Genomic DNA, 57671 nt, shown 5'->3' with positions numbered 1-57671 from the left:
TAGAATTCAAACAACAAAAGGACTCATTAAACAATTGCAGGCACTCCATAAAAAACCACATACATTTATTAATGCAAGTGCTATTGGATACTACGGAACATCTGAAGTAGAGTCTTTTACTGAGCAACAAGAAACTCCTGGAAATGACTTTTTAGCAGAAACAGTATTTTTATGGGAACAAGAAGCAGCTAAAGCATGTTCTCTCGGAATAAGAACAATTTACACAAGATTTGGCGTTGTATTAGGTGCAGATGGCGGAGCCTTGCCAAAAATGTTACTTCCCTATCAATTCTATATCGGCGGCACCATTGGTTCTGGGAAACAATGGTTATCATGGATTCATATAGACGATGTCGTTCGTATGATGGATTTCATCATACACAAAAAAGAAATTGATGGTCCTCTTAATATGACAGCACCAACACCTATAAGAATGAAGGAATTTGGAAAGACCATCGCTGCTGCAACGAGAAAACCACATTGGCTGCCTGTCCCTTCATTTATGCTTCACGCCTTATTAGGTGAGATGAGCATACTTGTACTAGAAGGGCAACATGTATTACCTAGTAAAGCAATTAAACATGGATACCAATACACATTTCCGGCAATAGACCATGCATTACAAAATATACTTTCGCATACAATGTAGTACTTCTAAAACACAATTTTACATGGGCCCTTTTAAAACTTTCATTTTCTAGGATCCGAAGCATTACCATACAAATAACCTTTCAGTTACTTTCCCTTAACTTCCATTAGCATTATAAAGTAACAGAAATGAGGTACCTATGAAAATATTGCTCAAACAAGCCATTGTATACCCTATTACATCTCCAAAGTTTCAAGGCGATGTACTCGTTACAGGAGAGCGAATTACCGAGGTCAAACCTTTTATTCAACCTACTCAAGATATGACCGTTATAGATGCACGAGCACTCCATCTCTTACCTGGCTTTATTGATGTCCATACTCACCTTGGTCTCTATGATGAAGGTACTGGTTGGGCTGGAAATGATGCCAATGAAACATCTGAAGTTTCAACACCACATATTCGTTCTTTAGATGGAATCCACCCTCTCGATATCGCCTTTCAAGACGCTGTACAAAATGGAATTACAACCGTTCACGTTATGCCTGGCAGTCAAAATATTATCGGGGGTACTACTTGTGTAATAAAAACAGCTGGAACTTGTATTGATCATATGATTATTCAAGAACCTGCTGGTTTAAAGATTGCCTTTGGAGAAAACCCTAAAAAAGTCCATAGTAATGGAACAAAAGAATCCATAACACGTATGGGGATTATGGGGTTACTTCGGGAATCATTCTATGAAGCACAACACTACGGGCACGAAGCTGATTTTCGAATGCTTCCTATTTTAAAAGCATTACGTCGTGAAATACCCGTACGTATCCACGCCCATCGAGCAGATGATATTAGTTCTGCGCTACGCTTTGCAACGGAATTCAACCTCGATCTACGTATTGAACATTGTACAGAAGGACACTTTCTTGTTGAAGAGCTTTCGAAACACAATTTGAAGGTTTCAGTTGGTCCCACTCTGACACGCCGTTCTAAAATCGAACTAAAAAACAAGACATGGGATACTTACCATATATTATCCAAAAATGGTGTGGAAGTTTCTATAACAACAGACCATCCTTATACACCCATTCAGTATTTAAATATTTGTGCTGCTGTCGCAGTAAGAGAAGGGTTAGACGAGAAAACAGCACTAGAAGGAATCACCATATTCCCAGCGCGAAATTTGCGATTAGAGGATAGAATTGGAAGCATCGAGGTTGGAAAAGACGCCGATCTCGTGTTATGGACTCATCATCCTTTCCATTATTTAGCCAAGCCTGTACTAACTATGATTGATGGAAAAATAATTTACAAAAAAAATAAAAAAAACTAGTTTATTTTTTTGACTAGATAAAGTATTATACGATTATAAACTGAATGAAACCATAATCAATTTGTGTCGTGATTATCATTTTCAAATTGATGAATGGGGAAGGCAAATGGTGCGCCACCAGCGTTAGAAACTGGTTCTAGTGGGTTCGATTCCCACCCCGAAATTTTTTAAAGATTGATATAAAAATTTCGAGGGTGGGGTGTTTTTTCGTCATGCTACCCTCGTGTGAGGAGGAGTTAGTATGTTGAAAAAACGCGACTTACACGACAGCCACGTTCTATACGAGTTAATGGTGGATCCAGCTGTCTTCCCTTTTGTGCGTCAAAAGGCTTATTCTTATGAAGAATATTTATTCTTAACGAAACAAACGATTGAAGCTGAAGAGCGTGGTGAATTAATTTCACGCACAATTTTAGATGAATGGGGTAACCCTATCGGAACAATTACTTTATTTGATGTGCAAGAAAAAGCTGGATTTCTCGGGACATGGCTTGGCAAACCATATCATGGAAAAGGCTATAATAAATTGGCAAAAGATTCATTTTTTAGTGAACTTTTCTACGAATTAGATATTGAAACAATTTTCATGCGTATTCGTAAAATAAATATTCGTTCTATTAAAGCTGCAGAAAAACTGCAATATGTGAATCTAGCAAACGAAACAAGAAAAGCCGTATATGATGAAATTAACGCAAACGAAGAAGTATATAACTTATATGAAATTCCAAAAGATCAATACACACTTGCTACAATGCGAGATACAACCTTCCAAGATGCTCATCAATTAAAAGAAGCATAATCTAAATTTTCTGAAATGATAATCAATCATTAACATTTTCCATATGCGTATATCCCCTCATGTCTTTGGAAACGATAAATAGTAACTTTAAGACACGAGGTGATTTGTAATGGATAAAAAGAAACGTGATAAAGCAAAAAACACATTATCTAGTACACAAGAAGTTCTCTATCAACGCGAATTTCAAAAAGCAGATCGTGCAGCAGGATATCGCTCGAAAAGCATTTAAAGTGAAAATGAATAATTAGAAGTTTCCCCCCTAATTATTCATTTTCATTACATAATTTTCTCGACTGATAGAAGTAAGCAAAAAGACCCCTTATGCTTATGCATAAGGGGTCTTTTTGCTGTGGACAACTTTATCCACAAAACTGATGCAATTGTTAGTAATTTTCAAAAATACTTAATATTTTTCTATATTAAAGCATATATCAGCTGTTTTAATTGTGGATATTTTTCTAAAAATTGTGGACAATGTGGATATAGTTGTTAATATTCCGACTTTACTGTTTAATGAAAGCGCATTTTTTTGTGGATAACTGGCTAAATTTTCTTTGAAAATAATAAAGAACCCTCTTTACATATACAAAGAGGGTTTCATATTAAGTAAAAGATTGTGCAAGAGCAGGTGATTTAATAGGTATATGACGCGGTTCTGCATGATTTTCTGCCAAAATTGCATCTACAATATGACCAGCTGGCTCTGGAAGATAGATGCTTTTCATTGCTTCTTTCATTTGAAGAAGCTTCACATCATCTTGTAATAATGCCTCTGTTTTTGCGAAAACCTCACTATCATCGCGAATGACAACTGCTGCTCCTTTTTTTTCAAAGTACATCGCATTTTCATTTTCTTGTCCTGGAACAGGCTTATATAAAATGACAGGTACTTGCAACGCTGCTGCTTCACTTAATGTTATTCCGCCTGGCTTCGTAATCATACAAGAAGTAACTCGGAATAATTCATCAATATTTTCAACATACCCAAACACTTTTAATGCATCGGAATTTTGCTTCTGTAAACTTAATAAATCATGTTTTAAAGCTTCATTTTTTCCACAAACGACAACTACTTGTAAATTAGGCACTGACATAAATGATTGGCATAGTTCTTTTACATTTCCTAATACCCCATGAGCACCTGCTACAATTAGTAAAATCTTTTTATTCTTACATAACTGATATTTATTATATATGATGTCTGAATTTACCTTTAACTCAAAACTACTCCGAATTGGAATTCCTGTTTCAACAATTTGTTCCGCAGGTACACCGATATCAACCATCAATTCTTTCACGTGATCCGTTGCAACAAAATAACGATCTACTTCTCGATGAATCCATATTTTGTGCACGCAAAAATCCGTTAATACGTTATAGACAGGAATTGAAATCCCCGTTTGTTTTTTCAATTCTGGTACAGCAATAATTGGAAATGTATTAATTACAATATCAGGTTTCTCCACCTGTAACAGTGTTTTCAAACGTTTTCTTCCAAAGTTCGCATACCAAGATGCTATTTTCTTATCATAAATTTTTTCTACCCCGTAATAAAACAAACGATATAATTCTTTTCCTATTGTATAACTTTTTAAATATAGATATTTTGTAATGTCAGTTATAAATGGATGTGATTCTCCAAACAAGTCGCATACAATAACATCTTCAATTCCTTTTTGGCGAAATGTTTGTTCTAATGTTTTTGCTACTTGCACATGACCATTACCGTAATGTGCAGTTAATATTAAAACCTTGGGGTTTTTTATCAAACAAATCCACTCCTAGCTTTTTGTTTCTCCATATTGCATATACGACAATAGGAAAAACATTTTCCTTAAAAATTACATAAACAGATTCTAATAATTCCCTTTTCAGCTATGTACCTGTCGTGGATATGCAAAGCATATAAGATTGACCCCTTAATCCTATCTGTGCTCATATCTTTACATTATACTTTCCTATAAGAGCTTTCGCAATAACTTACAAATCTTCTCTATTCCATGATACTCACTCTTTTACTTCTTAATTCTTTTTACTATTTTGATTTCCCTTTACAATTATGTAAATTTATCCACTTAGTCCGTACAAAATTATGGATATTCTACTTTCAGTATACTCTTTTATCAATATATACTCTAGATTTTATTGTAAAGAAAGCAAAAAGCCTAATCCAATATTTGGATTAGACCGCTTGTAAAATATGTTTAGCATGTTCTACATTTTTCTCAGTAGGTGGTTCTACATTTGCGAGTGGGTACTTGTGTCCAAGCGCCTCCCATTTATATACACCAAGCTTATGATATGGTAACACTTCAACTTTTTGAACATTAGACAGACTTTGAATAAAGCTAGATAGTTTTTGTAGATCCTCTTCATTATCCGTAACACCAGGAACTAATACGTGTCGTACCCAAATCGCTTTATTCTTATCCGATAAATAACGAGCAAATTGTAAAATATGTTCATTTGGTTTCCCTGTTAATTTACGATGCTTTTTGGAATCGATATGTTTCAAATCCAATAAAACTAAATCTGTATAATCCATTAAAATATCTAGCTTATTTTGGAATTCTGGTTCCTCAGAATAACACCCACCAGAAGAGTCGATTGTTGTATGGATACCAGCCTCTTTACACTTTTTAAACAACTCAATTAAAAAGTCTAGCTGTAATAATGGCTCTCCACCGCTAACTGTTATACCGCCTCCGGAGGCTTCAATAAATGGAAGGTAACATGTCACATCCTGCATCACTTCTTCAACTGTTATTTCTTTACCTTTACCGATTTCCCACGTATCAGCATTATGACAATATTGACAACGTAATAAACACCCTTGTGTAAATATGACATAACGAATCCCTGGGCCATCAACAGTACCACAAGACTCTACAGAATGTATTCTTCCTTTTACCATGTTACTTCCTCCTTTATTGAAACAGCCTCCCTTCGCTATGTATTAAAAGCGAAGGGACACTTTTTTCATTTACATGCTTTCATGCATTGTACGGTTAATTACATCAATTTGTTGTTCACGAGTTAATTTAATAAAGTTTACAGCGTAACCAGATACGCGAATTGTTAATTGTGGATATTTCTCAGGATGTTCCATTGCATCCATTAATGTTTCACGATTAAATACGTTAATATTTAAGTGATGGCCTTCTTTTACTGCATAGCCATCAAGCATAGATACTAAGTTACGTACTTGTACATCATCTTCTTTACCAAGTGCTTTTGGAATAATAGAGAATGTATTAGAAATACCATCTTGTGCATCTTCATATGGTAATTTAGCTACAGATAATAATGAAGCTAATGCACCTTTTGTATCACGTCCATGCATTGGATTTGCACCTGGTGCAAATGGTTCTCCAGTACGGCGTCCATCTGGAGTGTTACCAGTTTTCTTACCGTATACAACGTTAGATGTAATAGTTAAAATTGACATTGTATGAACGGAATTACGATATGTTTTATGTTTACGCAGTTTATTCATAAATGTTTTCACGAGATTTACAGCGATCTCATCTACACGATCATCATTGTTACCGTATTTAGGGAAGTCCCCTTCAATTTCGAAGTCGACTGCAATACCATTTTCATCACGGATTGGTTTTACTTGTGCGTATTTAATTGCACTTAATGAGTCTGCTACTACAGATAGACCCGCGATACCTGTTGCCATTGTACGAAGAACATTTGTATCATGAAGTGCCATTTCAATACGTTCATAACTATATTTATCATGCATGTAATGGATAACATTTAATGTGTTTAAATATAGACCCGCTAACCATTCCATTGTCATATCAAACTTATGCATAACTTCTTCGTAATTTAGTACTTCAGAAGTAATTGGTGCGTACTCAGGACCAACTTGTGCTTTTGATTTTTCATCTTTACCACCGTTAATCGCATATAATAATGCTTTCGCTAAGTTTGCACGAGCTCCGAAGAACTGCATTTGCTTACCAATTCTCATTGCAGATACACAACAAGCAATTCCGTAATCATCGCCGTAATCAGCACGCATAATGTCATCATTTTCATATTGAATTGCTGATGTTTTGATGGACATTTTCGCACAGTAGTTTTTAAAGTTCTCTGGTAATTGTTTAGACCAAAGAACTGTTAAATTCGGTTCTGGAGCTGGTCCTAAATTATCTAATGTATGCAAGAAACGGAATGAGTTCTTTGTTACTAATGGACGACCATCTAATGCCATACCACCGATAGATTCAGTTACCCAAGTTGGGTCACCAGAGAATAATTCATTATAATCAGGTGTTCTTGCGAATTTCACAAGACGTAATTTCATAATGAAGTGATCTACAATTTCTTGTACTTCTTCTTCTGTTAAAGTACCATTTGCTAAATCTCTTTCAATGTAAATATCTAAGAATGTAGAAGTACGTCCAAGACTCATTGCAGCTCCGTTTTGCTCTTTAATCGCTGCAAGATATGCGAAGTATAACCACTGGAATGCTTCTTGTGCATTTGTTGCTGGTTTAGAAATATCGAAACCATGAGAAGCAGCCATTTGTTTTAGTTCTTGAAGTGCACGCATTTGCTCAGATAACTCTTCGCGTAAACGCATTGTATCTTCGCTCATTACACCACCAGTTAAATTCAAATCAGCTTTTTTCGCTTCAATTAAATGATCAATACCATATAATGCTACGCGTCGATAGTCACCGATAATGCGTCCACGACCGTATGCATCTGGAAGACCAGTAATAACACCTGATTTACGTGCATTTCTCATTTCTGGTGTATAAGCATCAAATACACCTTGGTTATGAGTCTTTCTCCAATCTCTAAAAATACGACTAAGTTCTTTGTCCATTTCGTATCCATAAGATTCACAAGCTTGTTCTGCCATACGAATACCACCATATGGTTGTAAAGAACGTTTAAATGGTTTATCAGTTTGGAAACCGACTACTTTTTCAATATCTTTATTTAAGTATCCTGGGTCATGTGATGTAATAGAAGAAACAATTTTTGTATCCATATCAAGAACGCCACCGTTTTCACGTTCTTTTGTTGTTAAATCCATTACTTGATCCCAAAGTTGTTTCGTTGCTTCAGTTGCTTCTGCTAAGAAAGATTCGTCTCCTTCGAAAACGTTTACATTATTTAAAATGAAATCGCGAACATCAATCTCTGCTTTCCATTTTTCACCTTTAAAGTTTTCCCATGCGTTTTTAACATTTTCTAATACTTGAGTCATCCTAATCTCCTCCATTTTTGATTAGTACAGGACTAAGATTTTTTATATAACAGCTTACACACTTAGAATACTACTTTTTTACGAAAGTGAACGAAATAGTTGTGACATGTTTGTGAAATGTTGAGCAAACTACTATATATATAGTGTTAACTTCATTTAAAAGTCTTTAAAATTAACCCTTTCCTTAATTGTATTTTTTTGGTATCCTTATATACGAGTCCTATTTTGTAATATAAGAACAATACCCATTGTAGAGCTGTAATACTCTTATCTCCTAATCTGTTATAGTTTTTATAACAGAACAAAAAAGTGTACACATGTTGTACACTTTTTTTGTTACTTCTATAAAACATCTCTTTTTCTATTGCCATCATAGAATCCGCCACGATTGTCTGTTGATGCAATTATTTGCTCTAGTCCTTCTATATGATCACCTATAATTCGAAGTACAGCTGGAGGATGACCTATTTTTGCAAAATGTTCACTGGGACGAATACGGTTCATCTTATCAACCTCAACACGACATACACATGCAATTTCAAATCCAGAAAGAAGAGCCTTCACCTGTGCTACACAAGGTGACAATAAAGATTTATATCCAATTGCTTTCAAACACTTGTGGCTAAATGCATTAGGTACCGCAATAAGTGAGCCTACCCCTAAATCCTTTCTATCACACGCTAAATTTAGTGCATACTTAAATGCAGTTACAAGATGAAGTGGTACTCTTAAATCTAAATAATGATTTAAATCATTTAATGCGACGTCCTTTCCATCTGCAATAGCTTTTGCAAAAGGATATAGTTCACTAGCTGGAATAACAAAATCACCATCTATAAATAACACAATTTCTCCTTTTGCAAAATAAGTTCCAAGTGAACGCCCTACATCGTTTCCAAGGGCTTCTTTATATACAATGGTTGTTGCGCCTTTGTCTTTTGCAATCGTTGCTGTTTTATCTGACGAACCATTTACGACAACGATGATTTCAAAAGGTTCAATTTTACGAAGCTCTTCTATAACCTTTCCAATTGTTTTCTCTTCATTTTGTACAGGAATAACAACCGATAGTTGCTTTTCTCTATACAAATTGGATGTAACGCCCCATCCTTGATAAAAATCTTCGAAATTTAAAGTATGATAGACGCTATCCCTTTTCCTATTTCCATCATAATATCCCCCGCGTATATCACTGCTTACTATTCGTTCTGCAACTGCTTCTATATGATCACCTATCATTCGTCTTTCAGATTGAGAAAGGTTCGTTCCATATGCAGCATGTTCAATCGGTCGAAATTTATTCGGCGTAATAACATCAATAGCACAATGACGGTTAATTCTCCATTTACTTTGTGCTATACGTAAATGAGCTACAATAGGATTAACTAAACATTCATATCCAATACTTTGGACGACTTCTTTCGTCAACGCATGAGGTACAGATAATAAAGAATCTATCTTTAATTCTTCACGCTCTAACATTGCATTTAATATTTGACGCCACACTGTAACGGAATGGGGTTTTTGTTTCTTTAAAAACAATGCGTCCAAATTATTTAAAACGATGTCAGTCTGATCATGTAAAATTGGATTAAGAAACAATTGTAATTTGGAAGTTGGAATAGCAAAGTCCCCATCTATAAATAGTAATACATCACCTATCGCATGTTTTGCACCAACTGCACGCCCAACATCGTTTCCTAATAGTTCTGTATACCTGATTACTTTACAACCTAGCTGATCAGCAACCTCTTCTGTACCATCATTACAACCATTTGCTATGACAATAATCTCTACTGGATTTAACGGTTTGACCGATTGAATAACGTCTGAAATCGTATCTACTTCATTACTTGCAGGAATAATAACTGATAGCGACTTAGCCATTGTTTTCTTCACGAAACCATTTAATAGTTTCTTTCAATCCTTGTTCCCACGTTACTGTCGCTTGAAATTGAACAAGTTCTCTTAACTTCTTTACGTTCGGCCTTCTATTCGGAATTTCTTCAAAGCCATGTGGATATACTTCCTCAAAAGGAACTTGTACAATTTTCGAAGAAGATTTCGTTAGTTTTTTAATTGTTTCTGCTACTTCTTTTATACTCTGTTCGTTCTCAGAACCTATATTAATAATCTCACCATTTACCTTCTCATCCATTGCCCGAATTGTTGCTTCTACCGCATCACTCACATACGTAAAGCAACGTGTCTGCTTTCCATCTCCATATACAAGAATGTCTTCTCCTTGCAAAGCTGCACGGATAAATCGCGGGATTACCCCTGCATATGGACCATCTTTCGCTCTTGGACCATAAATATTAAAATAACGAACAATCGTTACAGGTAAGCCTTCTAATGCGTATCCTAAACATAATGTTTCTTCTAACGTTTTACAAACTGCATAACTCCAACGAATTTTAGAAGTTGCCCCATACAATCGATCTCCTTCTTCAGAGAAAGGCGGTTTGCCTTTACCATACACTTCTGAAGTAGATGCAAAAACTACTTTCTTCTTTCCTTTTAATGCTGCTTGTAAAATATTTCTCGTTCCGTCAAAATTCGTTTCAATGAGCTCTATACTTTTTTCCATTGTCGTTTTAACACCTAAAATTGCTGCTAAATGAAACACTACATCATGTTGATTTACTAATTCATAAATAGAATTTTTATCTAAAACACTTATTGGAATAACTCGAATCTCTCTCATTAGCTCATTATGATACTTATTTTTCCCTTTATAGAAGTTATCCACAATTGTGACTTTATAACCCCTTCTCACCAACTCTTCAGCTAAATGAGATCCAATAAATCCGGCCCCACCTGTAATTAAACATTTCTTACTCATACACTCACCTTCTTTATAATTCCCCTTGTATCTATTACTCGGTTCATTCCTTTAAAAAGCTTCCAATCGATATTAGAGTGGTCAGTTAAAATTAAAATACAACCTGCCTCTTTAACTGTTTGTTCATCCAAAGCAACAGATTGATACACCTTATCTCCAATTTCCGCGGAAGAAATATATGAATCATGGTATTTTATCTCGTATCCTTCTTTTATTAGTAATTGAATAATTGGCAAAGCCGGTGATTCTCTCAAATCATTTACATCTTTCTTATATGCGATTCCTACAATTAAAACTAGTCCGGGTGATTGCACCATACCCTTTACTTTCCGGACTATTTTCTCTGGCATTTCTTCATTAATTACATGTGCCGCCTCAATTAATTGACTAATTGCCCCATTCTTTTTTATTCTCCATTGAAAATATAAGGGGTCTACGGGAATACAGTGCCCCCCTATCCCTGGTCCTGGCCAATACGGAGTAAATCCAAAAGGTTTTGTAGATGCCGCTTCAATGGCCTCATAAAAATCAATCCCTAAACTTTCACATAATGTGTTTAACTCATTTACTAAAGAGATGTTAACTAAGCGCTGAATATTTTCAAATAGCTTACACATCTCTGCTACTTTCGGCGAACTAACAGGTACAACTACGTCAAAAATGGTACTATATAAATCCTGTACTTTTTGTTTACACTTTTCTGTTTGTCCACTAATAACTTTTGGAATAGATTGAACTGAATATTGACTATTTGCTGGATCAATTCTCTCAGGGGAATATCCGATATAGAAATCTTCTCCTACCTTTTGGCCAGCTTGAGAAATAATAGGAATAATAACTTCCTCAAGTGTGCCTGGATATGTGGAACTTTCAAAAATGAAGGTTTGTCCTTTTTGGAGATTTTGTTGTATATAATGCGAAGCTGAAATGAGGGCACTTAAATCTGGTTCTCTTCGTTCATTAATTGGAGTTGGAACAGTAACAATAACATAATCACTACTTTGGAAATCAGTAATACCTTTATCTGGTGTATTTACTATTAATTTATTTTTAGTCAATAAACTTTGCAACACTTTAGAAGAAACATCTGGAATATAACTTTCTCCTTTTATAATCGATTCTATTTTTCTAGTATCTTTATCTAATCCAAGTACGGTATGTCCTCTTTCTGCAAAATGGACTGCCAAAGGAAGACCAACATACCCTAATCCAATAATAGCTACTTTACTACTAGCATTCATCTGTATTCTTTTCTTCCTTTCTCAATTGTTGAATAGTGTCTCTATCGCGATCTCCATCTGTAAAACTCCCACGTTCGTCTGTATATTGTAATAGATAAGCAATCGCCTCAAGTTGATCACCGAAAATACGGTCAAATGCCGGAATACGTCCATTTACAAATCCATGTTGCTCCGGGCGTACCCGATTGGTTTTTATAACATCTACAAATTCTACTGCTGTAATAGAAAAAACCTCCAAAATAGCTTTCATTTGAGCTAATGGCGGAATAACAAGCGAGTCATATCCTATTTTCTCTATTACCCTTTTATGCATAGCATGTGGTACTGCCGTTAATGAGTTATTCCATAAATCCGGTCTTTTCGCTACTAAATTCACAAAATATTTCCCCATACTAATTGGATCTGCAGGATGAAACATATCTAATAAGCATTGTAAATCATTTAAAACCACGTCACTTCCATCTTCAACAGCTTGCAAAAATGGAGTGAGCTTTTTTGCTGGAATAACAAAATCACCATCAACGAATAAACAAATATCTGCCGTAGCATGCATGGCACCTATCGCTCGTGCTACATTATGTCCAAGCGCCTCCCCGAATTCAACAACAATAACATTCTCTAGCTTTGCCTGTTTAACAGTCTCAAAATCTGCTCCATTCGCGACAACAATAATTTCATCTACCCCTGCTTTTTTTACTTCTTGTATAACAAATCTTATCGTCATTTTTTCTTCTGACACTGGTATAATCGCACTATATTTCGCTTTTTCCTTCTTTAATACAACTGGTTTATAGTTCCCTATAAACTCCCTATCCCTGTTTCCCTCCGAAAAACCGCCGCGTTTACCATATGTTTCGATTACATATTGCAAAGCACGTAAATGATCACCCATAATACGGCTAGTCGCTTTCGGATAAGGAGAACCAGGTGATGTTCCTGTATGCACAGGACGAACCTTATTTGTGTGAATTACATCGACCGAAGCCGTATCAACAATATCTACTCCTCTAGACATCGCTATCGCTTGAAATAGTGCTGGATCTGCTAAATTCCACCACCCAAGTTTCTCGATAACTTCCCTGCTCATCGCATGTGGAATTGCAATTAAAGATCCAACAACAAGCTCCTTTTTATTCAAATAACGATTCAACATGAACTTTCCAACTGTCGTATAATGTGGTCTCATCTTTAAATAAACCGACCATGTTAAATTATTCACAACAATTTGATGCCCTTGTCGAATTCCTTTCACGAAACGTTGTAACTCTTTACTATCAATAACAATATCACCATCTAAAAACAAAACAATTTCACCTTTTGCTTCTCTAGCTCCAATAGCCCGTCCAACATCATTGCCAAGAGAATGTTTATAATAAATCACGTGACAATGATGTTGTAACGCTATGTCTTTCGTTCCATCTGTCGAGCCATTATCTACTACAATAATTTCGTAAGGCTTGAGCTTCTCCACTTCTACTAAAACTTGTGATAAAGTACTCGCTTCATTGTGCGCTGGAATAACAACTGATACTCTCATACTTGTATCACGCTTACCCTTCCAAGCGAACATAAGCAATAATAGGAGTACGCACAATTACATCTTCCGGTGGTCCATAAGAAGGAGAAGTACGAACACTTACCGCCCCATCTGTCACAGATAAAAGAATGCCTGTAACAATTTCTACAGCTGTCACAACTTGCACTAATTCACCAACATGGTTACGTAATTCATCAGTAAATAACATATATAGCTCTCCTTTCTTACACTTCTTTAATTGATATAATACTTGTAAATGGTAATAAAACTTCAGTTCCTATACCTTCTTGCAATGTTAAGAAATCATCACCGACTGCTACAATAACGCCTGTTAATTGTCCAACTGTCACCGTAATTTCAACATTTTTACCTAAATACTGCTTTGCAATTTCTTTAAAAGGTGATGTATTGCATTCTTTTAAAATGTTGCAAATAATAGATTGAAATTGGCTTGATTTTATAAATTCTTCCGTAGCTTGCTTAGAGTTTCTTTGAATAAACCTTGCAAAGTTTTGCGAAAATAAAAGTCGTTCCACAGCAGGCAATAATTTATCATCTAAAAAATAGCTTAATTGTCTATTAAACAATCTTGATAATTTATGCCAATATTTTCTGAACAGACACATACACTTCTCCTCCTATTATTTTTAGATTATAAAATTTTACATCCATACATCTTAATGTATACAAAATAGATATTTTTGTGATAGGTAAGGCATACATTTTCTAAAAGAAATATTTGTTTCAGGGCAAAAAAAAACTATCCAAAAGGATAGTTTCTTACACTTCAATATTTCGCAACATCGTATAAATGTCATTATTCACTTTACCAAATGATTTAATGTTGTTTTGAATGTTAGATAATAAAACAACATACACACTACCATTTTTACTAAATCCATTTAAACAATTCCAACCTGGCATTACACCGTGATTCGAATAGCTTCCTGGGTCTACGTACCAGCCAAATCCGTAATCTTTTTTCACGGCTGTAAACATTTGATCATAACTCGCTTTTGAAATTAACTTTCCAGAGTATAACGCTTCGTTAAATAAATATAAATCATGTGCACTCGTATATATATCACCACAACCATATAGTTGTGACATGCTCGGAATATGAGGTGTTGTCATATTATTATTTACTATTTTATAACCCGTTGATGGGAATCTTGTTTGTTCTAACGCTGTGCCAAAACCAGAATGTTTCATACCGGCAGTAGCAAAAATATGTTGTTTAATATATTCTTCAAGCGACTGTCCACTTACCTTCTCGGCAATGTATGCAAGTATAGAGTAGTTCGAATCGGAATACTTCCACTTCTCTCCTGGACCACCAATACGCTTTTGATTTCCTATCCGCTTTATCAGTTCTTCATGGGAAATATCTTCTTTTCCTTGCTCATATTCTGGAATCCCTGATGTATGTGTTAATAGATGTTTTAGCTGAATACTATTACCTTGTGGAAAATCTGGAATATACTTCGCAACAGTATCTTCAACTTGTAATTTATTTTGATCTTTCAATTGCATAATAGCAGTTGCTACAAACGCCTTTGAAATAGAACCAATATAAAAAGTCGTCTCTGAATTATTCGGTACTTGCTGCTCTTTATTTGCCATACCGTACCCTTTATTCAGAAGAACTTTTCCGTTCTTCACAATAACAGCTGTCCCGCTAAATCCTGCGTTTTGTAAATACTGGTCCAATTGAGCGTTTTCATTAATTTCTTGAGGTGGTCCTTCAACAGGCTGTTCCGCAGCTTGCGCTTGCTTCACTTGTTCTTCCTGCTCTTTTTGTTTTTGCTTTTGTACTTCTTGTTTCTTTTTTTCTTCTTTCTTTTTTAGCTCTTCTTGTTTCTTCATTTCTGCTGCCGCTTTTAAAGTTTCTTCTTTCTTATTATGCGCAACAATTTTTGTATACATGAAATATACAAGTGATAATAGTAAGACGAAAATGATTGTCCTTTTTATGTATACAATCGGCCGATTTGCTTTCCCATTCGCATTATTTTTTTCCTGATCCATAATTGCTTTTTTCCCCTTACTCACCAATAATTTAATTCCTCTACTAAAGATTTATTTTAGTAGATTATGGATAATCCATTCTATATCATCCCTACTTTATCACGCACTACACATATTACCAACCCATATGTACAAAAAAGAAAAAGAAAATTTACAAAAGTAAGATTCCCGTTAAATTGTTAACAAAAAAAGAGGATATCCTGTAAAAAATTGATGTTATCAATCTTTTTGGACATCCTCTTATCTCATTATTTATACGTGTTTTTTCATATCATCGGCAACAGATTCAACATTTGTACCTACGATAACTTGTACACTTGTATTACTTAATTTCATAACACCTTTTGCACCAGCACGTTTTAATGCTGCTTCATTTACTTGACCAGCATCTTTTACTTGTAAGCGTAGACGTGTTGCACAGTTATCAATAACTGTTAAGTTTTCTTTTCCACCTAAAGCTGCTACGTAAGTTTCACCAATTGAACCTGCAACTGGAGCTTCTTCACCTTCAGCTACTTCCTCTTCGTCTTCACGACCAGGAGTTTTTAAATCGAACTTCTTAATTAAGAAGTAGAATACAACGAAATAAATTACTGCGTAAATTAAACCGACTCCCGCAAGTAATACTGGTTTTGTTGCAATACCAAAGTTTAAGAAGTAATCGATTGCACCGGCACTAAATGTGAAACCATCGTGAATGCCAAGTGTTGTTGTAATGAATAGAGACAGACCTGTTAATACAGCATGAATACCATATAATACTGGTGATAAGAACATGAATGAGAATTCAATTGGTTCTGTAATACCAGTTAAGAATGAAGTTAATGCTAGACCACCTAACATACCTGTAACCATTTTACGTTTTTCTGGTTTTGCAGCCGCAATCATTGCGAAACATGCTGCTGGTAAACCGAACATCATAACTGGGAAGAAACCAGTCATAAACATACCCGCTGTTTTATCTCCGGCAAGGAAGCGAGCAATATCACCGTTTACAACATTACCTGCTGCATTTGTAAAGTCACCAAGTACGAACCAGAAGTATGTGTTCATTACATGATGTAAACCGATTGGAATTAATAGACGGTTTAATAAACCAAATAGACCTGAACCAACTGCCCCTAAATTAACAATTCCATGAGCTAATGCATCGATAGCATTTTGAATTGCTGGCCAAATTTGTGCGAATAGAATTCCTAATATTAACATCACAACCGATGTAACAATTGGGACGAAACGTTTTCCAGCAAAGAACCCTAACCATTCTGGAAGTTTAATCTTATGGAATTTATTATAAAGAAGTCCCGCTATAACACCAACAATAATACCACCTAAAACTTTCATATCCACTTTAGTCGATAATTCGGCTGCCTTAGATACTTGTGTCATTGTATCTGCAAGCTTAGATGGATCAACATTAGCGCTATTCCCTATTAAATCTTGGACTTTGCCTAATTTATCTTGTAATTCTACAGTAGAATATCCCTTACTAAGTGCATCAATACTGTTTTTCATAACTAGATAACCAATTGCACCTGCAAGACCTGCTGCACCACTACCATCAACTGAAAGACCGATTGCAATACCAATTGCAAAAATGAGTGCTAAATTATCAAAAACTGCTGCACCGGCCTGTGCCATAACAGGAATATCAAATACATCTGGTTGCCCTAAACGAAGCAATAATCCTGCTGCTGGTAGTACGGCGATTGGAAGCATTAACGCTTTACCAATACGTTGTAAAAACTGCAACATTTTAATTCCCCCTATCAAATTTATGAAATCGTTATCATTATAAGTACGCCTTAGAAAACGCTTTCTATTTACATAACCATAATAACATATAGTTGTATAGATGTGTAGTTTTTATTTTCGAATTTTTTATGGATAAATCTCCTATTTCCAAACTGTTATATAAAAGGGAAATTCTCCTTTTTTAATACAAAGGACTTGAAAGAACGACCTACTATAGAACATATAACTTTCGTTTTATCATTCCACTTTTTCATGTTATTATTTATTTCCGAGCATATCGGGAAAAGTAAACTTAGTTAATTCGAAATAGGAGCGTTGGTACTATGCAGTGCATTGAAACAAACAACTTACAACAGTTGTTAGAACAAGTAAAACCATATACGAAAAAAGGAAAACTTGCTACTTATATCCCCGAACTAGGAAATGCAAATCCAGACGATTTAGGGATTGCCATTTTCCATAAAGAAACAGAATATATCCATGCAGGCAACTCACAAACACTATTTACTCTTCAAAGTATTTCCAAAGTAATTACACTTGCCCTTGCCCTTTTAGACCGTGGTGAAGAATATGTATTTTCTAAAGTTGGAATGGAACCAACGGGTGACCCATTTAATTCTATTATTAAGTTAGAAACGACAAGTCCATCCAAACCCCTTAATCCAATGATAAATGCAGGAGCATTAGCTATTACAAGCATGTTAGCAGGAAAAGATAACGAGGAAAAAATGGAACGTATTCTTCATTTTGTACGTGAAATAACAGATAACCCTACTATTAATTATTCCTCTAAAGTTGCCGATTCAGAATTAGAGACAGCTTATCTAAATCGTTCGCTTTGCTATTATATGAAACAAAACGGTATTATCGATTGTGATATTGAAGAACTTATGGATTTATATACTCGTCAATGCGCAGTTGAAGTAAACTGCATTGATTTAGCACGTATCGGCTTAATTTTTGCAATGGATGGATATGATCCATATAAAAAGAAACAAATCATCCCTAAACATATTACAAAAATTTGCAAAACATTTATGGTCACATGTGGTATGTATAACGAATCTGGTGAATTTGCAATACGCGTTGGTATCCCTGCAAAAAGTGGTGTAGCGGGTGGTATTTTCGGCTGCGTAAAAGGCGATATGGGAATCGGCATTTTCGGACCAGCTTTAGATGCAAACGGAAATAGTATTGCTGGTTTTAAAATTCTTGAACTTCTTTCTGCTCAAGAAGGCTGGAGTATTTTTTAATCGCGAGTTATCCTGCTATACTAGCAGGATTTTTTATTTCACCAAAACCTCACTTTTGTCAGTTATCAATCCTCTTACAAAAACAGTGCTGAAAGTTTCTCTATATCATGCATATTTGTTCCCCCCTCCTGAATAATATAGTACAACCTAGCGCTATATGTGGAGGTGTGAAAGATGAAACTAATATTTCAAATGGGAAAACAACCTGTTCTTGAAAAAACAATCCTTCTTTTTATATTGAGTATTGTAGAAAGCTTGAAGTTAAAAGTTGTTTCACTCGACGAAGCTCACCGATACATATTCAATTTAGAAGTACTTGAATTATTAATGGATCGGAATATCGATGATCAAGTACTTGAACTTATTCATTTCGGGATGGGACTTGAAGACATTCATCATGTGCTTCCTGAAGAACTTGAGCATACTATCGAGGAATTAAAATGGCTTTGCATCCAAGTGTTAAGTGAATACAGTATGCATGAAGAATCAGAGCAATTAATTGAAGACATACGCTAAAAAGCACCTATGTAGTATGTAGGTGCTTTTTATTTATTAAGAAGTAAATATCCGATGTCGATATATGCAATTTATTCAAGTATTTCCGAGGAAATGCTCGAACATTGCTTTTCTATTTTCACAACAACTGATCAATCCCAATAAGTATTAATAACACTCCTGCAATAACCGTCGCCCATTTCCCTAAGTATGCTGCTAAATATCGTTTCCCTACATATGCAAAACCACTTATGCAAATAAAACTAAACACCCCAGAAATAGTCGCTGTAAGCCAAAGATTTAAATTTGTTACCCCAGCATCAAACCCACCTGCAATATTATTAATAGATAATGCAACTCCTAAAACAAGTGCTTCAGAAAAACTAATTGTTTTAGAGCCATCAAAATCTGCTTTTTCTGGATCACGTAAAATTCCCATAAGTACATTATCACCTTTAGAACCTACAGTATTTTTTTGACTCAAGAAAGGCTGACATAAAATAAACACCCCGATTATCCCTAAAACGATTGCTCCAATCAGGTTTGCTGTAAACTCTGAAATAAATAACGCAATCCAGTTCCCAAAAAATCCAGCTAGTAAAGTAAATAAAAACCCGAAGAATGCGATGATAAAATTGTTAAACCACGAAATACGAATTTTACGAATGCCATACGCAATTCCAACACCTGCATTATCTAAATTAGAAGCGATCCCGATTAAAAGAATTGAAAATAAGCCTGCCGTACTCATAAATAGTCACCCCTTTTTCTCACTTTTCAATGCATATTATGAAAATGTTGAGCAACTGTGCCTGTCTGTTTCATATACTTGTAATAAATGCTCAACATTTTTTCAACACTAAAAAAGGAGTGCCTGCACTATGGCTAATGAAAACCCGAATGATCGGCTTGGTAAATTAATAAAAAAACTTTTAAAAGAACGCGCCTTATCTATGCGCCAACTAGGAATACTTACAAATATTGATCCTGCAACAGTCTCAAGAATTATTAATGGCAAACAACCACCAAAACAAAAACATCTACAAAAATTTGCAGAATGTCTTCAAGTTCCACCCCAATTGTTATTTGATGAAATGTACCCTGATTCTCCTCACATTAATAAAGAAAAAACGGATATGTACACATCTCTTGATACCATTCAACAAACTTTACAATCCTCTAACTTATTCGATTTCGATTACACTACAACTCGCGTAAAACAAGAACTCGAAAATTACGAACGCTATGCCCAGACAACAGAAGGCGAAAAACGTATTCATGACAGTTTTGCAAGCAAATTAGAGCAAATTGATAGTGCTGGTCCTTTTATTGAACAATTAACAGATATGTATCAACAATTTTGTAATGAAACCATTTCAAAAGAAGAACGTGCAGTTCTTGGGAGCGCATTACTTTATTTCATTTTATCGACAGATATTATTCCCGACTATCTCTTTCCAATTGGCTATTTAGATGATGCGATTGCCGTTGAATTAGCAAAAGAGAAATTACTTGAAATGAAACGAAAGACATAGCAAAATAAAGAACTATTTCAGTTGTTTATATTCAACTCTGAAATAGTTCACTAAAAAATCGTACAAGTATACATACTCGTACGATTTTACTATACAAATCTATTTTTTCGTGTGGCACCATTCATATATAAATGTTATTATCACTTTTGTAAATTCAATTAACTGTTCAATTTCAACTTTCTCATTTACAGAATGTGCTTCTTCTAATGTACCTGGTCCATATATAATCGCTGGAATGTGAAACTCACTAAACCAACCACCATCAGTTACCGTTGCAGACATATCTAAAATTGCATTTTTTGATAGAATAGACTCGTGTACTGAGCTAAGTTTTTTTACAGCTTTATGTTCACTATCTACTTCTAATGAAGGGAAAATTTCCCCACGATCTACAATCATTGATTCTCCGCCCCACTTAAATTGTGGCGGATTTTCACTTAACCATGGATCGGCAGCTGCCACCTTTCCAATATACTCTTCAATTTCGTTTATTATTTGTTCATGTGTTTCATTCGGATAGAAGTGCACTGTTATCCACAATCGGCACTCCTCCGCAATAAACGCCGCATGCCTTCCTCCCTCAATAACAGCTGGATTAATTGTTGTTGTTCCAGATGGATAGCCTTCATATGTTTTCATAACTGCCCAGTGGCGCTCTAATTCTTGTAAGCTTTGTACAATTTTCATCATTTTTTCAATCGCACTCGCTCCAAATAAACGTCCTCCAGCATGGATCATTTGTCTGCGCGTTGCATCATGAAACGTTTGTGGACTTTTCACTGTAATCCATCCAGTAATGACACCGCCTTGTCCTTGCATATGTAAATCGCTCGTATCCACTACTACTGCAAAATCAGCATCGTAACCCCTTTTGCAGCATTGAAGTGTACCTGCTTCTCCAACTTCTTCTCCAATTACCGATTGAAAAGTTAAATCTCCAGGTAATTCAATACCAGCTTCTTGTAAAAGTTGAATGGCAAATAGCGCTCCAGCCAGCCCACCTTTCATATCTGCTGCGCCACGTCCAACTAACCAGCCATCTTTTATAAATGGATCAAATGGATTTGTTTCCCACGCCTCATCTGCTGACACTTCGGCTACATCCATATGTCCATTAATAATAAGACTTTTATATGAGTCACTTTTTATCCCTTTTTTTACCCCAACAACATTCGGATCATTCGGATATACATCCCATTTATCAATACTAAAATTTCGTTTTCTTAAAAACTCTGCAACAAATTCTTGTGCTTCATTTGTATTTCTCGCTGGCGGTGCTGGTGTTTCAAAACGAATTAAAGTTTTTGTAAGTTCTAGTAATTCCTCTTTCCTTGAATCTATTTGTTTTAACAACTGCGAAACTTCTGGATTCATCGCTAATTCCCCTTTGCATACATAGTATGTTTCCAGCTTTATTTTCACAAAAAAAGAGACTGTTTACAATTTTACAGTCTCCTAATTAATCACTATTATAAACTCTCTACTTCCGTTGTATTTGTCTTTTCAATATGCTCTACATTACTTCCCTTATTTCTTGTAGCACGATAAAACAGTAAGCAAACAATCATAAATGGAATACCACAATACAATGCCATTCTTTGTTCTGGAATAAAGGCCATGCCAACGATTACTGTTAAATTTAATACTAACGCAAGAAGTGGTACAAATGGATACAATGGTGTTTTAAATTTCAAGTCCTTAACATCCCCGCCCCGCTTCATGTATGACCTTCTAGCTAATAAATTTGATAAAGCAATAGATGCCCAAACTAGTATCGCTCCGAATCCAGCGATAGAAAGCAGCCATAAATAAACTGTATCTTCCGCATAAATACCTGATAGTAGTGAGAGACACCCTACAATTGTGCTTACGATTAATGCATAAATAGGAACACCGTTTTTAGATAACTTTCCAAAAATTGGACTAATCATTCCTTGATTAGACATAGACCATAGCATACGCGAAGTTGCATATAATCCTGAATTCGCAACGGATAGTACTGCTGTAATAATAACGAAATTTATAATATCTGCTGCATAAGGAATACCAATTTTATCAAATACAACTACGAATGGACTTTCTATTACTCCTGCTTGCTGCCAAGGGAATAGTCCAGCAAGAATAAAAATAGATAGTACAAAGAAAACAAGTATACGCCAAACTGTATTGTTAATTGCCTTCGGGATCGTTTTCTCTGGATTTTCACTCTCACCTGCTGCAATACCAACTAATTCTGTTCCTTGGAAAGAAAAATTAACTGCAATCATTGTAATTAAAATGGCTGATAATCCATTTGGAAACAATCCACCATAATCAGTAAAGCTAGAGAACATTGGCGCTGGTTCATTCCCTTTCATATCTAGAAACCCAAACATTGCTGCCCCGCCCAAAATAATAAATGCAATAATTGTAATTACTTTAATACTTGCAAACCAAAATTCCACTTCCGCAAAACTTCTTGAAGATAACGCATTAATAGCAAAGAGCAGTACCGCGAACACTACACACCAAATCCATGACGGTACATCAGGAAACCAACGTTTCATCAAAATACTAACTGCAATTAATTCAATACCTATCGTAGCAGACCAGTTTAACCACGACATCCATCCCACTACATAACCTGCTGCAGGAGAAATATGCTTTGTCGCATACGTTTGATAAGACCCTGCGTCAGGCATCGCAACCGCTAACTCTCCAAGACAGAGCATCGTTAAATACATTACAAATCCACCGACAAGATACGCTACAATTGCTCCTCCAGGTCCAGCTTCATGAATCGTATAACCTGATCCTAAAAAAAGTCCTGTACCAATAACTCCACCGAGTGCAATCATAAATATGTGCCTGCTTTTCAATTCTCTTTTTAATCCTTGGTTTTGATCCATCATATAAATCCCCCCTTTTCACTTTGCCAATCCATTTAATGTAAGCGTTTTTAAAATTATTCACCGTAAAAATAATGATTTAAAATAGCAAAAATACATATCACTTACATTAATCACTGCCTGTTACTAAAAGGTCATCCCTTACTGTTATTAATAACTTTTGATCAGCAATAGCTTGTCCTTCTACTACTTCTAATGATTCAATATAACCACTGATTCCTATCTTAATTTCTACTTTCTGTTTATCTATTGTTTCAATTAACGCTAATTTCTCCCACTCGTATACGTAAGAACTTTCCGTAACAAATAACTTCTCTACTTTTCCATAACAAGGACTATACACACCTTCTATAACTGTCTTCACTTTATAAACCCCTCCCTCTTATTAATTGACACCGAAACGTTGTATATCCTGTAAAAATTCATATTCTCCCCTCTAGAGATTTCAAATATTATTTATGCAAAATGCGTACCAAGTCTCTAATTCATATATTAAATGAGAGTTTTACACAAAAAAGCGTGCACAACCGCAAAATTTTTCTATCATTTGAAAAGTTTTAAAAGAAAAATAGCAAAAAAATTTTGCGGTTTTATAAGAATTTTAATAAAATTATAAAAAGTCAGTCTTCATAGGGTGAAATGAGGAGAAGATAATCTATGCGTACAGAAGACATTAATTTTAAACAGATCATTGAAATGAACATGCTATATGAAACTTTACTCAATGAACTCGATATCGGGATTCATATTATTAATGAGGAAAGTAAAACGATTATCTATAACCGCAAAATGATGGAAATTGAATCAATGGAACGCTCAGATGTATTATATAAAAGTCCTTTAGAAATATTTGCATTTGAAGAAAATAAAAATAGTACTCTTATAGAGGCATTAAAATTAGGAAAAACAAACAAAAATATAAAACAAACGTATTTTAACAATAAAGGACAAGAAATTACAACGATTAACGATACTTTCCCTATAATAGAAAATGGAAAAATTAAAGGCGCTATTGAAATATCAAAAGAAATTAGTAACTTAAAGCAAACAATAAGAATGGGCCCTTCTCGAAAACAAAGTACTAAATTTACCTTTGATCACATAATTGGTGATTCTGAAGCTATTCAATCAATCATTACTGAAGGAAAAAGAGTAATTCGTACATCTTCCTCCATACTTCTAGTAGGAGAAACAGGCACTGGGAAAGAACTATTTGCACAAAGCATCCATAATGAAAGTCAGCGTTCAACAAAACCCTTTATTTCACAGAACTGTGCCGCTATACCTGATACACTCATGGAAAGCTTATTATTCGGTACAAACCGAGGTGCATTTACAGGAGCTATCGATAAAGCTGGTTTATTTGAAGAAGCGAACGGAGGAACTTTGTTATTAGATGAAATCAACTCATTAAGTCCAGCACTTCAAGCGAAGTTACTACGAGCTATACAAGAAAAAACAATACGAAGAATCGGAGGCACACACGAAAAAGAAATTGATGTTCGTATTATAGCAACTATCAATGAAGATCCTTTCGAAGCCATCGCACATAATCGATTAAGAGAAGACTTATATTACCGATTAAGCGTCGTTACTTTATGTCTTCCGCCTTTACGTGAAAGAAAAGAAGATATTCTAGCTCTTGTTCAGCACTTTATTGAAAAATATAATACTCAATTTGGGCTCAACGTAACCGATGTAGATGTAAATGTAAGAGAATTTTTCTATGCATACGATTGGCCTGGAAACGTACGGGAGTTGGAACATATAATTGAAGGTTCCATGAACTTGATAGAAGATGAAACCATCATTACAGCGTTTCATATGCCTACTCGCTTTCGTGAACGAATAAAAACAGAATTCAATATGCAGCATGCACTAACTAATCACAATACTGATGCACCTAAAACTTTAAAACACACAATAGAAAAAATGGAAAAGAACTACATTAATCAAATTCTTAAAGAGAATCATGGCAACATTTCACAAGCTGCAAAATTTTTAGGATTAAGTAGGCAAAACTTACAATATCGAATTAAAAAACTGCATTTACACATATGAAATGAACATGTCTCCAAGTGCAAAAACAAATTGGTAAAATATGTTATAATAAACGTATAACATGCTAGAAAGGGGCTATATATATGAGTAATGATAAAAAATTAAAGTTATTACAATACTTATACTTTTTCCCTGCCATGCTCTGTATGATGTTATTCATTAATGCCGATGTAAGCAGCTCTCCTTATGCAAAGCTATTAGGAACAATTTTTGGCTCCTTTGCAGCTATTATGCTTGCTGCTTTTTGGAATTTAAAGCTACGTATAAAAAATGAAAAATCTTCGTAATACTAAAAAAATCGAGCTACTTAGCCCGATTTTTTTATTTGCCATTAAAACTCAACATTCTCTAAATACAACCCACTTGCCTCAGCAAGACAATTAATTTGATTGCGCTGCTTTTCTTCTAAAATGTTTGGAATTGCTTCAGCATCTAATTGTCCTAATCCAACTTCAATTAATGCCCCAACAATTTTTCTTACCATATTATGAAGGAAGCCGTTACCACTTACTCTAATTTGTACAAACCCTGCCTCTTCCATCACATCAAGTGTATATACTTCTCGAACCATAGATTTTTTCTTTGATTTCGCATTTGAAAAAGCAGTAAAGTCATGTGAACCAACTAAATGTTTTGCAGCTGCTTTCATGCTTTTCACATTTAATTTTTTATTCACATGCATGCTGTATTTACGCATAAATGGATTTGTATGCTCTTCATTCCAAATTTTATACAGATATGTTTTTGCTTTAGAATTGTAACGAGCATGGAAACGATCATGTACTTCTTCCACATTCGTAATGCTAATATCATTAGGTAAATATTGATTTAAATATTTTTTCACTTTATGTTCCACTAACTTCTCATCACTTTGAAAGTTAGCAACTTGATTCAAAGCATGTACACCAGCGTCTGTTCTACTACAACCGATAATTTCAATTTCTTTTCCGATCATTTCAGATATGACACTTTCGATTTTTCCTTGAATCGTATTATCGTTATTACCGAGACGTTGCCATCCTTTAAAACGTGCACCATCGTACTGAATCGTTAATTTATAATTATGCATAATATTCTCCTTCATAGAAAATATTCCCTCATACCATGAGGGAATATTAATAAACTTTACTTTCTAACAAGCTTCACTACATTTTCTACGTGAGCTGTATGCGGGAACATATCAACTGGTTGCACATACTCCACTTCATAGCTCTTCATTAATGCTTGTACATCACGTGCTAATGAAGAAGGATTACAAGACACATACACAACTTGTTTCGGCTTCACTTTTAAAATTGTTTCCAGTAATTTATCATCGCAACCTGTACGTGGTGGATCGACAACAATTACATCTGGACGCCATCCTTCTTTTACCCATTTCGGTAACCATTGTTCAGCTTTACCTGCTTCATATTTCGTATTTGTAAATCCGTGACGCTTCGCATTTTTTCTTGCATCTGCAATCGCTTCTGGAATTACATCCATACCACGTACTTCCGCTGCATCATTTGCAAGCCAAAGTCCGATTGTACCAACACCACAATACGCATCTACAATTTTCTCATCGCCTGTTAACGCAGCTGCTTTTTTCGCTTCATCATATAAAACAATTGTTTGTTCTGGATTCAACTGGAAGAATGCACGTGCTGATAATTCAAATGATAAATCGCCAAGTGTTTCTTGAATTACTTCTTTTCCAGCTAATTTAAATGTTTTGTCTCCAAAAATAACAGATGTTTTACGCCAGTTTACATTTTGCATAATTGATTTAACCGCTGGCATCTGTTTTTGTACTTCTGCAACAAATTGTTCTTTATTTGGTAATTCTTCTTTTGTTGTAATAAGTGTAACTTGTACTTCCCCTGTTTGAACTGCAGTACGTGTTACAATTGTGCGTACTAAACCTTTTTGTTTTTTCTCATTGTAAATAGAAACATTTAATTTTTCTAAAATACGTCTTACAACTTTTGTCGCTTCATTCGTTGCTTTATGTTGAATCATACAGTGAGCAATATCAATTAACTGATGTGAGTTTTGTTTATATAGCCCTGTAATAACCTTTTCGTCTTTACGCCCCACTTGTAATTGACTCTTATTACGGTAATGCCATGGATTTTCCATGCCAAGCGTTGGACGAATTTTCTCTTCCATACTGTTTTTCATGTACTTCTCAAATGCTTGTACAACGATATCACGCTTTTGATTCAATTGTTCTTTATAATCTAAATGTTGCAGCTGACAACCGCCACACTCCTCATATACTGGACACGGTGCTTTCACACGATGCGGTGAAGCTTTACGAACTTTTTTCACTTTCGCTTCAGCGAAGCCACGCTGAATTTTCGTTGTTTCTGCAACAACTTCTTCTCCTGGTAATGCCCCTGGAATGAAAACAACTTGTCTCTTAAAATAACCAACGCCTTCTCCGTTAATCCCAAGACGTTTAATTGTCACAGGAAACGTTTGACCAACTTCCAACTTACTCTCATGTTGCTTTTGTATCATTATTACACCTCTACTCTATACTTTTCCATAAATATAACGCTGCATAACTGCAGTATGGTTCACACTCTTGTTTCACTTTTTCTAAAAATGCATCATCAGGTTTATCATCTAATTGAAATATACCTTGCACTGCACGCTGAATCCCAATGTCCGCTTTCGGGAACATATTTTTCCGTCCAAGCCCAAACATTAAAAAGTTTTGCACTGTCCATGCACCAATTCCCCTAATTGGCAACAATTGTGCTGAAACTTCTTCTTCCGTCCCATTTTCTATACTCGCTAAATTTAATGTACCACTGACAATACTTCGACCTAATCCTACTATATATTCAGCCTTTCGCTGACTAAACTTCTGCTCTCTCAATTCTTCTATTGAAATATTTGCTACTATTTCCGGAGTGGGGAAAAAGAATACACCGTTCTTCTCTATTCCATACCGTTTCACAAATTGTTCTGTTAACACAGTAGCAAATTTCAAATTTATTTGTTGGTGAATGATACAGCGAAGAAGACAAGCAAAATAATCAAATTCTAAAATAATTGGAGTATAAGCATATGTTTCAAATAGTGGACGTAATGATGTGTTTAAAAAATGATTTTGTATATCTTGAAACGGTTCATTCCAATGAAAAATGGCCCTCATTCGTTTCATGACTTTCTCCGGATTTCCTGTCTGACTAGAAATCCAAAACTGTGGATTTTGAACAGTACCAATCCCTTGTAAGCGAACAATAACCTGTTCCTCGTCTATACAAAGCGGGATATAAATGACTTTCTCATCTAATTGAATGACGTTAAGAGGATCAAAAGATAAACGTTTTAATACTTCTTCAAAATGATACGGATACTCTAACGTAACATGTTCGCTCCACATACGTTTCCCCATCCTTTTTACACATCATTATAGCATGAGAAAACCGTAAGCATACATGCTTACGGTTGATTGCTTTTTACTAAGTCATCTAGACTTTTAAAATGATACCCTTTCTCGCGCAAATCATCAATGATTTTCGCAAGTGCTTCTGCATTATCTTTTGATATTGCATGAAGTAATAAAATAGATCCTGGGTGAATCATCGTCATAACATTATTATGCGCATATTGCCATCCTCTTTGCTGATCCACTTTCCAATCCAAAAATGCAAGTGACCAAAATACATTATAGTAGCCCATTTCTTTCGTAAGAGCTAACGTTCTTTCACTAAATACGCCGCGCGGAGGACGTACATATTTCACTTCTTTTTGCCCAGTTACTTTTTTAATTTCTTCCGTTACACTCGTTAATTCTTCACGAAGCTTCTCATCATTTACCGCTGTAAAATCAGGATGACTCCAAGAATGATTTCCAATAATGTGTCCTTCATCCTTCATTCTTAACAATAAATCTTTTTGTGTTTTAATGTAATGCCCCGTTACAAAGAAAGTTGCTGGTACTTTTTTCTCTTTTAATACATCTAAGATTTTCCCTGTGTATCCATTCTCATATCCATTATCAAATGTTAAATAAATATCTTTTTTCTTCGTATCTCCTAAATAAAACCCGCCATTTTTTTGCAGTAAATCCGTATATAACTTTCCTGCATCTGGTACTGTTTCATTTTTAGGACGCGGGATTCCCCAGTTATGTGGAGTATTTGTATAAGCCAATGCCGAAACTGGAACAAGTGCCATCATAATTGAAAAAATGAGACCGATATATAACCATTTATATTTCATAAATAGTCTCCTTTCCATATATAATCGTACCTGTAGTTTCTGTTTACTTACTTACTTTCATGCTGTGCATGTTTTTCTATATATACCAAAAAATGCATCTCGAAAGATTCGAGATGCATTTTTGTTTATTTAAATACCGGCTCTTTAAAGCTCGCTAATTTTTCAAGTGATGTTTTATCAACATCTGCATGTAAACTATTACCATGAGAGTCCATCGTTACAACTGCTTTAAAACCTTCAATGCGTAAATGCCACATTGCTTCTGGAATACCAAATTGTAAGAAATCAACATCTTTCACTTCTTTAATACATTCAGCATAATATTGCGCCGCACCGCCAATTGCGTTTAAGTACACGCCGCCGTGTTCTTCTAAAGCCGCTAATGTTTTCGCACCCATACCGCCTTTTCCAATAACAGCGCGAATACCAAATTTCTTCATAATATCGCCTTGGTACGGTTCTTCACGAATACTTGTCGTTGGACCTGCCGCTTTAATTTGCCAATTGTCATTGTCATCTTTCACAACAACTGGACCACAGTGGTAAATAATTTGTCCATTTAAATCTACTGGACAATCATTATCCATTAAATGCTTATGGATTGCGTCACGACCTGTATACATCATGCCATTAATTATTACAACATCACCAACGCGAAGTTCACGAATTTGCTCTTCTGTAATTGGTGCTTGTAATACAATCTCACGTTGCTCTGTTTTTTCTTGTGCTTCATGCTGAAGTGTATCTTCACCTTCTTGATATAACCAATCCATAATTTCACCTGTTTCAGGATGGATTGTTACACCTAGGCGGCGATATGCCCAGCAATTATACGCCACAGATACGTAGAAGCTAGCCGGCAGGCGGTTATACACGCCAATTTTACAGCCAAGTAAAGTTGTTTCTCCGCCAAATCCCATTGTACCAATGCCAAGTTTGTTCGCATTTTCTAATACGTACTCTTCAAGATGTTGTAACTCTGGTACTGGATTGACATCATCTAATGTACGGAATAATTGATTTTTTGCTAATTCATAACCTGATGTGCGGTCTCCCCCGATACCAACACCAATTACACCAGCGCTACATCCTTGCCCTTGTGCTTGATATACTGCATGAAGAAGGCATTTACGAATCCCTTCTAAATCACGGCCAGCTCGTCCAAGTCCTTCTAGTTCACACGGTAAGCTATATTGAATATTTTTATTCTCACAGCCACCACCTTTTAGGATTAAACGTGCATCAATATAATCTTTTTCCCATTGTTCAAACTTAATCACCGGTGTACCTGGTCCTAAATTATTTCCACTATTATCTCCAAAAAGAGAATCAACAGAATTGGGACGAAGTTTACCATCTTTTGTCGCCCGCTCAAGCGCATTATAGATAGCTTCCTTCAACTTTAATTGATTCACACCAACTGGTGTATAAATTTTAAACGTTGGCATCCCTGTATCTTGGCAAATCGGCGAGATGTTATCATCAGCCATTTTAATATTATTTGTAATTGTGCCAAGTGCCATCGCAGAACGAGTCCCTGCATTTTCTCGCTCTTTCGCTTGTTGAATCGCACGACGAACATCTTTCGGTAAGTTCGTTGACGTTTCAACAATTAGTTGATACATGCTTTCTTGAAGCTTTTCCATTGTTACTTCCCCCTCAATTGTGAACGCTACCAAAACGTTATGAGCTGAAAATTCAATTGTTATGCTCTTTAACTATTTATTTCACGCTATTAGAGCATAAATGAAATTTTTCACAACTTGATTATACCTCTTTTTCTATCGTCCTTCTATTACCCGAACAGAAAAAGGCTACCAAATTGGAATTGGTAGCCTTTTTAATATATTATTCGTCTTTTTTAAATTGCTCACATTTTAATTCTAATTCATCTAACATTGCAAGAAGACGATCTACATCTTCTAATTCTACTTCTTCGGGTTCAATTGTATCAATTACTTCAATGAACATATTTAAACGTTCTTTTAAATATACTAATTGTGTATCTTTATCTTGAATTGCTTTTCCCATGAAGGCACTCTCCTTTTAATTCGAGTTGCTTTTATTATACCGCAAAAACGATTGCTATGGGCATGAAATTTCATCAATTTTGTCACAGTCATCCACTATAATGTAAGCCCTCTCTCTTTTCACGCTAAAAAGTTTCACTTTATAAAAAGCACATATTCTTCTATTATAGAGAATGGACAAATTGTTATTTCAATAGTCAAAGGAGTATTTCATATGACGATATCACAAAAAATGAAGCCGATTACTCCTTCTTACGATCCATGGGAAGCGTATATGGACCTTGAAGAGTACGGCAAACTACTATTAACAAATGTTGAATTTACAACGACGACGTTATGCAATATGCGCTGTGAGCATTGCGCTGTTGGTTACACGTTACAGCCGAAAGACCCAAATCCGCTTCCGATGGATCTTTTATTAAAACGATTAGATGAGATTCCTCATTTACGTTCTTTAAGTATTACTGGCGGAGAACCTATGCTTTCAAAAAAATCCGTCGACAACTATGTAACACCACTCTTAAAATACGCCCATGAACGAGGCGTTCGCACTCAAATCAACTCTAACTTAACTATAGATTTAGCACGTTACGAACAAATTATTCCTTATTTAGACGTGTTGCATATCTCTCATAACTGGGGAACAATTGATGACTTCGTTGAAGGCGGATTTGCAATGATGGAGCGTAAACCTACTTACGAACAACGTGCAAAATTATTCGAAAGAATGATTACAAATAGTAAGGCTCTATCAGATGCAGGTGTACTTGTATCGGCCGAAACAATGTTAAACAAAAGAACTCTACCACATATTGAACATATTCACCGTCAAATCGTCGAAGAGATGGGCTGTAAACGTCATGAAGTTCACCCAATGTATCCAAGTGACTTCGCGAGTAATCTAGAGATTTTAACAAAAGCTGAAATTCGTGATGCTATTGAGCATTTACTAGAAATTCGCGATGAAAATGTATGGATGTTATTTGGAACGTTACCTTTCTATGCTTGTAGCGATGACGAGCGAGACATTGCCACATTTAAAAAATTACAAGAGAGCAAAAATGTCACTGTTCGTAATGATCCAGATGGCCGTTCTCGTTTAAATGTAAATATTTTCGATGGAAATATTATTGTGACGGACTTTGGTGATGTTCCACTTCTAGGAAACATACAAACAAACACATTACAAGAAGCATATGACAAATGGAGTGCTTCAAAAACAGCAAAATCATTAAGCTGTCACTGTCCTGCAGTAAAATGTCTTGGACCAAATGTTCTTGTAAAAAACAGCTACTATCCGACAGAAGATTTCTTATCAAAAACAGCAAACATTACATTATAAAAAACGTCAGCTTATAAGCTGACGTTTTTTTATGTTATTGCGAGTGGGAGGAAGAAATGAATTTAAAAAATAAATAATCATGAATTGGAATCGCCGCTCCAATTCCTTGAGAAGTAATATTTTTCACAACAAGTCTTTTTTGATTTCCCTTTAATACAAGATACACTTCTCCAAATGTTACTTTTCCCTTTTCATTTACTGCTGGTGTATAAGCGTATAAATATCCGAGTTGACTCGGACTAATATTATACACACGCTCATGTCCAGTACCATAACCAATAGTTGTTTTAAACGAAAGGGGCAATTGTACTTTTTCAAGCGCTTTGAGAAGCATCATTTTTTTCACATCTGCAGCATCTTTCATATCTGCTGTTAAATCGCCTTCAACCGTCTTTTGTGTTTCTTGCTTATAGCGAAGTGGATATAAACGGTCTCCTCCGCGATTATCATACACATTTCGATTCACTTGTTTATATTCCCAATTAATCGATGTGTCTACTGATTCATAATGTAAAGCCCATTGACCTAAATAAATTTTTGCCCGGTACCCTACTGCAAGCGGCGCATTTGAAATTGTCGTTTCATTAAACATCCGAATTAAGTCTGGATTTTCAATTTTAATATTAGCTGTTTTCAATAGTTCTTGAGCAAACTTACTTGGCTGTAAACGTGGCAAATCTTGTGCATCATTTGGAAATGTATTGTCTTTTGAAATATTTAAAACAGATGAAGGCATTTTTGTTCCTACTGTTGTCTTTGCAAAACTCATGTTAGGAAATAATAAAATAAACGAGACCATAGTTGAAAGACATATGCTGTATACTCGTTTCACCTGTCTGGCTCCTTCCTATGTAAAGGTATATATACTACTTTGTTTATTGTTTTCTCTGAGCACAATTGTTATGCCTATTTTTCATAATAAATAAAAACCAATTCCCATAATGACATACGCCGCTAGTAAAGTGCCGCCTTCAAACCAGTTTGTATCTCCATCATTTGAAATCGCAATCGTTAAGAAAACGGCTGTAATCATAGATACAAGTTCTGGTATGGTAAATACTAAAGGCATCCTCTGCGCGAAGAACATAGATAGCAATACTAGTACAGGAGCAACAAACATGGCGATTTGTAATGTAGAACCTATTGCAATTTCGACTGCAATATTTACTTTATTTTTATAAGCCATAATAATTGCAGATGCATGTTCCGCTGCATTTCCAACAATTGCAACGATAATAACCCCTATAAATAATTCTGACCAACCAAATGATTTTGCAACAGTTTCAAAAGTATGCACGAGCGCCTCTGATACATAAGCTACCGCCAGTGTTGCTATCGCTAAAATAAGGAGTGCCTTCCCTTTCGACCACTCTGGCTCTTCTTCATGCGCTACTTCGTCACTTTTATGTTGATATACACCACGGTGCGTAACTAACTTAAATAGTAATGCAGCAATGTACATGATAATCATAATAATAGAAACACCTATACTTAATTGATACGTCTTGCCAACGTCCATCTTCATTGAAAAGATCTCTGGAATAACAAAGGCCACGACAACAGCAAATATTAATAAAGCTGAATTATGCCTTGCATCGTAAACATTAAAGCTTTGCCTTTTATATTTAAGTCCACCTACAAAGAAGGATAGTCCTCCTACTAATAATAAATTTCCAAGTACAGAACCCGTTAAAGAAGCTAACACCACTTCAATTAACCCTGCTTGAAGTGCAAAAATTGAAATGATAAGTTCAACAGCATTACCGAAAGTAGCATTTAATAATCCGCCTATTCTAGGACCAGATACAATTGCTAAACTCTCTGTTGCTCTCCCCATAAAACCAGCTAACGCGATAATCGTAATACAATACACAGCGAACATAATTGTTTCTGGCCAATGAAGTGTTTTTCCAAGTACAGATAGTGGTACACCTATAAGTGCTACTATAAGAAATATTTTATTAAACATGCTTTTCACCCTTCCATAGTATGTATTTCTCCACAATATTATTATTATTCTTCTCCTAACTTGTCCGATTTCATCACAATTACGTTTAAAAAATCATCTTGATGAAAAGAGTATGAAAGATACTTCATTCTTATTTTGACGAAGAAAACTACAAAGTATGAAAAGAGGCTAAAAGCATGCATTTAAAAGAAAAAATTGAAACTATTATATGCGGTCAACGAACTGGTGTATTATCTACTGTACGTGAAAATAAACCTCATAGTGCCTTTATGATGTTTTTCCACGAAGATTTTGTGTTATATATCGCAACAGATCGGAAATCAAAAAAAATAACAGATATTGAAAACAATCCTAATGTCCATGTATTACTCGGACGAGAAGGAAAAAAATTAGATGAAGATTATATTGAAGTTGAAGGGTTAGCTTCAATCGAGGAAGACTCGACATTAAAAAACAAGTTTTGGAATAATAGCTTAAAACGTTGGTTACTCGGTCCTGAAGACCCTAATTACGTATTGATAAAAATCAATCCCGACACAATTTATTACATCGATGGTGCCGGTACGACGGAGCCTGAGTTTTTACGACTATAAAATAAAACAAGCCCCCCTTAGGTGGGCTTGTTTTGTCGAAAAGTTCTTTTGAAAAAAACAATAAAATAGGTGGAACTTTCTAAAGATTCTGTTATATAATAGCATTAACTTAAATAAACTGTATTAAAACAGATTGAGAGGAGAAATAAAATTGATGAAGAGAGAAGAACGCAAAAACATGATTGAGTTTATTGAAAAGAAAAAAGGGATTGAGCGTGACGAATTACTGTTTATGACAGACGATGAAGTAGAACATATTTATAATGTAACGTACTTTTTATATGAGGAAATTGCAGAGTAGTATAATAATCCCCACCTTATTAAAAATATAAGGTGGGGATTATTTCGTTATTTAGCCCACTATTTACAGGCAGTAAAACTCCCACCTTAAAATTCAGGTGGAGCAAGAAGTTAAGTTGAAGTCGTGCTTCCTATAAACCTCAATTGCTTCAACTTTATACATGAGAATCATTTTCATGTATAATACTGTAAGATTGGAGGGATTTTACTATGAGTTCGTGGCTCTTATTTGCACTATTATCAGCAATTGCTGCTGCCCTTGTATCGATTTTTGGAAAGTTTGGTTTAGACGGCATCGATGCAAACGTTGCAACAACAATTCGATCTATTATTATGGCATTATTTATGATAGGCGTTATTATCATACAAGGTAAATTTCAAAATATCGGCGACGTACTGCTAAATAAAAAAGCACTGCTATTTATCACATTAAGTGGGATTGCAGGTGCTTCGTCATGGCTATTTTATTTTCTTGCCCTCAAAACAGGAAAGGTTTCACAAGTAGCTCCTGTCGATAAATTAAGCGTCGTATTTTCTATCATTCTCGCTATGATTATCCTCGGTGAAAAGTTAAACTTTATGACCGGTGTTGGTGTAGTCTTTATTACAGCTGGTGTATTATTTATTGCTTTCAGCTAAAAAAACCGCTATTAGCGGTTTTTCTTTTTCTTTATGTACAACCATACAACACATGTAACAACTGCTGAAATTAATAAAATCCATATTCCATAATGATGTAAACTATACTCAACGAAGCGCCACTTCTCGCCTAACTTCCAGCCAAGCCCAATAAAAACACTTATCCAAATGAGCGCACCACCGTAAGCGTACAAACAAAAACGCCAAAGTGTCAAATTTGATACCCCAGCAAAATATGCTGTTAAATGACGTACTCCCGGTATAAAATAACCAATCATTAAAAGAAATGGCCCATATTTTTCAAATAAAATATGTGTTTTTTCAATGTGATGTTCTTTAATTCTAATTTTCGGCCCATATTTCTTTAAAACAGGGAGCCCAAGTTTTAAACCTAATATGTAGCTTAACGTGATCCCTAACATCGCACCAGCCATCCCACTTAAAAAAGCAGCAGTTCCTGACATAACTCCTTTTGAAACATTATAACCAACAAAGGTCAATAAAAACTCGTCTGGTATCGGTAATCCGACAATCCCACCAGCCAAAGCTATAACAATTCCAAAATAGCCATAATGCGCGATTAACTCGCCAATATGTTGTTCCATTCGGAAGACACATCCTATGCACGATCGTTATTCCACATTGTACCCTTTCTATCTTTAAGGCAAACATGGTATACATATTCACTATACATTGTTTTTATAATGAACTCTACTTCTATTCTTTCCTTTAACAGAGATAAAGTGAAACTTTAATCAGTGGGAGTTTTGTAATTATTAACCTATGCCAATCTTGCTTCTACAGACATCCCGACTCCCACATAACTCACTTACATTCACTAATTTTGAGATTAGATTCTTACTGCCTGCAAATGTCCTGATAAAAAATAAAAATTCATATGCGTGTTTTTTTGTTACAATAAAGGAAAGTTACTTTTCGCAACGGTTTAACTCTCAAGAAAAATGATATATCTACCAAAAACATAGTTTGGTCTATATAATACAACTTCTACCTATTAAAAGAACATGAACCCTTTTACATACAACATCATTTTTCTAAATTATACAGGGGGGAACGAACATGACCATTGAAAATCAATTTATTCAAAAAGTTTACTATAAAACATTTTTAACAGAAGAAACTTCTACTCCTGCATCGGAAGTACTCGGTGAAGCATATATAAATGAATCTAAAAATGAATTCTCCAACATTTCTAATATTCGATTTGCTCAAGGTGAATTTTATTATCAAAATAAAGATTTTGAAGCAGCTATATTTAAATGGGAAAAAGTTAATAATACTCTTGCACTTTGGGCAACAAAAAATATTGCAGATGCTTATTTTGAACTAGGATTCCTACCAAAGGCAGAAGAAATTTATCAATCTATTCAAACAGAAGATACAACTCTTACGATGGAAGTTTCATTACAACTTCTTTCTCTTTATATCGAACAAGATCGTTTAGGACTTGCTTTTAAGACGATTAGTGAAGCTGTTGCATTCCAACCGGATTACCCAAATATTACTGCAATTGCACGTTCTTTCTATGAAAAACAAGAAGATTGGAACAACGCTATCGAACTAGCTGTTCAAGAAGGTATTCGAACACAATCTTTACACTGGTTTGATACATTAATAAATTACATAAACAAAGGATTTACTAAAAATATTAAGCCTGAATATTTCTATGAGTCTTTAAAAGCTCTATATGCTGTTGATCAAGCTCAATTTAAAGAACTTGTTATTGCTCTTTGGAATAGCTACCAACATGAATCCTTATACCTTCCTTGGATTCAAAGTATTAATCATTTATTCTTGCATATTGAAACAGACAATAATGACGATTGGAATGAAATTTCTACTCGCTATCAAGAAACATACTTTGCATTAATTACCGGAAATCATTTTATGCATGAATTAAACGGACTTGTACCAAATCTATTAACAAATTGGTTCAGTTTAACGAAAGCAAAAGATTCTCTAGTTGTCTCTGCAGCAGTATTAGCATGGAATGAAGTCTCACCTACAACCTTAGAATCATTACTCGTAAAAAGTGCTGGATCCTTACTTTCTAATACATCAGCTGAAGCAGATGTAAATATGGAAATAGTTTCTCATTTATTCGAAACAATCGCTGTATGGGCTGAGAAAAATGATGTAGATTTAAGTCATCAATTTACGCTACTCGTCCATGAACTATGTGATTTAAATGTCACACCACTACTAATAGCTGGAACTAGTGACCATGATAAAACATCATTTGTTAATTCAATATTAGGAGAGAACATCTTAACTGAAACTTTAACAACTCCTATTCTATTTAAAGACGCTAGTCAAACTGAAATAACAGAATTTACCGAGTTAGATATCAGAAATATCTCTAACCTTGATGAATTCCACCAAATAGCGGCTACATCTGCTCAGTCAGAACTTGAGAAAAAATGTATAGAAATTAAGCTACCAAGTAGATTTTTAAGAAAAAATAAGTTTACATTTCTTATTACACCATCCATTCAAGGACAATTGGATAAAAACAATGCATACTTTGAATACTTACAAGCAGCAGATAGCCTTGTTTACGTATTAAATTCTTCTTCACCATTGCATAGTGAAGAAATTGATACGTTAATTTATTTACGTGAACAAGTACCAAACTTACAAATTCACTTCGTATTACACACAAATAATACGACTACTAATGAAAAACTAATTAGTAAACTTAAAGTACATTTTCCAGATGCACAATTCTTCCCATACTCTCCTTCGCAAGAGAGTAGTCAGCAACTTGGAGATGTAACAGAATCTATTCTCTCTAATCTTGCAAAACGCGATATAGAAAAAGAACGTATAGAAAAGCTAATATGGTTTACGCAAAAGACAATTGCTTATCTCATAAATGAACGTGTGGAATTAGAAAATACATTAGTAAAATCCGTACGCTGGAATAAACACATCTCAGTGAAACTTACTGGATTTATTAATAACCTTACTGCTCTTGAAAAAGATAAAATTCGCTCTATTACCGAATCCTATCTTTTAACGAAAGAAGAAATTACACGAGATATACATTCTCAAATTCCCGAATTATTACAGAGCTGCTCTGATCTTGTTCAAGAAGATAGTGATTTCAAACTAGTTCATGAAGAATTAAATGCTGCAATGAATGAACGAGTTCAAAAGCATGTACAACAGGTACTTCTTCCTAAATTTACTGGGTCTATTCAAGAATGGATTGAAACAGCACATAATGAATTTATTCAAGCTCAAGCTTATTTAGATGAAATGAGTGAAACGTTTAATAAATTATATAAAGAAGAACGTATGAAACTTCCTTGCGATTTCAAATTATTAGATGATTGGAATCGAGATGTTGTACGAATGACAAATCGAATTACAGTAACGAACATCAATATTTTATTACGCTTTACACCAACACAGTTTTTCTTAAAAAGTGCCGGAAAATTATTTGGTAATATGCAAAAAAATCAATCTATGCTCGCCAACAAATATAAACAATATATTGAAACAGAAGACTATACAGAAATTGCTCACACAATTTCAAAACAATTCTTCCTACAATTTGAAGTATTTGAAGGTGCATTAGAACGTGATATCATGATGTTCTTTAAAGATCCACTTAGCATATTGAAACAAAATGTGGATGCAGCTCAACTTGAGATAAAGGAAGACGAGCAAACATTAGCAACGCTAAGAAGCAATCCAGAAACATATCATGATCCTTTGGCGTTATTTAAACTACAATTGCTACAACATAAATTCGTTTTAAGTACTACAAAGAAACATGAAGATATGTTTGTATCTAACGAATCTCCTACTGTTTAACAAAAAAACCAAGCAAACTAAAATTTGCTTGGTTTTTTACTTTATTATTTTCATATGTTCAAACGGATAATAAATGCCTGCTAACTTTCCTAACACATCTTCTCTATCAATAAAACCTAAACCATTTCTACTATCTTTACTTATTAAGCGATTATCTCCCATAACAAAAATCTTATTTTTAGGAACTGTAATCGGTCCAAAGTCCTCTGTTAAATTCATAAGTTTTTTTTCTGCTTGTTTTTTATTACTATCCAAATACTCTTCATCTTTCACTTCAGAATTTACATATAATTGATCATTTCTCATCTCAATTATATCTCCAGATAATCCAATCACTCTTTTGACATAAAAATTATCTGTTTTCACAACAATAATATCTTCTCTCCCATAGCTTTCAAATTGTTTTGCTAACTTATTAACAATTACCTTATCTCCATCTTGCAACGTTGGCCTCATAGATGCTCCTTTTACAGTCGTAGGGAAAAACACAAAAATTTTCGCCAAAAACACCAATAAACATGCAATTGCAATAGTTCCAAAGAATTCACGCCAACGTTTTTTCTTTTGCATCATTTCACCATCTCATCATCTTTTTACTTTTATTATAAATAATACAACCGATATTTTTCTACAAAATTCTGAATTATAAAATTATAATATTAGAAATTTCAAAATGGTAATACTGATCAAATTAAACAAGCAAAAAAGATACTCTCAAAATAGTCTATTCACTATTTTGAGAGTATCTTTTTATAATCCCACATATACAATACACATTTGAGCAGCTACATATGTAAACCAAATCCAAAGTGGCTCATACTTCAATTTACGCCCTCCGATATCTGTCACGCCAATAATAAAATCAGAAATCACAAACAGTAAACCACCAAACGCTGGTATCCACCATATTCCTGTATTTTCATAATATAAGGCGAATGCAAAGCAAGCCATTCCTCCAACCCACAATCCGTAAATTAGAGCTCCTATCGTAAACAATTTATCCTGTTTATCATTTCGGATAAAGAAGAACCATCCTACAATTAGAAAGAGCCCATATACGAGTAAGCCAATCCAAAAACCATTCCACGAAATTCCTGTTTGCAAAAATGCTTTTACATAAAAACAATGAGCAAGAGCGAAAGTAACCATCCCACCAATTAACCTGTGACCAATTGGAATCAGCCCAGCCATAAACAAATCTCCCACAGTCGATAAAGTCATACCAAGTGCAACCCACGTACTATACTCTACAGATGGATCTTGTAACCATATCCAAATTGCACTACCTGTTAAAGAAAAACTAAGAATAAGACGGATTGCTAAAGGTAACGGCATATTATCTTTCGTTCTTTTTGTCTGCCGCATTGCATAAATTGCACCAATTAAAAAAAGAAGTATTTGCCCAATTAACACCACGTAAAGTAGATTCATAATATGTTCTCCTCAATAAATGCTTTTTGTATCTTTTTTCGTTACACTTAGTCTATTATCCTTTTTCTATAAAAAAAGAAGAACAGTACTGTTCTTCCATTGTAATCGCTTTTCTGCTTTCTATGCTACTTGTTTTTCTTTCTCTATTTTTTGCTTAGCTGGCGTCCGATTTACCACAATAATTCCCGCGGCTACACATGCTAAACCGAGTAACACAAATGAATGAATTGCTTCACCTAAAATCATGCTCGATAATAACACACCAAATACGGGTATAAAGAACATATACATAGATACTTTTCCAACCTTATTGTACTTCATAATTGTATTCCAAATGCAAAAACCAGCTGCAGATAAGAAAGATAAATAAATCAGCATAAGTAGTGCATGTAGACTAAATGTAAATGGCATTACTCCAACTTGTAAAGCCCCTATACATAATAATCCTATAGAACCAAACATCATTTGGTATGCCGTCATATAGCCAACATCTAACGTTTTACTACCTTCTTTCGCTAATATGTTTCCATATGAATACAGCATTGCTGCACTAAGAAGTAATAAGCTTCCGATTCCAAAATGAAATGATAAGCTACCATCACTCGGCATATTTACTAAAACGACGCCACAAAAGCCAATCGATACGCCAATTATTTTTCTCATATTGAGGGCATCATCTTTATATAAAAAATGGGCGAGTAAAATTTGAAAGAATGATGATGTCCCTGAAATGATAGCTCCTTCAATTCCCGAACTATAACTCATTCCAATATAAAAACAGATATATTGAAGAAACGTTTGGAATAAACCAATTTGTATTAACTGTTTCCCCGTTCCTTTTTTGAAGCTCATATCTTTTCCTAACACTTTAAAGAATAATAAGAGCATGAATCCAGATAAAAAGAAACGATAACCGGCAAATAATATTTGCTCTCCAACTTCTTGTGGTTGAATTCCAAGTTCAACATAACTTAATTTAATAAAAGGAAATGCGCTTCCCCATAAAAAAGTTGCTACTATTGCAGCAATAAATACGCCAATCGGATGGGTAAAAAATTTCTCTGTCTTCACTTGTTGTCTTCCTTTCCGACCTTTTTATGAACAATATTCATATATACCAAAGGAATTGCGAAAACACAAGTTTTCCGTTTATACTTGAAACAAAACCGTACCATCTCATAAAAACATATGATATACTATAGAATAATTACAACATAAGAACGATTAAAAACAGATTCAACAGAAATGCTGCTATCCATTATGGATGGCAGCTTTCGTCGTTTTATAGGGGTTTCGATTTTGATTATTTTTCTCAATAAGAATTCGGAAGGAGCGAGTAGTAATGAACTCAGAAGTAAAAACGTTACACGCAAAAGAAACAATTTCTCATCCCTCTTTATGGGACACATTAAAAAAACATTATGAACTTGTATTTGCAGTAGCATCTGGTATTTTTATTTTAGTTGGTTGGTTATTTACAAAGAACGATGCAATGAATGTAGGTATTACTTGGTATATCCTTGCTTATATAGTTGGTGGATATGCAAAAGCAAAAGAAGGAATTGAAGATACGATTGAAGAAAAAGAGCTAAATGTTGAAATGCTAATGCTCTTTGCAGCTATTGGTGCTGCAATTATTGGCTACTGGGCAGAAGGGGCTATTTTAATCTTCATCTTTGCACTCAGCGGTGCTATGGAATCTTATACGTTAAGTAAGAGCCAAAAAGAAATTTCCGCTCTTCTTGACTTACAGCCTGAAGAAGCATTACGTATTTCCACCGGAACTGAGGAACGTGTTCCGGTTGGAGAGTTACAAATTAACGACATTATTTTAATTAAACCCGGTGAACGTGTTCCTGCTGACGGTACGATTCATAACGGTGAAACAAATATCGATGAGGCAGCAATCACAGGAGAACCTATTCCAAATGAGAAAAGACATGGCGATGAAGTATTTGCCGGTACTGTAAATTTACGTGGTGCTATCGAAGTTAAAATTACGAAGCCGAGCGATCAAACATTATTCCAAAAGATTATCCGTCTCGTCCAAAGTGCACAAAGTGAAAAATCACCATCACAACTATTCATTGAAAAGTTTGAAGGAACATACGTAAAAGGTGTACTACTCGTTGTTGCGCTTATGATGTTCGTTCCTCATTTCTTACTTGACTGGAGCTGGAATGAAACGTTTTATCGCGCTATGATCTTACTTGTAGTCGCATCTCCTTGTGCGCTCGTAGCTGCCATTACACCAGCTACGTTATCAGCCATTTCTAACGGAGCGAGAAACGGTATTCTCTTTAAAGGCGGTATACATTTAGAACGCCTTGCTTCTGTGAAAGCAATCGCGTTTGATAAAACAGGAACATTAACAGAAGGTAAACCTACCGTAACAGATGTATATGTTCGAGAAAATATAACAGAAAAAGAAGTACTTTATATTACAGCATCAATTGAAAGTCACTCTACACATCCTTTAGCTGAATCCATTGTTAAATATGCACAACATGCGTACGACATTACTTTAAAAAAACCAGAAAAGGTTGAAGATGTAACTGGTTTTGGTCTAAAAGGAATATTGGAAAACAACGCTTATAAAATAGGTAAAGCTGATTTTATCGGTGAAGAAACAAAGACATTTCATAATGGTATTTCTGCCTCACTTGAAAAAGAAGGTAAAACTGTCGTTTATATTAGTGATGAGGGAGGCATTCTTGGACTTATCGCTTTAAAAGATACGCTTCGCCAAGAAACAATAGCTGCTATTCGTGATTTACAAAGCATTGGTGTCGAAGCAATTATGATTACTGGAGATAATGAAGAAACGGCAAAAGCAATTGCCTCTGAAAGTAATATAAAGGAATATTATGCATCATGCTTACCAGAAACAAAAGTTGAAACGATTAAAAAGTTAAAAGAAAAATACGGTACAGTAGCAATGGTTGGAGACGGTATAAATGATGCACCTGCCCTAGCTACTGCTAGCATTGGTGTCGCAATGGGGGAAGGAACAGATGTAGCTTTAGAAACTGCAGATGTTGTACTGATGAAGAACGAACTATCTCGCCTTTCCCAAGCAATTCGTTTATCAAAACGAATGAACCGTATTGTGAAGCAAAACGTAATCTTTTCGCTAGCCGTTATTGCCATGCTAATTTGTTCAAACTTCTTGCAATTTTTAGCTCTTCCATTCGGTGTTATTGGCCATGAAGGAAGTACGATTCTTGTCATTTTGAATGGCTTACGATTACTAAAAGGAAGCAAATAAAACGGGTCCCTCATAGAGGACCCGTTTTTTTTAGTGATAGCTATTATGACCGTTCGCACTGCTACTCGTTTTATGCTTTGGATGCGAACTGCTCTTTTGTTTATTATTACTTTTATTATTATGGTTCTTTTTATTATTACTCATGAAATATCCCCCCTGTTCCTTTTTATTATGGAACAAGAACTCATTATTCATTACGGGAATTATTGTCACCGGTTCTATAATGGTGGAGTAAACCATTAATTTCACCGCCAAGTAAAATTACCCATCCAGTTAAATAAAACCATAACATTAAAATAATGATACCACCGAGACCACCATATGTATTGGCGTAATTCGCAAACTTATCTACATAATAAGCAAATGAGTAAGACACCACAATCCATCCTACAGTAGCAAATAACGCCCCTGAAATAACTTCTCTTCTTTTTAACTTTCGATCTGGTGCAAATGTATATAAGAAACTAAACAAAGCAAATAGTACGAAGAAACTCGCTACTAATCGTGTAATGCTCCATACGAAAGAAAAACTATCTGATAAACCGAGTGCTTTAAACACTGCTGCTCCAATAACTTGTCCGAATACCGGAACAATTAACGCAAAGACAATCATAAAAATAATAGCTAATGTAAACACAATTGATAACGCTCTTGTTGTAATAAAAGAACGTGTTTCCTTTACGTCATAAGCGCGGTTAAAAGCATTCATAACCGCATTAACACCATTTGAGGCAAACCATAACATGGATAATAAACCAAATGATAATAAACCACCATTTTGCTGGTTTACAACTTTATCTACATTTACCTCAATTAAGTTCATTGCATCATCTGGTACATAAACCTCTAATAAACTAAGCACATCCTCTGTTTGAATGGGAATAAATCCAAGAAGCGTAATTAAGAAAACGAGCCCAGGAAAAATTGCAAGCAAGAAGAAATAAGCGAGCTGTGCTGCCAAGCCCGCTACATCATCGCGCATCGTCCGGTCATATAAATCTTTACCAAACGAATAAGTACGATTTCTTCTCACCTTTTCTAAAATTTTTCTCATATATGTTTAAACGCTTTTCTTCTCTTCTTTATCTTGCTTTAACTCAATGTACGCTTCAGTTTTTTTTTCCACTGCATTTGAGTCTTTTATAAATAATTCACGCGCTTCTTTCATACCACCATCTTCAGCAACTACTGGCTCTTCTTCTGCTTTCAGCTCATCTACCTTTGGAGATACAGCTTGAATTTCAATCGTTTCTGGCTTTTCTTCTGGCTCAACTTTTTTCTTACTAAAAATTTCTTTCGTTTCTTTTAACGTCTCTACAACAGATGGCGTTAATTTTTTAATTTCTGCTACTTTCGCTTTTACAACATTGAAATCAGCAAGTTCGCGTCCTTTATCTGTAACAGTTTGCACTTTTTCTTTGATCTTTGCATTTTCACCAATTTCAATCATCTTTGTTTTTGCTTTTTCTGCTGTATTTTTTACTTTTTCACGGTTTTCTTTCTTTAACATGGATACCGCTACACCTGCAGCTACACCAATCGCAATGTTTCGAGCAATATTATTTTTCTTTGCCATATTCCTTCACCCTTTCATTTCTTATGTTAGAAAGTATTTCTTTCTAAGCTTCCTCATATTCCTTGTTCATTTCGAATGAAAGCTAATAGCTTTGCACACCCTTCTGTTACAAGGTCATATACTTCTTGGAAATTCCCTGTATAGTAAGGGTCAGGAACGTCTGTCCAGCCACCGTCTGGAACAAAATCGGACAGCCTACCAATATAGCCTCCAGTTTTACCTAAACTTTTTAAATCTGCTATATTCTTGTTGTCCATGGCAATAATATAATCAAACTTTGTTAAGTCTTCTTTTTCTACTTGCCTTGCTTTAATTCCTTCAAAAGTGACTGCATTTTCTTTTAAAATTTTTTGTGTTCCTTTATGTGGCGGATGGCCAACATGCCAATCTCCAGTTCCTGCAGAATCAATGACAATTTTCTCTTCAAGTCCCTCTTTTACGACAAGATTTCGAAAAATCGCTTCTGCCATCGGAGAACGGCAAATGTTCCCAAGACAAACAAACAATACTTGAACCATGTTTTTGTTTCTTCCCTTCTTGGTGCATTTCTTCATATATACTTATAGTATAAACAACCAATTATGAAATATAAAGGAAATCCCTACTAATTTAATAGGATTGAAAAGATCCATTAACGAAAATGATAAAAAATGTTAAGATAGCCTTATGTTATTTTAAAGGGGGACACTTCGGTGGATTTATCCGTAAAGTCAGAAGAAAACGTTGAATACATGGTCGAAGCTATTAAAGAAAAATTACGTATGGTTAATGCTGGAGCGATGAGAGCTGCTAGTTTTAACGAAGAAATGTACGAAGATTTACGTGATATTTATGATCATGTTATGAAACGTGAAACATTCAGCATTAGTGAAATGCAAGCTATTACAGAAGAATTAGGTACATTAATTAAAAAGTAAAAAAGCCTCTCTTATATGAGGCTCTTTTTTATTTCCAACAAATTCATGACAACTCTTCTCTTTCCCTCAACCAACTGTAAAATATTGTACAATAGAAGTAGAACCTCACCTTAGATTTTTTCTCCATACATACTACTCACAAATAATAGCAACACTACCATTGCTAACTGTTTTTACTGGAGGTGCTTACTTATGAGCAATTGGTACAGTAAGACGAAAGATCAAACATTGATTGACCTAGAAACAAACGAACAACACGGTTTAACAGATGAGATTGTAAGTGAACGTTTAAAGCAATACGGTTCTAATGAATTAGCTACAAAACAAAAACGCACTTTATGGCAGCGTATTTTCGCCCAAATTAATGACGTCCTCGTATATGTCCTTATTATTGCTGCCCTTATTTCTGCCTTTGTAGGTGAATGGGCGGATGCCAGTATTATCGCGCTTGTTGTAGTTTTAAATGCTGTTATCGGTGTTGTCCAAGAATCGAAAGCAGAACAAGCTTTAGAGGCATTGAAAAAGATGGCAACACCTAAAGCTATCGTCAAGAGAAATGGTGAACTAAAAGAAATTCCATCTGAGCACGTCGTTCCAGGGGATATCGTTATGCTCGACGCCGGACGATATATCCCATGCGATTTACGCCTTATTGAAACCGCAAATTTAAAAGTTGAAGAATCTGCTCTAACTGGTGAATCTGTCCCTGTTGATAAAGATGCAATCTACCACCCTTCCATGCAAAGTGATGAGCAAGTACCACTCGGCGATCAAAAAAACATGGCATTTATGTCCACTCTTGTAACATACGGAAGAGGCGTCGGTGTTGCTGTTGAAACTGGAATGAACTCACAAATTGGTAAGATTGCTACCCTTTTACATGAAGCAGACGATGATATGACACCACTTCAAAAAAGCTTAGCACAAGTCGGAAAATATTTAGGCTTTGTCGCTGTAGCTATTTGTATCGTTATGTTCCTCATCGGTTTTTTACAAGGCCGGGATACGTTAGAAATGTTTATGACTGCTATTAGTTTAGCCGTTGCAGCTATTCCAGAAGGCTTGCCAGCTATTGTTTCCATCGTTCTTGCAATTGGTGTGCAACGTATGATTAAACAAAACGTTATCATTCGGAAACTACCAGCTGTTGAAGCCCTCGGTTCTGTCACAATTATTTGTTCAGATAAAACAGGTACGTTAACGCAAAATAAAATGACCGTTACTCACTTTTATAGTGATAACACATACGATCGCTTAGAAAGTTTAAATGTAAATAATGATGCGCAACGTCTATTGTTAGAAAATATGGTGCTATGTAATGATGCTTCTTACACTAACGAATCACAAACGGGAGACCCGACTGAAATTGCACTTCTCGTTGCTGGAACCACTTTTAACATGCAAAAAGATCATTTAGAAAAAATACATGAACGTGTTAACGAAGTACCTTTCGATTCAGATCGTAAAATGATGTCAACCGTACATACATACGATGAAAGCTACTATAGCATGACGAAAGGCGCTATTGATAAGCTCTTACCTCGATGTACCCATATTTTTAAAAACGGCAAAATCGAGATTTTAACTGATTCTGATAAAAATCAAATATTAGAAGCTGCCGGAGCAATGTCTCAAGAAGCTTTAAGAGTACTTTCATTCGCATTTAAACAATACAATTCAAACGATGTGGATATAAATCATCTTGAAGAAAATCTTATCTTTATTGGTCTTGTCGGTATGATTGATCCACCACGAACTGAAGTGAAAGATTCAATTACAGAATGTAAAAAAGCCGGTATTCGCACAGTTATGATTACTGGTGACCATAAAGATACCGCCTTTGCAATTGCCAAAGAACTTGGCATTGCTGAAGAAATATCAGAAATTATGATTGGAACTGAATTAGATAACATTTCTGATACAGAACTAGCTAGCAAAATTAATCATTTAAATGTATTCGCTAGAGTCTCTCCAGAGCATAAAGTGAAAATTGTAAAGGCATTACGCGCGAAAGGAAATATCGTTTCTATGACTGGTGATGGCGTCAATGATGCACCATCTTTAAAGCAAGCCGATGTCGGCGTAGCGATGGGCATTACAGGAACAGACGTTGCAAAAGGGGCAGCGGATGTTGTGTTAACAGATGATAATTTTTCATCTATCGTGAAAGCTGTTGAAGAAGGTAGAAATATTTATCGCAACATAAAAAAATCAATTCTCTTCCTACTCTCTTGTAACTTCGGAGAAATTATCGCTTTATTTTTAGCAATTTTACTCGGCTGGGCAACACCACTACGACCTATTCATATTTTATGGGTGAATTTAATTACAGATACACTGCCTGCATTATCACTTGGGGTTGATCCTGAAGATCCAGATGTGATGAAGGAAAAACCACGACATGCAAAAGAAAGCTTATTTAGTGGCAGCGTTCCTTTCCTAATTTTCAATGGAGTTATCATTGGACTTTTAACGCTAATAGCTTTTATCGCCGGAGCAAAATTCTATACTGGAGATACAAATTTATTCCCTCTTTTCCCAGAGCGAATTGATGACGATGCTCTATTACACGCTCAAACGATGGCATTTGTCGTCCTTAGTTTTTCTCAGCTCGTTCATTCATTTAACTTGCGTTCAAGAACGAAATCAATTTTTTCAATTGGGATCTTTACAAATAAATATTTAGTTTTCTCCCTTCTTATCGGTGTTCTTATGCAAGTTTGTATCATCTCCATCCCGCCCCTTGCAAATATATTCGGTGTACATGCATTAACGATGCGAGATTGGGGATTTGTTCTCTTATTGAGTATCATTCCACTTATTGTGAATGAGATTATTAAATTAGTGAAGAGAAACTAAAAGGCAATGAGGAATATTCCTCATTGCCTTTTCATTTATCCTTGTAATTCTTTTTTGATATTCTCCGTTAATGTAGCCATACGCTTGCGGCTTTCTTCACGCTCACGTTTATTTTGTTCTTCAATTTGTTGTGTTTCTTGCATACCTCTTGAAATAATGTTCCAAGTTTCCTCAAGCGTTTCCATCTTAATACTAGAAGAACCTGATAATCTCGCTACTTCTACACTTTGCGTTGCGATATTTTGTGCATTTTTCTTAAGTAATTCATTTGTACGGCGATCAAGTTCAGCCATAGAATCTGCAACAAGCTTTTGACGTTTCGCATTTACTGCTTGAATAATACCATTTTTAAAGATAGGAATCGTTGTAATAAATGCTGTATTGATTTTACCAATTAATTTATTATTACCACGTTGAATCATGCGAATTTGCGGCGCTGTAAGTAGCGCAACCATACGCGCTTTTTCTAAATCATCAATACGTTGCTCTAAAATTTCAACCGAGTTTTTAAGCGACTCTAATTCAATACCTGCTAATTGATCATTATTACGCACGCGCTCTTCATACATCGGAACTAATTCTGTATTTAAACGCTCTAATAGCATTTCTCCTGCTACTACGTACTTCTCTAAGTCTAAATAATATTTTAAGTTTTGCTCATACAAGCCATCTAACGTTCCAATTGATTTTTTCATCTCATCTTGGTACTTCGTAATTTCCACATAAACCTTATCAATTTCGCGGCCCATCGTTTGATATTTACTAAAGATTTGTTCTATCATTTTATCCGCTTTTTTGAACATGCGCGAGAAGAAACCACTTTTTTCTTCTGCAAAGTCTTTACTATCAAATCTGTCCATAATTTTACCAAGTTGCTTTAACAATTCACCAGAATCTTCTATCTTTGATAATGACATTGTATGTAAAATTTGATCAGCAAAACGTGAAATTTCCATAGAAGGTTCTTTTCCAAGTTCAATTAATTCCAATTGATCTTTAATATCTACTGCGTTATAAATACGTTGCACATCTGCATCTTGTCTAAGTTGCAAGCGAACATCTTGTGCGGTTTGCTCATTCAATTCAGTTTTCGAATCTAGTACGACTGGGTTATTCATATGGTATTCTCCCTTTCCTTATAAAAATGGACGAAATAGTCCTTTTATTGTTTGTGATAAATTTTTATAGGCTGATGAACCATGAAACTCAAGATCGAAATTAACTTCTTCAAGCCAATGGGAATCAAATGCTCCCGCTTCAACATATGGTTCAATATCGTTTCTGCCCGTGGGATTGAAATGGAATACATCTACTCCAATTTGATTTAAAAATAGTAATAAAACAGCGTCAGAACGAGTTAATTCTCCGCTCTTCTCATTATTAAATATAACAATTTTCGGTACATCTTGTGAATAATCAAATTTCTCAAGCTGTTCTAAAATATTGGGTGGTATTTGAGAAAGTTGTGCGAAAACATATAGCGCTACATCTTGTTTCGTCTCTTTCGCAATTGGTTTGCACATTTCACTTTCGCACGTATGGATAATCGCCTCTGCAATCCCATGTTGTAAACCTTCCGGTAAACGCTTATGCGGCCACCAATGGCTATTCATAATTAGATCAGGATGTAATTTTCCAGCTCGGTCCAATGCATCTCGATAATGATATTGGAAGTTTGCTTTTTGCTCTTTCGTAAACGGGAATGTATTAATTAATAAACTGTTATCAAATGATGTAACAGCCTTTAATCGTTGAAAATATTCTTTATCATTCTTTGAAACGCCTGATATTTTCGCAAATAAAGAAGGAATATAAATATGTTTATTTTCAACAAAGAATGTTGGACGTACAAATGCCTTTTCTTTCGTAATTAAAAAGAGTTCATCATATGTCGTTTTTAACGTACGTGCTACAGGTGTATACGAACGGAATTGCCACGGTTTATATAATAGTGAATTATCGTGGTGAAGTACTTGTTCAATTTCTTTCGAAGCTTGATACGCTACTGTTGCAACACGCTCGCGGCGGCGATCAGGGAATGGTTCAAGAGAAATGCGACCCGGATGGGGCACAATAAAAGTTCTTCCCTCTTCATCAATATTTTCAAATCCATCTTTTCCTTCGGGGTGATAATAAAGCACATCACAACCGAGCATAATAAGAAAATATAAGAAATATATACGGCTTTCCTGTGCATCACCATACCAAACGATACGTGGCATCTGTTTCTTATAATTAATCGTAGAGAACCACTTCGCTACGTAATTTTCGCTTAGTTTAATTATGTCGATTAAGAAACGACGGAAGCCTTCTGTCTTTAACGACTGATTATGTTGTTTCTCATATAATTTCAATACTGCAATAAACGTCGTATGTATGTAATGCTGTAAATCAGGGTTGTCTACTTTCGGTAAAAGTTGTTTCCCAGATAAGTGTGCAACTAACCTATTTACTGTCAGACCATTTGGTGCTTCTTGATGTAATCCGAACACTTCTTGAATATGACGAAGCTTTTCTGAATCAATCACTTTGTTTAAATTTTGTTCGTGTAAAACTTCGATTCCTTTCGCTTCACTATAATCAAACAGTTCATTAAAATATTCATCTACATCATTAGGAACGCCTAGGATTCGACATGCTATATAACTAAATTTCATCTCATTCTCTGTCAGCTCATATTGTGGGCGTTTTTCTAAAAGCGCTTCAAATTGCTTTAAATCTGATTCATCTTTTAATGCATATGGTTGAAGTGTAAAACGTGAAAACACAACAGTTCACCTCCAAAAACATTTACGTTTTTTCTAAGTCCTTCTTCTATTATAAACTATTTTTGGTTATAAAAAATGGGCGCTCGCAAAACGAGCAAACCCATTTCAATTATTTATTGTCTTCTTTAGTAGCTGCTACTTCTTCTTTAGCTTGTCCAGAATTCTTCATGTAGTGAAGTATAAATGTTGCTCCAAATGCTACAACTAAAATAATGAAGAACACTGTATGGCTTATTTCAATATGAATAACAGACAATAACATTTTTGCTGCAATAATTAAAATTAAAATATATGCTGTCGTTTCAAGTTCTGGAATACGCTCTAACAATTTTAAGAATACACCAGCGATACCACGCATCATTAAAATACCTAGCATTCCGCCTAATAGTAAAATCCAAACTTCATTAGATACACCAAATGCAGCAAGTACACTATCTACAGAGAATGCGATATCCATTAATTCAACCATCGCAACTGTTCCCCAGAAGACACCGAACATTCTGAAGAGAATACTATTTTGGTTCATACCATGAGATTCCTCTTCTTCTGTATTACCTTTTCTTTTATCAATGAAGTATTTAACTGAAAGCCACGCTAAGTAAAGTGCACCTAACACTTTTACCCATGCTAATTTAATTAAGAACATCCCGATTCCAATCGCAATAAAGCGGAACACATAAGCTCCAATAAGTCCATAGAATAACGCTTTTTTACGTTTTTCTTCCGGAAGGTGTTTTACCATTACCGCTAACACAAGTGCGTTATCAGCAGATAACAACCCTTCAAGTACAACAAGTGTACCTATTAATCCCCAAGATACTGGATCTTGCAACACTTTAATCCACATGTCCAAGTCGAAAAACTGAGCATACGTATCAAGGATTCCTTGCAAAATACTCATCTTACCTTTATCCCCTATTCTTTGCTAGATTTATAGAAAGGTCAAAAAAAGGAAACGAATATCGTTTCCTTTCTATGCATCCAAGCCATACGCTCTTACAAGCGCACCTAAACCACCTTGGAATCCACTTCCTACTGCATTAAACTTCCACTGTCCATTATGACGGTATAATTCACAAAAGACAACTGCTGTTTCGATGGAGAAATCTTCCCCTAAATCAAAACGAAGAACTTCTTCATTCGTCTCTTCATTCGCTAAACGAACAAACGCATTTCCAACTTGCCCAAAGTTTTGACTACGGCCTTCTGCATCATAAATCGTAACTGTAATAGCAATTTTATGAACATCTGCTGGAACCTTCTTCAAATCTACAACAAGTTGCTCATCGTCGCCTTCGCCTTCGCCTGTACGGTTATCTCCTGTATGTAAAACAGATCCACAAGGAGACTGTAAATTATTATAGAAAATAAAATCAGTTTCCTTCGTACATTTTCCGTTTGCATCTAATAAAAAGGCAGATGCATCTAAATCGAAATCTGATCCACCGTCATAAGATTTAATATCCCATCCAAGACCAATTACTGCTTTTGTTAAACCAGGGCTTGTCTTACCTAAATCGATTTTCTGTCCTTTTTGTAATTGAATAACCATCTATATTCACCTCTATATTTTTATCTTTAAAAATATATCCATCGGTATACACGCATTTCACCGATGGATATATAAATCAAATCTATTACTCTACATCTAAACCAAAATTATTACATAGAGACGCTAACCCACCTTGGAATCCACTTCCGATTGCATTGAATTTCCAGTCACCTGCATGACGATATAATTCACCTACTACTACGGCTGTTTCAATAGAGAAATCTTCTCCTAAATCGTAACGAATTAATTCTGCATTCTTTTCTTCATCTAAAATACGTACGAAAGAGTTAGAAACTTGTCCAAAGTTTTGGCTGCGTCCTTCTCCATCGTAAATCGTGATTGTGAAGCAAATACGTTCGATATGTGCAGGTACATTTTTCAAATCTACTTTAATCGATTCGTCATCGCCTTCACCTTCGCCAGTTCGGTTATCTCCTAAATGCTCTACAGCACCATTCGCACCTTTTGGGTTATTATAGAAGACGAAATCCTCTGCACCTGAAACTTTACCGTTAGCACCTACTAAGAAAATACTAACATCTAAATCGAAATCGTTTTGTCCATCATAACGATTCGTATCCCAACCAAGTCCTACAAGAACTTTTGAAAGACCTGGATTCGTTTTTGTTAAGTCTACCTTTTGTCCTTTTTTCAATGAAATTGATGCCATATACAATTCCTCCTCGGTTATTTTATTGATAACGTGATACAATCTCACTTAAGTTTTTATCTTGTGTTCCTTCTCCAACTGCTGAAAACTTCCATTCACTTCCGTGACGATACATTTCACCTGCAATTAGAGTCGTTTTGCCAGCATAATTATCCGATAAATTATAGCGTGCTAATTCTTCACCAGTTTGCGGGTTTTGAATACGAATATATGCATTACGAATCATCCCGAAATCTTGACGACGATTTACACAGTCATAAATATTTACAACGAATACTAAACGATTAATACGGCTCGGAACTTTATGTAATTCTACGAAAATTGTTTCGTCATCACCAGCGCCTTCGCCTGTTAAATTATCTCCTGAATGAATAATACTACCACAAGTAGAAAGTTTATTTCCGAAGTAAACTAAATCATTTTTGTTTAAAAAACGATCTCCTTCTAACATAACAACAGATGCATCACAATCTACATTTGGTTTACTTCCAAATAATGAAGACAGAAATCCACCTGATTGCCCAATTGGATCCCAGCCTAAGCCAACCTGTAGTTTTGCTACTTTTGGTTGTCCTTTCGTTAAATCGATCTTTTGACCTTTTTCTAAAATAATAGGCATGAAGTTTCTCCCTTTCTACAAAGCATTTTCCAAATCGGAAAATATTGTATTCTTCTCTTATATTGTAGCATTATTTACCTAGCGATAAAAAGGATAAATTCTCAGTTATATGAAAACATTCATATAATTTACTTATGATGATGTAAGAAGTGGTAAATAGCACCAATCATTCCTGCACAATTACCGTTTTGTGCAAGTTCAATCTCACAATTATTATAAATCTCTTGATTTAAGTATTTACTGACCTCCTCTTTTACTTCTTTTAAAAACTCATTTCCTCTATCGGTAATTCCTCCACCAATAATAATCGTTTCTGGATTAAAAATATAAGCAAGATTACTAATTCCGATCGCCAAATGTTTAAAGAAGATCCCAACTGCTTGAGCAACTTCCCAATCTCCTTTATCATACAACTCGAAAATTTTTTTCCCATTCCACTCGCCTTTGCCTTTATATTTTCTTACAAGCCGAATTAATCCTGAAATCGAAGCAACCTCTTCAAACGTTTTTCCTTCTATTAACATATTCCCCCATTCACCAGCACTAAATGAATGTCCTCGGTACAATTCTCCATCTATAAAAATTGCTCCTCCAATTCCTGTTCCAAGGGTGAGCATAATAAAGTTCTCTTTCTCTCTTCCACTACCATTCCACTTTTCTCCAAACGCTGCACAATTCACATCATTGTCAATCGATACTGGAACTTTTAATATCTCTTGCAATCTATCAATAATAGGAATAGTACTATATCCCGGAATATGATCCGCACCTCCCGTCACAATTCCTTTATTAATATCAACAATTCCCGTAGTGCTAATACCAATTCCTGTAATAGTATGTTCATTCATTATTTTTTTGGATACATATATAAGTTTTTGAATAATTTGTTCTCCGCCTAAATGAATTTCTGTTGCAACTGTTTTACGCTTTAATACTCTCCCTACTTCTGAAACAATGCCATACTTAATTTGCGTACCGCCAATATCAAACGCTATGTACTCTTTCATCTACTGCCACTTCCTCTACCGTTATGAATGTAAATTCCCCGCCTCTACTATTTGTAGGAAATCTACATTAACTCTTTTCTGCTTTGACAAATACACCACCTTTTTCTATATATAGTTTTTTTTGCATAAAACTCTTTTTCCTAAGAAATATTACAAAGGGATGTATTTTAGATGGAATATTAATTTCTTAGGAGGAAAACCATGACGAAAATCTTCATTTTAGCATCAACACTCTCTTTATCTTTTTTTAGCGGTTTAAATATCGGTAATGCTGCAACTGAGAACTTCCAACCATTAACAAACGCTATTGTACAAAATAGCGATCATTTTGCCGAAGGAAATTTAAAGGATAATAATAAACCTCCAGGAAATAACGGTTCTCAGGACGATAGTAGTTCTGGCGGCAGCGGCTCTGGCGGCAATGGTTCCGGCGGTAATGGTTCCGGCGGTAACGGTTCTGGTGGCAGTGGCTCTGGTG

General features: G+C 35.1%; 55 protein-coding genes and 2 pseudogenes (1 of these 57 running past the window's edge). 18 read left to right on the top strand and 39 right to left on the bottom strand.

What is annotated here, in order from left to right:
• The 4 genes from BM089_RS23655 to BM089_RS23640 all read left to right on the top strand — a co-directional run.
• Positions 1 to 649: the 3' portion of a TIGR01777 family oxidoreductase gene (locus BM089_RS23655; RefSeq protein WP_000684406.1), read on the top strand. 257 nt of this gene lie to the left of the window's left edge; only the last 649 of its 906 coding nucleotides appear in the window; its start codon lies beyond the left edge, outside the window; it ends in the stop codon at positions 647 to 649.
• 139 nt (positions 650 to 788) lie between these two features.
• Positions 789 to 1919 carry an amidohydrolase gene (locus tag BM089_RS23650; RefSeq protein WP_000698297.1) on the top strand — a complete coding sequence of 377 codons (1131 nt, stop codon included), beginning with the start codon at positions 789 to 791 and terminating at the stop codon, positions 1917 to 1919.
• Between the two features lie 241 nt (positions 1920 to 2160).
• The gene (locus BM089_RS23645) at positions 2161 to 2718 is read left to right on the top strand and encodes a GNAT family N-acetyltransferase (RefSeq protein ID WP_000914737.1); all 558 of its coding nucleotides are present in this window, start codon (positions 2161 to 2163) and stop codon (positions 2716 to 2718) included.
• 109 nt (positions 2719 to 2827) lie between these two features.
• Positions 2828 to 2947 (top strand): YfhE family protein, encoded by a 120-nt coding sequence (locus tag BM089_RS23640; protein ID WP_000358482.1) that lies wholly within the window; start codon positions 2828 to 2830, stop codon positions 2945 to 2947.
• Positions 2948 to 3320: 373 nt separating this feature from the next.
• Here the strand turns inward: BM089_RS23640 and BM089_RS23635 are convergent, their stop codons facing one another.
• From BM089_RS23635 to BM089_RS31935, 13 genes and pseudogenes are all read right to left on the bottom strand, one after another.
• Positions 3321 to 4487 (bottom strand): diglucosyl diacylglycerol synthase, encoded by a 1167-nt coding sequence (locus tag BM089_RS23635; protein WP_000594694.1) that lies wholly within the window; start codon positions 4485 to 4487, stop codon positions 3321 to 3323.
• 413 nt (positions 4488 to 4900) lie between these two features.
• On the bottom strand, positions 4901 to 5632 hold the full coding sequence (gene pflA, locus BM089_RS23630) for a pyruvate formate-lyase-activating protein (RefSeq protein WP_000238463.1): 732 nt from the start codon (positions 5630 to 5632) through the stop codon (positions 4901 to 4903).
• Between the two features lie 69 nt (positions 5633 to 5701).
• On the bottom strand, positions 5702 to 7951 hold the full coding sequence (pflB, locus tag BM089_RS23625) for a formate C-acetyltransferase (protein ID WP_000195468.1): 2250 nt from the start codon (positions 7949 to 7951) through the stop codon (positions 5702 to 5704).
• Between the two features lie 152 nt (positions 7952 to 8103).
• Complete coding sequence (locus BM089_RS23620; RefSeq protein WP_002094217.1) at positions 8104 to 8325, bottom strand: hypothetical protein; 222 nt, start codon at positions 8323 to 8325, stop codon at positions 8104 to 8106.
• The gene (locus BM089_RS23615; RefSeq protein ID WP_139213322.1) at positions 8294 to 9838 is read right to left on the bottom strand and encodes a glycosyltransferase family 2 protein; all 1545 of its coding nucleotides are present in this window, start codon (positions 9836 to 9838) and stop codon (positions 8294 to 8296) included. The genes BM089_RS23620 and BM089_RS23615 overlap by 32 nt, the downstream gene beginning before the upstream one ends.
• On the bottom strand, positions 9831 to 10796 hold the full coding sequence (locus tag BM089_RS23610) for an NAD-dependent epimerase/dehydratase family protein (RefSeq protein ID WP_000037053.1): 966 nt from the start codon (positions 10794 to 10796) through the stop codon (positions 9831 to 9833). Before BM089_RS23610 ends, BM089_RS23615 begins: the two co-directional genes overlap by 8 nt.
• Entirely contained in the window at positions 10793 to 12037 is a 1245-nt protein-coding gene (locus BM089_RS23605; protein WP_000994262.1) for a nucleotide sugar dehydrogenase, read from the bottom strand. The genes BM089_RS23610 and BM089_RS23605 overlap by 4 nt, the downstream gene beginning before the upstream one ends.
• Positions 12027 to 13574 carry a glycosyltransferase family 2 protein gene (locus BM089_RS23600; protein ID WP_025118422.1) on the bottom strand — a complete coding sequence of 516 codons (1548 nt, stop codon included), beginning with the start codon at positions 13572 to 13574 and terminating at the stop codon, positions 12027 to 12029. Before BM089_RS23600 ends, BM089_RS23605 begins: the two co-directional genes overlap by 11 nt.
• A gap of 13 nt (positions 13575 to 13587) precedes the next feature.
• Positions 13588 to 13782 carry an LSm family protein gene (locus tag BM089_RS23595; protein WP_000899476.1) on the bottom strand — a complete coding sequence of 65 codons (195 nt, stop codon included), beginning with the start codon at positions 13780 to 13782 and terminating at the stop codon, positions 13588 to 13590.
• A 16-nt stretch (positions 13783 to 13798) separates the two neighbouring features.
• The gene (locus BM089_RS23590; protein WP_000335542.1) at positions 13799 to 14200 is read right to left on the bottom strand and encodes an LSm family protein; all 402 of its coding nucleotides are present in this window, start codon (positions 14198 to 14200) and stop codon (positions 13799 to 13801) included.
• A gap of 154 nt (positions 14201 to 14354) precedes the next feature.
• Positions 14355 to 15602 carry a serine hydrolase domain-containing protein gene (locus BM089_RS23585; RefSeq protein WP_090978254.1) on the bottom strand — a complete coding sequence of 416 codons (1248 nt, stop codon included), beginning with the start codon at positions 15600 to 15602 and terminating at the stop codon, positions 14355 to 14357.
• 252 nt (positions 15603 to 15854) lie between these two features.
• Complete coding sequence (gene nagE / locus BM089_RS23580; protein WP_000938908.1) at positions 15855 to 17357, bottom strand: N-acetylglucosamine-specific PTS transporter subunit IIBC; 1503 nt, start codon at positions 17355 to 17357, stop codon at positions 15855 to 15857.
• Positions 17358 to 17498: 141 nt separating this feature from the next.
• A pseudogene (locus BM089_RS31935) lies at positions 17499 to 17611 on the bottom strand (transcriptional regulator).
• 69 nt (positions 17612 to 17680) lie between these two features.
• Between BM089_RS31935 and glsA the strand changes: the two are divergent.
• Together glsA and BM089_RS23565 are read left to right on the top strand one after the other, a co-directional pair.
• Positions 17681 to 18610 carry a glutaminase A gene (gene glsA / locus BM089_RS23575; protein WP_001149850.1) on the top strand — a complete coding sequence of 310 codons (930 nt, stop codon included), beginning with the start codon at positions 17681 to 17683 and terminating at the stop codon, positions 18608 to 18610.
• A gap of 174 nt (positions 18611 to 18784) precedes the next feature.
• Entirely contained in the window at positions 18785 to 19126 is a 342-nt protein-coding gene (locus tag BM089_RS23565; RefSeq protein WP_000766603.1) for a DUF3969 family protein, read from the top strand.
• Between the two features lie 118 nt (positions 19127 to 19244).
• Here BM089_RS23565 and ytaF read toward each other — a convergent pair whose 3' ends face one another.
• The gene (gene ytaF, locus BM089_RS23560) at positions 19245 to 19856 is read right to left on the bottom strand and encodes a sporulation membrane protein YtaF (RefSeq protein ID WP_000100747.1); all 612 of its coding nucleotides are present in this window, start codon (positions 19854 to 19856) and stop codon (positions 19245 to 19247) included.
• A 130-nt stretch (positions 19857 to 19986) separates the two neighbouring features.
• On the opposite strand from ytaF, the gene BM089_RS23555 reads away from it, so the two are divergent.
• The gene (locus BM089_RS23555) at positions 19987 to 20640 is read left to right on the top strand and encodes a DUF1232 domain-containing protein (protein WP_001262773.1); all 654 of its coding nucleotides are present in this window, start codon (positions 19987 to 19989) and stop codon (positions 20638 to 20640) included.
• A gap of 99 nt (positions 20641 to 20739) precedes the next feature.
• Here BM089_RS23555 and BM089_RS23550 read toward each other — a convergent pair whose 3' ends face one another.
• From BM089_RS23550 to BM089_RS23540, 3 genes are all read right to left on the bottom strand, one after another.
• Positions 20740 to 22014 carry an acetylornithine deacetylase gene (locus BM089_RS23550; protein ID WP_090978252.1) on the bottom strand — a complete coding sequence of 425 codons (1275 nt, stop codon included), beginning with the start codon at positions 22012 to 22014 and terminating at the stop codon, positions 20740 to 20742.
• A 95-nt stretch (positions 22015 to 22109) separates the two neighbouring features.
• Positions 22110 to 23531 (bottom strand): amino acid permease, encoded by a 1422-nt coding sequence (locus BM089_RS23545; protein ID WP_000969253.1) that lies wholly within the window; start codon positions 23529 to 23531, stop codon positions 22110 to 22112.
• A gap of 106 nt (positions 23532 to 23637) precedes the next feature.
• The gene (locus tag BM089_RS23540) at positions 23638 to 23892 is read right to left on the bottom strand and encodes a biotin/lipoyl attachment domain-containing protein (protein WP_000859489.1); all 255 of its coding nucleotides are present in this window, start codon (positions 23890 to 23892) and stop codon (positions 23638 to 23640) included.
• A gap of 293 nt (positions 23893 to 24185) precedes the next feature.
• Between BM089_RS23540 and BM089_RS23535 the strand changes: the two genes are divergently transcribed.
• Together BM089_RS23535 and BM089_RS23530 are read left to right on the top strand one after the other, a co-directional pair.
• Complete coding sequence (locus BM089_RS23535) at positions 24186 to 25589, top strand: sigma-54 interaction domain-containing protein (protein ID WP_001258420.1); 1404 nt, start codon at positions 24186 to 24188, stop codon at positions 25587 to 25589.
• An 83-nt stretch (positions 25590 to 25672) separates the two neighbouring features.
• Complete coding sequence (locus BM089_RS23530; RefSeq protein ID WP_000063861.1) at positions 25673 to 25876, top strand: hypothetical protein; 204 nt, start codon at positions 25673 to 25675, stop codon at positions 25874 to 25876.
• Between the two features lie 44 nt (positions 25877 to 25920).
• On the opposite strand, the gene truA is transcribed toward BM089_RS23530, so the two are convergent.
• From truA to BM089_RS23500, 6 genes are all read right to left on the bottom strand, one after another.
• The gene (gene truA / locus BM089_RS23525) at positions 25921 to 26658 is read right to left on the bottom strand and encodes a tRNA pseudouridine(38-40) synthase TruA (protein WP_000553114.1); all 738 of its coding nucleotides are present in this window, start codon (positions 26656 to 26658) and stop codon (positions 25921 to 25923) included.
• A gap of 56 nt (positions 26659 to 26714) precedes the next feature.
• Positions 26715 to 28094, bottom strand: coding sequence for a 23S rRNA (uracil(1939)-C(5))-methyltransferase RlmD (gene rlmD / locus BM089_RS23520; protein WP_000615211.1), 1380 nt, complete (start codon positions 28092 to 28094; stop codon positions 26715 to 26717).
• 10 nt (positions 28095 to 28104) lie between these two features.
• Positions 28105 to 28968 (bottom strand): DNA-3-methyladenine glycosylase family protein, encoded by an 864-nt coding sequence (locus tag BM089_RS23515; RefSeq protein ID WP_000269415.1) that lies wholly within the window; start codon positions 28966 to 28968, stop codon positions 28105 to 28107.
• A gap of 59 nt (positions 28969 to 29027) precedes the next feature.
• A complete protein-coding gene (gene pdaA / locus BM089_RS23510) occupies positions 29028 to 29810 on the bottom strand; it encodes a delta-lactam-biosynthetic de-N-acetylase (protein WP_000875957.1) in 783 nt (260 codons plus the stop codon).
• A gap of 125 nt (positions 29811 to 29935) precedes the next feature.
• Positions 29936 to 31456: a class I fumarate hydratase gene (fumA, locus tag BM089_RS23505; RefSeq protein WP_090978250.1), complete on the bottom strand. Its 1521-nt coding sequence runs from the start codon at positions 31454 to 31456 to the stop codon at positions 29936 to 29938.
• A 202-nt stretch (positions 31457 to 31658) separates the two neighbouring features.
• Positions 31659 to 31841, bottom strand: coding sequence for an SE1561 family protein (locus tag BM089_RS23500; RefSeq protein WP_000513558.1), 183 nt, complete (start codon positions 31839 to 31841; stop codon positions 31659 to 31661).
• Between the two features lie 213 nt (positions 31842 to 32054).
• Here BM089_RS23500 and yfkAB point away from each other — a divergent pair, with 213 nt between their 5' ends.
• Positions 32055 to 33182, top strand: a complete 1128-nt coding sequence (gene yfkAB, locus BM089_RS23495; protein ID WP_000156022.1) for a radical SAM/CxCxxxxC motif protein YfkAB — start codon at positions 32055 to 32057, stop codon at positions 33180 to 33182.
• A gap of 34 nt (positions 33183 to 33216) precedes the next feature.
• Here yfkAB and BM089_RS23490 read toward each other — a convergent pair whose 3' ends face one another.
• Together BM089_RS23490 and cax are read right to left on the bottom strand one after the other, a co-directional pair.
• Positions 33217 to 34014 carry a YfkD famly protein gene (locus BM089_RS23490; protein WP_002098868.1) on the bottom strand — a complete coding sequence of 266 codons (798 nt, stop codon included), beginning with the start codon at positions 34012 to 34014 and terminating at the stop codon, positions 33217 to 33219.
• A gap of 81 nt (positions 34015 to 34095) precedes the next feature.
• Positions 34096 to 35151 (bottom strand): calcium/proton exchanger, encoded by a 1056-nt coding sequence (gene cax, locus BM089_RS23485; protein ID WP_000482136.1) that lies wholly within the window; start codon positions 35149 to 35151, stop codon positions 34096 to 34098.
• Between the two features lie 176 nt (positions 35152 to 35327).
• Here cax and BM089_RS23480 point away from each other — a divergent pair, with 176 nt between their 5' ends.
• The 3 genes from BM089_RS23480 (at position 35328) to BM089_RS23470 (ending at position 36683) form a co-directional block, all read left to right on the top strand.
• Positions 35328 to 35744, top strand: coding sequence for a pyridoxamine 5'-phosphate oxidase family protein (locus BM089_RS23480; RefSeq protein WP_016083647.1), 417 nt, complete (start codon positions 35328 to 35330; stop codon positions 35742 to 35744).
• 154 nt (positions 35745 to 35898) lie between these two features.
• Positions 35899 to 36045: a BH0509 family protein gene (locus BM089_RS23475; RefSeq protein WP_000817786.1), complete on the top strand. Its 147-nt coding sequence runs from the start codon at positions 35899 to 35901 to the stop codon at positions 36043 to 36045.
• A 209-nt stretch (positions 36046 to 36254) separates the two neighbouring features.
• A complete protein-coding gene (locus BM089_RS23470) occupies positions 36255 to 36683 on the top strand; it encodes an EamA family transporter (protein ID WP_000100295.1) in 429 nt (142 codons plus the stop codon).
• Between the two features lie 11 nt (positions 36684 to 36694).
• On the opposite strand, the gene BM089_RS23465 is transcribed toward BM089_RS23470, so the two are convergent.
• Positions 36695 to 37288, bottom strand: coding sequence for a DedA family protein (locus BM089_RS23465; RefSeq protein WP_000434878.1), 594 nt, complete (start codon positions 37286 to 37288; stop codon positions 36695 to 36697).
• A gap of 475 nt (positions 37289 to 37763) precedes the next feature.
• On the opposite strand from BM089_RS23465, the gene BM089_RS23460 reads away from it, so the two are divergent.
• On the top strand, positions 37764 to 40526 hold the full coding sequence (locus BM089_RS23460; RefSeq protein ID WP_064532174.1) for a tetratricopeptide repeat protein: 2763 nt from the start codon (positions 37764 to 37766) through the stop codon (positions 40524 to 40526).
• 36 nt (positions 40527 to 40562) lie between these two features.
• Here BM089_RS23460 and lepB read toward each other — a convergent pair whose 3' ends face one another.
• The 3 genes from lepB to BM089_RS23445 all read right to left on the bottom strand — a co-directional run bounded on the left by lepB (position 40563) and on the right by BM089_RS23445 (position 43028).
• On the bottom strand, positions 40563 to 41099 hold the full coding sequence (gene lepB, locus BM089_RS23455) for a signal peptidase I (protein ID WP_000983310.1): 537 nt from the start codon (positions 41097 to 41099) through the stop codon (positions 40563 to 40565).
• A 177-nt stretch (positions 41100 to 41276) separates the two neighbouring features.
• Positions 41277 to 41957, bottom strand: coding sequence for a lysoplasmalogenase (locus BM089_RS23450; RefSeq protein ID WP_001051080.1), 681 nt, complete (start codon positions 41955 to 41957; stop codon positions 41277 to 41279).
• Positions 41958 to 42077: 120 nt separating this feature from the next.
• Positions 42078 to 43028, bottom strand: coding sequence for a DMT family transporter (locus BM089_RS23445; RefSeq protein WP_000845702.1), 951 nt, complete (start codon positions 43026 to 43028; stop codon positions 42078 to 42080).
• A 271-nt stretch (positions 43029 to 43299) separates the two neighbouring features.
• On the opposite strand from BM089_RS23445, the gene BM089_RS23440 reads away from it, so the two are divergent.
• Positions 43300 to 45225, top strand: a complete 1926-nt coding sequence (locus tag BM089_RS23440) for a heavy metal translocating P-type ATPase (RefSeq protein WP_090978248.1) — start codon at positions 43300 to 43302, stop codon at positions 45223 to 45225.
• A gap of 187 nt (positions 45226 to 45412) precedes the next feature.
• Here BM089_RS23440 and BM089_RS23430 read toward each other — a convergent pair whose 3' ends face one another.
• Genes BM089_RS23430 through BM089_RS23420 form a run of 3 tightly spaced genes read right to left on the bottom strand, consistent with a single transcriptional unit; the run spans position 45413 to position 47319 of the window.
• Positions 45413 to 46279 carry a YihY/virulence factor BrkB family protein gene (locus tag BM089_RS23430; protein WP_001226536.1) on the bottom strand — a complete coding sequence of 289 codons (867 nt, stop codon included), beginning with the start codon at positions 46277 to 46279 and terminating at the stop codon, positions 45413 to 45415.
• 6 nt (positions 46280 to 46285) lie between these two features.
• Complete coding sequence (locus BM089_RS23425; protein ID WP_001085387.1) at positions 46286 to 46801, bottom strand: DUF4075 domain-containing protein; 516 nt, start codon at positions 46799 to 46801, stop codon at positions 46286 to 46288.
• A 53-nt stretch (positions 46802 to 46854) separates the two neighbouring features.
• Positions 46855 to 47319, bottom strand: coding sequence for a low molecular weight protein-tyrosine-phosphatase (locus tag BM089_RS23420; protein ID WP_000250916.1), 465 nt, complete (start codon positions 47317 to 47319; stop codon positions 46855 to 46857).
• Between the two features lie 174 nt (positions 47320 to 47493).
• Here BM089_RS23420 and BM089_RS23415 point away from each other — a divergent pair, with 174 nt between their 5' ends.
• Both BM089_RS23415 and BM089_RS23410 read left to right on the top strand, forming a co-directional pair.
• Positions 47494 to 47718 carry a DUF1128 domain-containing protein gene (locus BM089_RS23415; protein WP_000366196.1) on the top strand — a complete coding sequence of 75 codons (225 nt, stop codon included), beginning with the start codon at positions 47494 to 47496 and terminating at the stop codon, positions 47716 to 47718.
• A gap of 192 nt (positions 47719 to 47910) precedes the next feature.
• The gene (locus tag BM089_RS23410; protein WP_000073697.1) at positions 47911 to 50577 is read left to right on the top strand and encodes a cation-translocating P-type ATPase; all 2667 of its coding nucleotides are present in this window, start codon (positions 47911 to 47913) and stop codon (positions 50575 to 50577) included.
• A gap of 35 nt (positions 50578 to 50612) precedes the next feature.
• Here the strand turns inward: BM089_RS23410 and BM089_RS23405 are convergent, their stop codons facing one another.
• The 7 genes from BM089_RS23405 to BM089_RS23375 form a co-directional block, all read right to left on the bottom strand.
• The gene (locus tag BM089_RS23405) at positions 50613 to 51695 is read right to left on the bottom strand and encodes a toxic anion resistance protein (protein WP_001064413.1); all 1083 of its coding nucleotides are present in this window, start codon (positions 51693 to 51695) and stop codon (positions 50613 to 50615) included.
• 18 nt (positions 51696 to 51713) lie between these two features.
• Positions 51714 to 53345 carry a YceG family protein gene (locus BM089_RS23400; protein ID WP_090978246.1) on the bottom strand — a complete coding sequence of 544 codons (1632 nt, stop codon included), beginning with the start codon at positions 53343 to 53345 and terminating at the stop codon, positions 51714 to 51716.
• A 109-nt stretch (positions 53346 to 53454) separates the two neighbouring features.
• Positions 53455 to 54246: a TerC family protein gene (locus tag BM089_RS23395; RefSeq protein ID WP_090978244.1), complete on the bottom strand. Its 792-nt coding sequence runs from the start codon at positions 54244 to 54246 to the stop codon at positions 53455 to 53457.
• A gap of 72 nt (positions 54247 to 54318) precedes the next feature.
• Positions 54319 to 54897, bottom strand: coding sequence for a TerD family protein (locus tag BM089_RS23390; RefSeq protein WP_000236649.1), 579 nt, complete (start codon positions 54895 to 54897; stop codon positions 54319 to 54321).
• An 85-nt stretch (positions 54898 to 54982) separates the two neighbouring features.
• Positions 54983 to 55567, bottom strand: coding sequence for a TerD family protein (locus tag BM089_RS23385; RefSeq protein ID WP_000146729.1), 585 nt, complete (start codon positions 55565 to 55567; stop codon positions 54983 to 54985).
• A gap of 22 nt (positions 55568 to 55589) precedes the next feature.
• Positions 55590 to 56186 carry a TerD family protein gene (locus BM089_RS23380; RefSeq protein WP_001121586.1) on the bottom strand — a complete coding sequence of 199 codons (597 nt, stop codon included), beginning with the start codon at positions 56184 to 56186 and terminating at the stop codon, positions 55590 to 55592.
• Positions 56187 to 56314: 128 nt separating this feature from the next.
• Entirely contained in the window at positions 56315 to 57193 is an 879-nt protein-coding gene (locus BM089_RS23375) for an ROK family protein (protein ID WP_090978242.1), read from the bottom strand.
• 201 nt (positions 57194 to 57394) lie between these two features.
• On the opposite strand from BM089_RS23375, the pseudogene BM089_RS23370 reads away from it, so the two are divergent.
• Positions 57395 to 57671 (top strand): annotated as a pseudogene (locus BM089_RS23370) (cell wall anchor protein); the annotation flags it as partial.

Origin of the sequence: Bacillus sp. 5mfcol3.1 (genome assembly GCF_900114335.1) — a bacterium.
Lineage (GTDB): Bacteria > Bacillota > Bacilli > Bacillales > Bacillaceae_G > Bacillus_A > Bacillus_A thuringiensis_S.
This window is presented reverse-complemented; position numbering and strand designations above follow the sequence as displayed.

Bases quoted from the DNA above. Each gene is read 5' to 3' on its own strand.
- BM089_RS23650 (WP_000698297.1), top strand. From the start codon at position 789: ATGAAAATATTGCTCAAACAAGCCATTGTATACCCTATTACATCTCCA.
- BM089_RS23645 (WP_000914737.1), top strand. From the start codon at position 2,161: ATGTTGAAAAAACGCGACTTACACGACAGCCACGTTCTATACGAGTTA.
- BM089_RS23640 (WP_000358482.1), top strand. From the start codon at position 2,828: ATGGATAAAAAGAAACGTGATAAAGCAAAAAACACATTATCTAGTACA.
- pflA (WP_000238463.1), bottom strand. From the start codon at position 5,632: ATGGTAAAAGGAAGAATACATTCTGTAGAGTCTTGTGGTACTGTTGAT.
- pflB (WP_000195468.1), bottom strand. From the start codon at position 7,951: ATGACTCAAGTATTAGAAAATGTTAAAAACGCATGGGAAAACTTTAAA.
- BM089_RS23620 (WP_002094217.1), bottom strand. From the start codon at position 8,325: ATGATGGCAATAGAAAAAGAGATGTTTTATAGAAGTAACAAAAAAAGT.
- BM089_RS23615 (WP_139213322.1), bottom strand. From the start codon at position 9,838: ATGGCTAAGTCGCTATCAGTTATTATTCCTGCAAGTAATGAAGTAGAT.
- BM089_RS23610 (WP_000037053.1), bottom strand. From the start codon at position 10,796: ATGAGTAAGAAATGTTTAATTACAGGTGGGGCCGGATTTATTGGATCT.
- BM089_RS23605 (WP_000994262.1), bottom strand. From the start codon at position 12,037: ATGAATGCTAGTAGTAAAGTAGCTATTATTGGATTAGGGTATGTTGGT.
- BM089_RS23600 (WP_025118422.1), bottom strand. From the start codon at position 13,574: ATGAGAGTATCAGTTGTTATTCCAGCGCACAATGAAGCGAGTACTTTA.
- BM089_RS23595 (WP_000899476.1), bottom strand. From the start codon at position 13,782: ATGTTATTTACTGATGAATTACGTAACCATGTTGGTGAATTAGTGCAA.
- BM089_RS23590 (WP_000335542.1), bottom strand. From the start codon at position 14,200: ATGTGTCTGTTCAGAAAATATTGGCATAAATTATCAAGATTGTTTAAT.
- BM089_RS23585 (WP_090978254.1), bottom strand. From the start codon at position 15,602: ATGGATCAGGAAAAAAATAATGCGAATGGGAAAGCAAATCGGCCGATT.
- nagE (WP_000938908.1), bottom strand. From the start codon at position 17,357: ATGTTGCAGTTTTTACAACGTATTGGTAAAGCGTTAATGCTTCCAATC.
- glsA (WP_001149850.1), top strand. From the start codon at position 17,681: ATGCAGTGCATTGAAACAAACAACTTACAACAGTTGTTAGAACAAGTA.
- BM089_RS23565 (WP_000766603.1), top strand. From the start codon at position 18,785: ATGAAACTAATATTTCAAATGGGAAAACAACCTGTTCTTGAAAAAACA.
- ytaF (WP_000100747.1), bottom strand. From the start codon at position 19,856: ATGAGTACGGCAGGCTTATTTTCAATTCTTTTAATCGGGATCGCTTCT.
- BM089_RS23555 (WP_001262773.1), top strand. From the start codon at position 19,987: ATGGCTAATGAAAACCCGAATGATCGGCTTGGTAAATTAATAAAAAAA.
- BM089_RS23550 (WP_090978252.1), bottom strand. From the start codon at position 22,014: ATGAATCCAGAAGTTTCGCAGTTGTTAAAACAAATAGATTCAAGGAAA.
- BM089_RS23545 (WP_000969253.1), bottom strand. From the start codon at position 23,531: ATGATGGATCAAAACCAAGGATTAAAAAGAGAATTGAAAAGCAGGCAC.
- BM089_RS23535 (WP_001258420.1), top strand. From the start codon at position 24,186: ATGCGTACAGAAGACATTAATTTTAAACAGATCATTGAAATGAACATG.
- BM089_RS23530 (WP_000063861.1), top strand. From the start codon at position 25,673: ATGAGTAATGATAAAAAATTAAAGTTATTACAATACTTATACTTTTTC.
- truA (WP_000553114.1), bottom strand. From the start codon at position 26,658: ATGCATAATTATAAATTAACGATTCAGTACGATGGTGCACGTTTTAAA.
- rlmD (WP_000615211.1), bottom strand. From the start codon at position 28,094: ATGATACAAAAGCAACATGAGAGTAAGTTGGAAGTTGGTCAAACGTTT.
- BM089_RS23515 (WP_000269415.1), bottom strand. From the start codon at position 28,968: ATGTGGAGCGAACATGTTACGTTAGAGTATCCGTATCATTTTGAAGAA.
- pdaA (WP_000875957.1), bottom strand. From the start codon at position 29,810: ATGAAATATAAATGGTTATATATCGGTCTCATTTTTTCAATTATGATG.
- fumA (WP_090978250.1), bottom strand. From the start codon at position 31,456: ATGGAAAAGCTTCAAGAAAGCATGTATCAACTAATTGTTGAAACGTCA.
- BM089_RS23500 (WP_000513558.1), bottom strand. From the start codon at position 31,841: ATGGGAAAAGCAATTCAAGATAAAGATACACAATTAGTATATTTAAAA.
- yfkAB (WP_000156022.1), top strand. From the start codon at position 32,055: ATGACGATATCACAAAAAATGAAGCCGATTACTCCTTCTTACGATCCA.
- cax (WP_000482136.1), bottom strand. From the start codon at position 35,151: ATGTTTAATAAAATATTTCTTATAGTAGCACTTATAGGTGTACCACTA.
- BM089_RS23480 (WP_016083647.1), top strand. From the start codon at position 35,328: ATGCATTTAAAAGAAAAAATTGAAACTATTATATGCGGTCAACGAACT.
- BM089_RS23475 (WP_000817786.1), top strand. From the start codon at position 35,899: ATGAAGAGAGAAGAACGCAAAAACATGATTGAGTTTATTGAAAAGAAA.
- BM089_RS23470 (WP_000100295.1), top strand. From the start codon at position 36,255: ATGAGTTCGTGGCTCTTATTTGCACTATTATCAGCAATTGCTGCTGCC.
- BM089_RS23465 (WP_000434878.1), bottom strand. From the start codon at position 37,288: ATGGAACAACATATTGGCGAGTTAATCGCGCATTATGGCTATTTTGGA.
- BM089_RS23460 (WP_064532174.1), top strand. From the start codon at position 37,764: ATGACCATTGAAAATCAATTTATTCAAAAAGTTTACTATAAAACATTT.
- lepB (WP_000983310.1), bottom strand. From the start codon at position 41,099: ATGATGCAAAAGAAAAAACGTTGGCGTGAATTCTTTGGAACTATTGCA.
- BM089_RS23450 (WP_001051080.1), bottom strand. From the start codon at position 41,957: ATGAATCTACTTTACGTGGTGTTAATTGGGCAAATACTTCTTTTTTTA.
- BM089_RS23440 (WP_090978248.1), top strand. From the start codon at position 43,300: ATGAACTCAGAAGTAAAAACGTTACACGCAAAAGAAACAATTTCTCAT.
- BM089_RS23430 (WP_001226536.1), bottom strand. From the start codon at position 46,279: ATGAGAAAAATTTTAGAAAAGGTGAGAAGAAATCGTACTTATTCGTTT.
- BM089_RS23425 (WP_001085387.1), bottom strand. From the start codon at position 46,801: ATGGCAAAGAAAAATAATATTGCTCGAAACATTGCGATTGGTGTAGCT.
- BM089_RS23420 (WP_000250916.1), bottom strand. From the start codon at position 47,319: ATGGTTCAAGTATTGTTTGTTTGTCTTGGGAACATTTGCCGTTCTCCG.
- BM089_RS23410 (WP_000073697.1), top strand. From the start codon at position 47,911: ATGAGCAATTGGTACAGTAAGACGAAAGATCAAACATTGATTGACCTA.
- BM089_RS23405 (WP_001064413.1), bottom strand. From the start codon at position 51,695: ATGAATAACCCAGTCGTACTAGATTCGAAAACTGAATTGAATGAGCAA.
- BM089_RS23395 (WP_090978244.1), bottom strand. From the start codon at position 54,246: ATGAGTATTTTGCAAGGAATCCTTGATACGTATGCTCAGTTTTTCGAC.
- BM089_RS23390 (WP_000236649.1), bottom strand. From the start codon at position 54,897: ATGGTTATTCAATTACAAAAAGGACAGAAAATCGATTTAGGTAAGACA.
- BM089_RS23385 (WP_000146729.1), bottom strand. From the start codon at position 55,567: ATGGCATCAATTTCATTGAAAAAAGGACAAAAGGTAGACTTAACAAAA.
- BM089_RS23380 (WP_001121586.1), bottom strand. From the start codon at position 56,186: ATGCCTATTATTTTAGAAAAAGGTCAAAAGATCGATTTAACGAAAGGA.
- BM089_RS23375 (WP_090978242.1), bottom strand. From the start codon at position 57,193: ATGAAAGAGTACATAGCGTTTGATATTGGCGGTACGCAAATTAAGTAT.